Below are 57,671 nucleotides of genomic sequence, written 5' to 3'. Positions count from 1 at the left end.
TGTGTAACCATCCATTTCGGGCATTTCAATGTCTGACACCAGCACACCAACGCGGTTCGTTACATCGCCGTATTCTTCTGCAATTTCCTTCAATCTATTTAGCGCTTCAAGACCATTTTTAGCCAGCTCGATTTCAAGACCAAGCGAGGTAAGCGCTTTTTTCACCTGATTTCTCGCTACTGCTGAATCGTCGGCAATGAATATTATTTTATTTTCCTGACCTTCAGTACTTAACCCTTCAGCGACGTCTTCACTTACCTCAGCATTCAGCGGAGAAATTTCATTTAAAATTTTCTCTACATCGAGTATTTCGATGAGTTCATTTTCAACTTCAGTGACTGCGGTGAGGTAACTTGCACGCCCTGTCCCCTGCGGCGGAGGCATAATAGCATCCCAATTGGTGTTGATGATTCGCTCAACAGCACCAACTAAAAAGCCTTGAACAGAGCGATTGTATTCGGCAATAACGATAAATGCATTAGAGAGGTCTTCAATCTTACGGCCTTTGGTCGCCATGCTTAAATCGATGACAGAAATTGTTTGTCCGCGAATATGTGCCACACCACGAACCAACGGATTTAATTTTGGCATCGCTGTAAGTGGTGGACACTGAAGCACTTCCCGCACCTTGAATACGTTAATGCCAAAGCGTTGGCGGCCGTTCAGTCTAAACAGCAACAGCTCTAAGCGATTCTGCCCTACAAGCTGCGTTCGCTGGTTTACTGAATCTAAAATCCCCGACATAGGTCACCTCTAAGTAATACTGGGCATGATCATTGCCTCTTACGATAAAGATAGACAATATCACTAAAATTTTGCAGGTCAAACGACAGAAAAATGACACTAACCATCATTTATGGTCGCCAGATGGGTTTCCAGCGCTGCTGAGTAAACGCCCCTGCGTTGAGACTTAAGCTCATTGGCCTCAATAAATCACGTTACGGAAACTAAGTTTCAGTAATCGTAAACTGGCTGTAATAAGCATAGCCAATAACTTGTAAACTGAACACGAAAAGTCATGATGAAAAAGATAAACGTCAAAATGCGCAAAACATTCACTCGCTTACTAACGCTTTCTGCCTTTAGTGTTTTTTCTATTTCCGTATTGGCAGCACAGTCTAACCACGAGCTCGTTGAAGCTGGAGCAAAACAATACCTTTTATCACAACTCGCTGATAATACGCAGGATACTAGCATTGATGTGGATATTGTGAAGATAGACGATAGGATAAATGTTCCAGACTGTCCTACAGGTTTTCAGTACAACGCGTCTGAAGAGTCGTTGAGCCAGTCATATATTTCTGTGCGCGTAAGCTGCAAAAACAATGAATGGTATCTCTTCACCAGCGGCCAAGTTACTCGAACTAAAGAAATAGTTGTTACGCAAGGTGCAGTTAGCCCAGGCACGGTACTTACATCATCGAATTTATCGCTGGCAAAAGTTGATGTAAGACGCCTACGCCACACCGCCTTTACAGATTTAGAAGCGCTGATTGGAGCGAGAATGAAACGCCGCGCTACCGATGGCCAAGCTATTCAATCAAATATGCTATGCTTTGTATGCAAGGGCGATAGAATTACCATCACAGCGGAGCTATCTGGCATGGAAGTGAAGACTGCAGGAATTGCTCAGCAAGATGGCGTTGTAGGTGACAATATTAAGGTTATTAATGCCAGTAGCCAAAAGGCGGTAATCGCAAGAGTCGCAAGCTCTGAAGAAGTCGTGATACACTTATAGCAGAGGCAGTGAATATCTACTTTTTTGTTCACATTTTGGCTAAAGAATTTAGCCAAAAGGCCGATATACTTTATAGAGGCAAAAAGTAGTGAGGATTATTTATGGCAATTAACAATATAAACAATGGGTTACCTAAAACGCCCGTTGATAATGGTAAGGTTGCGCAGCAAAACCAGACGCAACAATCACCACAACAAACATCGGCGCAAGCAGCGCAAACTGCACCAGCTGCGCGTCAAGACTCTGTGTCTTTGACTCAATCAGCTCAGCAGTTAAACCAGGTTCAAAAGAAAGGCTCTGAAGCGCCTGTGAATCAAGAGAAAGTTGATCGTCTTAAAAAGGCAATTCAAAGTGGTGAGTACAAAGTAAACCCAGAAGTACTCGCTAATAAGATTGCAAAGCTAGAGTCTGAAATCTTTAGTGCAAAGTAACTATTGAAACTAAATTAATTAACCGAGAAGTGTCGTGACTGAACAGGTAACCCCGTTAACTCAAGCAATTTCAAAGCAAGTGGAGCAGCTTACTTCACTTGCTGGTTTGCTTGAAAAGGAATTACACCTAATTAGTTCACGAGATGCCGAATCTTTAATGCGTTTGCTTGACGAGAAAACCGAACTACTTACGTCTATTCAAGCACTCGATGGAAGCATTGAACGCACTATCAAAAGCTCTGAGCCATTGTCTGAAGAAAATGAGGCAATGCTGGAAACGGCAAAACAACTTCTAGAAGATTGTAAATACCGCACTCAAGTCAATCAAAAAGCCGTAGAGCAAGGACAGCTCCGCCTCACACACTTACGAAATTTGATGATGGAAGTTCGCGCAAAAGAATCGCTCACCTACGACAAAAAAGGAAAGCCGAAAGGCGGAAGTTTGGGTTCTGGGGTGAGCGCATAGTTTGTAGGCCAAGCACTATGCTTGGCCTAGTCTTAAGTATCTGAAAGATAAAAATCAAAGTGCTGTACTATATACAGAACACATACTTCGCTAATAGTATTTAACGTCTTTCACTCTTCGAGGTTTCGCAGTCGTCAAATAAATGTCGTAAACCTGCTGCATATCTAAAGAAAGCTCGGTTACATACGTGTCCTCTCCTACAGGATACGCTTTTATTACCTCCGCTCCTCTTATCACCCCTTCAACGGATGCTTTAAGGGTTTCACTGTCAACGATTAGGTGAGACAGAGACTGGTTGCCTTCAATTTTTTGACCATATACCTGTTCGGTTAACTCACGATAAGCATCTAATTTTGACGCTTTCATAGCCATAATGAGCTTCACACTATCACTGTCCCCCCGTTGAGACGAAATAGGTGCATAGCCTACTGCATTCAGAACTGGGTACGTTTCAGGCTCTACGGTTTCCCACTCTACGTGTTTATCAATTACGCCGCAGCCCGCAGTAGTTATCGCTAAACCAAGAATAGAAGACAGCAAAAGTACTTTAGATTCTTTCAACATATTCAAGTACATATTATTTATCCTAATTAGCATCAATAGAGAGAAACAGGTGCATTGTTCATTTAATTACGCCTATTTGTTTGCGCCTACCTATTTGCGCTTATCTACTTGCGATATCTGCAAGATATGCGCCCATTTGTATTAAATAGCGATATCTGGCAGAAATTGGCACCCTTTTCGCATTACTATTTGCAGAATCTCAGATGTAACTTAGCGCATAGACATAGCGCAGACATGAAACCTATAGAGGTGTGCGGTGCGACATATTAGCAAAACTACACTGGCGACCCTTTTTAATGCTCTGGTGGCGGTAGTTTGCCTATTTGCATTTTTCGTCGGGCAAGCGAATGCCGTGTGGTATGAAGCAACGGGTCAGGCAGCGGTATTAAACGGTGACAAAGAGCAAGCTAAACGTGAAGCTACACAAGAGGCCTTAAAGCAAGCAATGCTATTTGCAGGTGCTTCCGTACATAGTGTGGCCAAGCTTACTAATGGGTTACTAAAAAATGAGGAATTGACTATTAGTTCCACTGGCGAAGTTGAGCAGTTGGAATTGGTAAGTGAAACCTACAATGGCGATTTCGTGACGGTGAACATACGTGCTGATATTTTTCCAAAGGGAAAAGTCTGTAAGGCTCAGTACGATAAAAAGCATTTCGCCACAACCCTTTTTAGAGTAAAAGACAGAACGCAGTTGACCCAGGGAAACATTCCCAACTTTGACAGTTCATTTACTCAACGACTCGCCCATGCCATGCGCGACAAAACAGAGAACCTAAGCATCTCTTACATTGCTCCCACTACCACAAAATTTGATAGCCGTTTCACTGAACAAAACGTACGTACACTTTCGGCGCAAAGTAATACGCAGTATGTGTTGGTTGGCATAATAGACGATTTAAGCGTGACCTATGAGGATGGTTCATTTTTTGCGCCTTGGAAAGACGCAACCTCGTACCGCGCATTCGCAATGTCTCTTCAAGTTTATGACGGGATTAATGGTGGATTGCTTCTGACTAATTCATACCAAGGTCTAGGACAATGGACATTCGATAAGTTTGAAGATGTTGATGAAAACTCAGCATCATTTTGGAAGTCGCAATATGGTCGAGCCGTAGACGAAATTATTGAAGAAGCTATAGATGATATTAAAGAGGCGACTTCTTGTCAGCCTGTCACGGGCAGAGTGATCAATGTTGCAAGAGAAAACATCTCTGTTTCTCTTGGCAGGGACAACGGTATTTCTGAGAATGATGAACTATTCCTTTATCAATCGAAAGAAGTTATCGATAACCGAGGGCGAAAGTATTTACAGTACACGCTGTTTCCAGGTCGCTTTGTAGTTAGCCGTGCCTTTGGCAATTCATCGCTTGTCAAAAATGAAAGCACCGGAATTATTGCAAATATACAAGAGCATGATTTTGTAGTTAAGAAATAAGCGCACTTCACTAGCTATTTGGACACTGTGCTATCTGTTTAAACGTATGTACTTTCAATTACATTTCATTGATTAAACTTGGGGTTTCGTATTTCACCGAACTACGTATAATAAATAATACTACGCACTAGGTCCCTATAGTTTAATGGATAAAACAAGGCCCTCCTAAGGCTTAGATGTTGGTTCGATTCCAGCTGGGGACGCGTATTCAGTACTACAAATAATCTTAAACTTTTGTGAAAAGCTTAATCTCTCCTTTGTTTTTTATAATCTTTAGCTAATTCTCTTAAATTAAAACCCACACAAGCTGATTAAAAATTAAACACAAAAGCCAACCCTTCATCTAAACAACACGCTCCAAATCACTCTAGCTCTTAAAAACCTAAGCGCTTTGGGATTAATTTTCATACCTTTATACAGCACCTTCAGCTTTACCAACTTCGAATTGATTAAAAATAGGCATTTTTTTCCCAACAAATACCCTACAAAAGTATAAAAATGACCGCAATTCTAGCCCAAGATTAAAATTTAAACTAAAGTATAAATATCAAGAGTCCATTTCATAGAGGTCACCCTACAAAAGCAAAGTTTATGTTTTTTTTCAAAGTGTTAGAAAAGCCAATCCTCCATCAGTCATATAACCACCGGCTATTGAAAGCCTAGACTTATACATTCCCATACCTTAATTCTTTTTAAATCATATGGTTGAATAAACGCAAGAGTATGCTGGCGGTAAAGTGGCGTACATCTTCTAGATAATATTAAAAACACAACTGCGTCATCTACCTACGTTGACGATTTAGGGAACTTTAGGGATTTACACATGAAAAAACGCTTAGCTTCACTTGCACTACTTTCAATGCTATCGGCTTCCACTATCGCAGCAAATAGCACGTTTCAAGCAACTGTAAACGCTATTTCTGATGCGGCAATTGCTCAAACTACAGCACTTAACTTCGGTGCAATGCAACCAACTTTGGGGGCGACTTGTTCGATGGATAACGCTGGTGCGGTTTCAGGAAGTTGTGATGCAACAAATGCAAATATTGCCATTGGCCTTATTACGGTTAGTGGGCTGACCGCTAACGTACCGCTAAACGTTACTGTTCAAGGGCAACCAGGCACAAACGTGGCCTTCACGTCAGAGTTTGATGTTAACGGCGCTGTAGGTGTTCACGACAACAACCCAGATAACTCTACCGTAGCAGTAACCACTAACTCTACTGGTGATAACCTTACGCTAGACGTATATGGTTCAATGGAAGTAACAACAGCGCTTGTTCCTGGCGATACATATACAGCGAACTATATTGTGGACGTATCATTCCAATAACGACCACCATTTCAGGGCGTTTTTAAAAACGCCCTTCATCTTCTTGCCTTAGTAGTCTGGATGTTTAAGAGCATGTATCGCTTTCCTCTCTTTTTTCTCGCGTTTTCAGTAATTTCAATATTATTTTCATCTCAGGTTTCAGCTAATATCGCGCTCTCAAAATTTAGAGTTTATTTTGATGGTAAAAACAGAACAGCATCCCTTCAATTACGAAATACGGGTTCGCAAGATTTCAAATATAGCGCTGAGCTAATTTTAAACGCAATGACCGAAGAAGGGTCGATATACGCGGTAAGCGACGACCCATTATCAGCCAAGTCATTTGTTCGATTTTCCCCAAAACGAGGGACAATTTCTCCGGGAGAGCGGCAAGCAATTCGCTTTGCTTTGAGAAAACCCTCAGGGCTGTTAGATGGTGAGTATCGAGCAGTGTTGCGCATTGTGACCGAACTCGCTCCAACAACGGGTGGAAACGTAAACCTGGCCAGTAAACTCGCGTACAACGTTCCAATTATTGTGCGCCATGGCGACGTTGAAGCAGAGTCTACCCTCTCTTCACCAAGCACATTAATTTTCAACGGCCAGCCTCACTTACAGTTATGGCAAACTAGAACAGGTAATCGCTCATTGTTTGGCAATTTCATTGTAGAAACAAAAGAGGGTGAAGAAATTGGCGTACTCAACAATGTTGCGGTCTACCAGCCTCTGGAGCGCAGAAAAATACTTATACCTTTAACTAACGCTGTTGATGGCGATGTTATAATCCGCTATTCGGAAAACAAAAAGTTTGGTGGTGATATTACGCTTTCATTGCCGTTTACGCTTTAGTCACTCACTGTCTGTTACTTAGATGTTCCGGTTTATCGCGTGTTTGCTGATTGCGTTCTCATCAAATGCGCATTCAGCAGACTGCGAAATCCCTAAATCATTTAAACGAGTATCATTAAACGAAGACAATTTTTACATTACCGTTCTTCGCTTAAATGGCAGACCTATTTGGGATGGAATGGACCTTTATGAAGTAGACGGCCGTTTCTTAATTCCCATCTCCCTTCTCGTCGACGCCATGGGGCTCACGTGGGATATTAATATTCCCTCCAATAGTATCGCTTCAAATGCAACAGAAGCACAATGTAGTTTCAACTTCACGCTTTCATCTACTCATTCAACTTCGGGTGATACGCCATTATGGTCAAAAGATGAATTTGATCTTTACATTGACCTTGCAGTGTTACCTTTATTAATTCCTATTACCTACGAGTTCGATCGGTCTCTACAGGTACTAACTATGGCGAGTAAAGACCTAGCATTTATAGATACGACTCAAGAAGAAAGTATCGCCCCAACGCTTTACGTAAAAGAAGACACCACCGCAGGACGCGTCATTGGCGATGCGTATACGCTCTACACCTCTCCACTATCAGGATATAGAGTCTCGCTTCAAAACAATAACGCTCAATCACAACGCGTTGCTTTGAGCGTAAACTCAACCTTCGATCTACTGCAACACGCCACTAATTTCAGGGTGAATAAAACTGATAATCAAAGCCAACACTTCTTACGCTTTTCCCGTACATTCAATGACATGGCAAACGTTTATAACGACAACGGCCTTACCTATGAATTTGGTGACATACAACTTCAAGGCGATAACGTGGTGCTCACGCCTAGTCAGTCTTTGGGTGCTGTTATTCATAACAATGACAGCTTGGGTAGAGGTAATTTTTCAAAAACTACTATTGAAGAATTTATTCTACCTGGCTGGCGTGTACAGTTATTTAGAAACGGACAGTTTATCGATGAACGCTTTAGCGACGACGAAAACAAAGTATTGTTCGAAGACGTTGACACCTTTTTCGGCACGAACCATTTTGAACTGAAACTTTTCGGACCTGAAGGACAATACGAAACGCGCAATCAGATAGTTGATGTCGGTAGAGACCAGATACAGAAAAACAAAATTGATTTTAGTTTTGGCGTTAGTGACAACCAATACCGCCTTCTTGATGGCAAAATTTCAGACAATGGCTTAGGTAAGGCTGCCCTTGCAAGAGCGGGGGTCGGATTGACCGATACCACAAGCCTATCGGGTACCTATCAAAGACTTTGGTTAAGCGATATACCTCAAAACTATTATACTGGAGCAATTAACACACAGTTACCCGGTTCATCGCTACACATTTCACTCACCAAACAAGAAAACAATGGTCACGCATCTTTTATAGGTTGGAATGGCAGAACTAATCAAGGTATAGCTTTCAATTTCTCCAGCCGCTATCTAGATGACTTTACTAGCCAAAGGTATACAGAAAACTCGCTTGTTAAGAGTGAGACATCGATGCGCGTTAACGGGCAGCTAGATCTCTTTGGCCGACTGGGATGGAATGCAAACCTTTCTTATCTCACTTTTAAGAAAACCTCAGACAGCGCAAGATTGGGGTTAAATATGAATAATAATTTTCTAGGTGGCACATTTTCAGGGGGAATCGTTGTCGGTAATAATGTAATAGAACCGCTAACGGGCAGGCTTTATTACTCAAAGCAAATAGAAGGTTGGCAGATTTCAAGCGCATGGGACTTTACCCCCTCTGACAGCTTCGATACTGAAAACTTTTACGTAGCGCTTCGCTGGCCTTATCTTCAATCACAACACAGAGAAACACGCGTTCAATATCGTGCAAATGGCGATAAAAAACTTGAAATTCACCATCAACACAATTGGAGCTTTGACTTTATTAATGTTGGTTTTGGTGGCGCTTTCGGTGAAGGTGGCGATTGGTCAATAAACCTAACCTTAACAGGTAACCTCAACTATAACCCATATAGCAAAACATTAAATTTTAATCGTGCTTCTTCGCCCGTGGCAGGACGAGTTGATGCTTTTGCATTCTTAGACAGCAATAGGAATTCGCTTTACGACCCAGATGAAATGCCCCTTGAGAGTGTTAGATTCCAAGGTAACGCTAACTGGAGGAACGAGTATACTAACGGTGAAGGGAAGGCCCGCTTAATTACTTTGCGCAACTCTCAGACGGTATCAATAGATGCTACGTCTTTACCCGATTTATATATGATTCCGGCTGATAAGAATGTCGAGGTCATTACGCACAGTGGAGGAATAAACAGAGTTAATTTCCCCGTTCACACTGTTAGCGATGTAGAAGGAAACGTGTTTTTAATGAGCGATACACAGAGCCGCGGCGCTCCCCGTGTTTTACTCAACGTTGTTGATGAAAGCGGCGAGAGTATTGCCAGCACATTTACAGAAAGTGATGGTTACTTTTACGTGTCGCAGCTGCCCCCAGGAAAGTACAAACTGAAAATAGACGAGGAGTATTTACTAAGAAATGCGCTCACGATAGACAGTTCAACACTGTCTTTTGTTGCACCTTTAGAAGGTGATGCTATTTACATGGATGATATTAAATTGACCAAAGCCAATATCAAACAAAGTCAGAATGAGTTAGTGGATGATGCTTTGGTTGCACAAGCGCTTCATTACAATACGAATTTCATTTACGAAATTCAAATAGGTATATTTAGGCACGCTCGGTCAATTTTTGAAGTTACCAAACACCTGCCGGTTTCTACATCAATTCAATATTATCGCAACCATGATATTGCAATGACTTACGTCACCGTAGGAGGTTTTAATTCCTTAAAAGAGGCAACTCAACTATTAAACACTATTCAAACCCATCCAGTGTTTGCATACGCTTTTATAAGCCCAGTTACGCGTTATCAAGGGAATAAATGGAGTGAAGTGTTTATTGTCGATGAGTCTGAAAACACGATTACTGTCGATGAGGTTTTATCAAAAAACACAATTAAAACGCATATGTGCCAGTTATCTGCCTATCTTTCAAAGCGCTCAATAAATCCTGAAATTCAAGCCACGCACTCTGAGCTTCTTCTTGTTACACAGCAAGTAGGAGAGCAGAAACTGTATCGCCTTTTGGCACCTTTAAGGAATGGAAAAGACTGTGTCGATGACTATCTCGACCATCAGTATCGCGAAAAGCCGTTTATCGTTTCCAGTGAAACACGTTTAAATTGAGCGCTTACGTTATTGAAAGTTGACGTTTACGGTATACGCCGCTTGATAAACACCATCAGCTTGAAGGTTACTTAGCACTTCCAAATTACCAAAAATGCTGATGGTCAAAGCATCAGAGTTTTGAATAGTGGTAACAGAAATACGCTGATTCACATCGACATTACTTCTTAAAACACTATCGACCATTATTTCTGGTTGATAACGAAGCACGCCGTTGTCTGAACCAACCACTTCTATTTGATACTCTTGGTTGGCAACAAGCCCAGAAATGCCAATAACACCTACCGATATATTTTCGTGGCCACTCATACAAGCACCAGAAACAACACCCGTATTGTCGAGCGCACAGCTTGATCCCGTTTGATTAAAAATGCTTCCAAAATGCAAAGCGCTAGATTCAGAGATAATTGGTTCATCGAACGCAGTAACTGAAGCTTGAAAAACAGACGCAGCAGTCACCGGGACACTTATCATTGAAAAGCTTAGCATCACATAACGTAGTGGCATAAATGCAAAAGTCGTTGAACCATACGGCCAAGTATAAGCTATTATCCTAATAGTGCAGAATAATTGTTTAATATCGCCTGTTAGCATTTTTAAAAAATGTGCAATCTTTGGTTCTTTTAATGCATAAATGCACTGTTCTTGTAAAATCACCCTTCCCTAACTAGCCCGCTTTAAGATGTTAAGGCTAATACGGAGAAAAGAATGGGACAAAGCAATGATAGTGATGAACTGAACTCATTCTTCGATGAGATGAAAGACGTTCAGCGTATAAGTAGTAACGATGTGGCGAATCTTCATGATCCAGAAAAGGCGCTCGCTGAAAAACAAAAGCGCGCCTCGCAGCATTATTCAACCCGAGAGAAGCTAACCAACCCTTTGAGTATGGAAGGCGTAAAACCAGTGCCCTCTGACGATTTTATTTATTTTCAGCAGCCAGGCATTCAAGACGGCGTATTCAAAAAACTTCGCCTTGGAAAGTATCCTCTGGAAACTAATATAACCTTGTCAGGAAAAACGTTAGAGCAAAGCCGAGATCTTATCTACAGTACGATTAAATCCAGCCACGAGCGAGGTGTAAGGGCGCTTATCATCAAACACGGTACGGGAGAGAACAGCAAACCGTTTCCCGCTTTGAAGAAAAGTTACGTTAATCATTGGCTACGAGAGCTAGATGAAGTCATCGCTTTTCATACTGCGCAACCTATGCATGGTGGACTCGGAGCAACCTACGTGTTACTGAAAAAGCATCCTCAGCAAAAATTGATTAACCGAGAGAAAAATAAGAAGGGATAAACGTGCTAGTTGGAAAAGCTTAGAAAAGAGTCAACTTGTATCAAGACCAACCAGGAAGCAGTCTTTGATGTCGCTTTTTCAAGCGCTCCAATGATTAACGCCCGTATCAAGAAACTTGATACGGGCGTTAGAATTTTTCTTTCAGACTACTTAACTGAAGACAGCACACTTAGCGTTGTTGGAGCTTCGGCAGACTTCGCAGATGTGCTAAAAACAGCAGTTACGAACATCAGCACTACAGCTACAGCCACTCCGGTTAAGCCAAACCCTTTAGAAGAACGATTCATTGGTCGTCTCTTATTATTTAAACCAACTAAGCGACATGCTTTTTGTTGGTACAACCCTAACTCAACTCCTGTAACCTAAGCGCATTCCTTGCTACGTCTACAATAGATCAGTGACAAACCTATGACAAGAGCAAAAATCAATTTTTTGACGCTTTGCCAAAGGTTTGACAGCAAACTAAAGTATGTACATTTATTAATCGGTATCTTTTATGGGCGTTAACAGGGGTTTCCCCCTGTTTTAAAGCTTAACAATTTACTTAACCAACGAACTTACGGGCATTTCTAAAGATACGCATCCACGCACCGTCTTCTTGCCAATCGTCTGGGCGCCACGAGTTTGCTACAGCTCTAAATACACGTTCAGGGTGCGGCATCATAATAGTGCTTCGCCCGTCCTGTGAAGTTAAGCCTGTGATCCCCTGCGGTGAACCATTCGGGTTTGCTGGGTATTGCATGGTTGGCTTGCCATAGTTGTCTACGTAACGCATCGCCACCTGTGCGCCAACTTGTGACAGCGCGTTGTCATTAGCAAATTCAGCCTGACCTTCACCGTGCGACACAGCAATTGGCATACGCGAGCCTGCCATACCATCAAGCAGTACAGATTTAGACTCCATCACTTCAACCATAGCAACACGGGCTTCAAATCTCGCCGACTGGTTAGTGACAAAGTGCGGCCAGTGCTCTGTGCCAGGAATCAGTGATTTAAGGTTAGATAGCATCTGACAACCGTTACATACACCTAAACTGAACGTATCGTTGCGGTTAAAGAAGCCTTCGAACTGATCGCGAGCCATGCTGTTAAACAATATAGACTTCGCCCAACCTTCACCTGCACCTAATACGTCGCCGTATGAGAAACCACCACAAGCAGCAAGACCCGCAAACTGTTCTAGGGTAATGCGGCCAGCCAACACGTCACTCATGTGCACATCGATAGCGTCGAAGCCAGCACGAGTAAACGCCGCTGCCATTTCAAGATGCGAGTTAACGCCCTGCTCTCTTAATATCGCCACTTTTGGCTTAACGCCTTTGGCAATATAAGGCGCCGCAACGTCTTCATTTACATCGTAAGACAACGCCGCATGCAAACCAGGGTCAGCAGCATCTTGCTTTGCTGCGTGTTCTTGTTCAGCGCACTCTGGATTATCGCGAAGCTTTTGCATTTCAAACGTGGTTTGTGCCCAAGTAGTGCGCATTGATACGCGGCTGTCAGCAAGTACAGCAACGCCGTTGCGACTAAACTCAATCATATCTGTGCTATTTAGCGTACCGATATCATGAGTCAATTCAGTTAACCCGTACTCAGCCAGTACTGCGTTAGCCGCGTCCATATCGCTTTCAAGCACTTGGATTACGCCGCCCAATTCTTCATTGAACAATACGGCAATATCGTTTCCAACAAGGCTATCAAGGTTAACGCTCACCCCTGTTTTACCTGCAAAAGCCATTTCAGCAACGGTAGTAAATAGGCCACCGTCTGAACGGTCGTGGTATGCACAAACCAAACCTTTCTCGATAAGCGCCTGCATAGCGTCAAAGAAGGCTTTAAGACGGGAAGCAGAAACGACATCTGCTGGGCTATCACCAAGCTGGGTGTAAACTTGTGCCAAACAGCTAGCGCCCAAGCGATTTTTACCTTCGCCCAAATCTAGTAGCAACAAGCGGCTTGCGCCTTTGTCAGTGCGTAGCTGAGGCGTTAGGGTTTTGCGAATATCTTTTACGGCACCAAACGCTGAGATAACCAGTGAAAGTGGAGAAGTCACCGCTTTATCTTCACCGTTTTCATTCCATGCCGTTTTCATCGACATTGAGTCTTTACCCACAGGAATGGTTAGACCAAGCTCTGGACAAAGCTCTTCACCCACCGCTTTTACGGCTTCATAAAGACCTGCATCTTCCCCTGGGTGTCCGGCTGCGGCCATCCAGTTTGCAGACAGTTTAATGCGTTTAATATCACCAATATTCGCTGCGGCAATATTGGTTAACGCTTCACCCACCGCGAGACGTGCAGACGCGCCGTGCGATAGCAATGCAACTGGCGTACGTTCACCCATCGACATTGCTTCACCGTGGTAGGTGTCAAACGCTGTTGCGGTAACCGCCACGTCGGCCACTGGCACCTGCCATGGACCTACCATTTGGTCGCGGCTTACAAGGCCGGTAACCGAGCGATCGCCAATGGTAATAAGGAAGGTTTTCTCTGCCACGGTAGGCAAAGATAAAATGCGATTTGCTGCATCACTTAAGGTAATGCCAGCCTCATCTAGTGCTGGCGAGCTAACCTTAGTTGAGCTTACGTCGCGGTGCATTTTAGGCGGCTTACCTAAAAGTACATCAAGGGGCATATCGATAGGTTTGTTATCAAACTGGCTGTCGATAAGGTTTAAGTGCTGCTCGGCAGTGGCTTCACCCACAACCGCAAAAGGTGCGCGTTCGCGGGCACAAATCGCTTCGAATACCGGCATATTTTCTGGCGCGACAGATAAAACATAGCGCTCTTGAGATTCGTTACACCACAGTTCTAGCGGTGTCATGCCAGGTTCATCAGACAGTACTTTTCTAAGTTCAAAGTTACCGCCGCGGCCACCGTCATTAACCAGCTCAGGCAGCGCATTTGAAAGACCACCTGCGCCCACATCGTGGATAAACTGGATTGGGTTGTTATCGCCTAGCTGCCAACATGCATCAATCACTTCCTGACAGCGACGCTCCATTTCAGGGTTGTCACGTTGCACTGAGGCAAAATCTAAATCTTCATTCGACTGGCCAGACGCCATAGATGACGCTGCACCGCCGCCAAGGCCGATGTTCATCGCAGGGCCGCCAAGTACAATAAGCTTAGCGCCTACCGTGATTTCGCCTTTTTCGATATGCTCGCGACGAATATTACCTAAACCACCGGCTAACATAATAGGTTTGTGATAACCGCGCACTTCAACGCCGTTGAAGCTATTAACTTCTTGTTCGAACGTTCGGAAATAACCCAGTAGCGCAGGACGACCAAACTCGTTGTTAAACGCAGCCCCACCTAGTGGGCCTTCAAGCATAATATCGAGGGCACTCACGATGCGCTGAGGTTTGCCATATTCAGCTTCCCAAGGCTGCTCAGCACCAGGTATACGTAAGTTAGATACGGTAAAACCTACTAATCCTGCTTTAGGTTTTGAACCACGACCAGTAGCACCTTCATCACGGATTTCACCACCAGAGCCTGTTGCCGCACCTGGGAAAGGTGATATTGCGGTTGGGTGGTTGTGGGTTTCTACCTTCATCAGAATATCAATATTTTCATGATGGTATTCGTATTGGTGTGACTGAGGGTTCGGGAAAAAGCGCCCTGCTTGCCAGCCTTCCATGACCGCTGCGTTATCTTTATACGCTGAATACACATGATCAGGTAACAACTCGTAGGTGTTTTTGATCATTTTAAACAGCGATTTTTCTTGTGCTTCGCCGTCAATAGTCCAGCTAGCATTGAAAATTTTGTGACGACAGTGCTCTGAGTTTGCTTGTGCAAACATATAAAGTTCAACGTCGGTCGGGTTTCTGCCTAGCTTGGTAAAACTGTCAAACAGGTAGTCAATCTCATCATCAGCCAATGCAAGACCTAATGACACGTTTGCATTTATAAGCGCCTCTTTGCCTTCGCCTAATACGTCTACACTGGTAAAGGTGTTTGCTTCAGTGTGTGAAAACAGCACCGCCGCGTCGTCAGTGTTGGTAAAGACTGATTCAGTCATTCTGTCGTGTAAGAAGCTAGCAACCAATGCAAAATCATCTTCGCTTAATGCATTTTCTGTTTCGATATAAAACACACAACCACGTTCTATGCGGTTGATATTTTTTAGACTACAGTTGTGAGCGATGTCGGTGGCTTTAGAAGACCAGGGAGAGATAGTGCCGGGGCGAGGAGTGATGAGGAAGAAGGTTCCAGAAGGGGTTTGTGCTTGCCTCGCGGGGCCGTAAGTGAGCAGCTTCTCGAGTATCTCTATTTGCTGCTTAGACAAGTCACCTTGGGAATCGACTAGGTGAACATATTCGCTATATAGGTTTTTAACCCTAACGCCGGATTGACCCAGCTTTGCAATCAGTTTAGTTTGGTTAAACTCTGATAGTGCAGGAGCGCCTCGAAGGACCAACATATTGATTTACCTGGTTTGTTAGAAACAACGACCACCAATGCGACACGTTGCCTCTTGGATTGATGAGTATTTCGGCGCGGATTATAGAGTAAATATGATCAGTAAGTAACCTCATTACGCGCTAACATGAACTTTTTTTTAAACTTAGACGGTTTAATGACAACAAGTAAAGGTCTATGCAGTCACAAGACTATAAAAAGCGATTAAAACTACAATTAATAATCATATTATCTATTGCTGTGATGAGTTGCGGTGTACCGTCTGTACCCACAGCTTTGTCTTCATTACTAGAACGCGAGTCTATTCGCGTTGGCACAGTTTATGGTGCGGGAACTTTTTATAATGGTGCCGAGGGACCGCAGGGTTTTGAATATGAATTACTGGCAGGATTTGCCGATTATCTTGGCGTCACTCTCGACCTTTATCCTTTCTATAGCTACGAAGTCATGCTTGAGCAATTAGAAGAAGGCAACTTGGACATTGTCGCCACCGGCGATGCGGTAACTCTCTCGCTAAAAAAACGCTTTGCCTACGGACCTGCGTATCAACATGTTCAACAAGAGCTTGTGTTTCAAGCAGGAACCTCTAGACCAAGGAATTTGCTGGCGCTCGATGCCCCAATTGTTACTGTTACGGGAAGCAGTCAGGCTCACTTACTGTCGCAATTATTAGAAAGTCAGCTTGATGAAGTCACCGAAGAGAAAGCTGAAGTTTCAAAAACTCAGCTAATCACCACAGAAGACTCAGATTCAGAAGAGTTGCTTCAACAAGTAGCTAATGGAGACATTGCCTATACGCTCGCAGACAGCAACCGATTAGCATTGCAGCGAAGACGCTATCCTAATTTAGCTGTAGCTAAAACACTGAATGAATCCATGCCGATGGCCTGGGCGCTACCGCTAAATCAAGATGACTCTGTAAAAGCAGCATTAATTGAGTATTTTGGAACAGTGCACCAGTCTGGTTGGTTTACCGTGCTTGAAGATAAGTATTTTGGTCATATTCGCCAATTTGATTATGTAGACAGCCGCGCCTTTAACTCTGCTGCCGAGACCGCGCTTGCGCAATATAAACCCCTGTTTCAAAAATATGCAGGGGATCTAGACTGGCGACTACTTGCAGCCATGAGCTATCAGGAAAGCCACTGGGAAAGTGATGCCGTTTCTAGAACTGGGGTTCGCGGCCTAATGATGCTTACTTTGGATACGGCAAGTGACTGGAACGTTGATGACAGAACCGATCCAGAACAGAGCATTCGCGGTGGCTCTCGCTACTTTGCAAGTTTGCTCAACCGCATTCCTGCCCGAATTAGCGAGCCAGATAGAACCTGGATGGCGATGGCGTCGTACAATATAGGTATGGGGCATTTGGAAGATGCTCGTGTATTGACTGAGCGTCAAGGGGGAAACCCCGATTTGTGGGTAGATGTGAAACGTCGCTTACCTCAATTGAGGCAAAAGAAATATTACAGAACCACACGGTATGGCTATGCCCGTGGCGACGAAGCGCTTCAATACGTAGAGAACATTCGACGTTATTATGACAGCCTGGTTTGGTTAGATGAGCAAGGAAAAATTTAACACGTCTGGTTGCCTACACCACTTGAAAACTGTCATTTTGATGTCATCTTTACCGCGTACCCTTGGAAAGTGTCCGTCAACCATTGGCTAGCTTTCTCTAATAACAATATTTCTCGCAAGACACAGAAAGTGTTAAAACATCAGAGAAAAGAAAGGACATTAAATGAAAAAAAATCGTTTTATGAAAAAAGGAATAAAATTGAAAAATAATAACAGACGCAGACTCATGCTGAAGCGTTGTCACCAAAAAGTACTTCAGCGCCGTAAACTATTTGTCACTAGCGATTTATTCACTCAATTAACGCGCACACCAAGCTAAATTCGCACACAAAGGCAAACCCGGCTTCTAGCATTATGGAAAGTTGTGCGAGTTACGCCAATAGCTCAATGATTCAACCATGTTGAATTAGTTTGCAGCGTCACCTTCTTGTTGCTTTTTTGCCTTTTTGGCTGCTTTAATTTCCTTCCTGCGCTTGCGGAAAAAGTCTGACAGTTTATTAGCACAATCCTCTGCTAATACACCAGACACGACATCAGTTTGATGATTAAGCGCAGGATGTTGCAACAAATTCATCACTGAACCAGCTGCTCCGGTTTTCGCATCTTTCGCACCAAAAACAACTTTTTTAACACGCGCATGAACCAGCATTCCAGCACACATTGAACACGGCTCTAGCGTGACATACAAAGTAGCATCGATTAGGCGATAATTTTTAACGTGTTCAGCTGCTTCTTTAACAGCACGCATTTCGGCATGTGCTGACGGGTCATTGTCGGTTATGGGGGTATTATAACCCTCGCCGATAACTTCGCCATCTAAGACCACACAGGCTCCCACGGGCACCTCCCCCATACGCTCAGCTTTGTCTGCGAGCGCGAGCGCATGCTTCATCCAATGAACGTCCTCTTGCGTTATTTCCGCCTGGAATACCTGATCTTGCTCTATATTTAACCCAATGTTTGCTGTTGGCGGGTTGCTATTTTCGTCACTCATTCGTCAAATTTGCTACTTTTTTTGGTGAAACCTGTTAACAATTGTTTTGTGTTTGCCAAATCAATTCATTAAATCATTAGAAATTAATGACTTTTGTCACTTGGCAACCTAATTGCAAAGTTTCATTATAACACTGCTGTTACGAAGGTCTTAGCGGGTTACATTTTTTATCGATAATCTCGATGGATAACCGTTATATTACTTTTGAGGCAGCAGTATTTTGCCAATAGGTATTTTAACTAAATACTGGGTGAATTAGGTAACTGGCCAGATTTTCACCTACACTCTTTTAAAGCCATTTGTGAGGGATATCACCGTGAATATGACCGCGATTGCAATAGTAGCCATTTGTGCTTGGGCATTAGTTTCAATTGTCGATAGTGCAAAAGACAGAAGTAAAAAGAAGCTTAACAGCAAAGAAAATGAAGCCTATAAAGCCGAAATTGCAGAGCTTAAGGAACGTGTTTCAGTGCTTGAGAAGATAGTGACAGATGAGCGCTACGACTTAAAAAAGCAGTTTGCAGATTTGGAAAACGACCGCGTCGCTTAGTTTAGGTTTACCTCGCTCCTTTGCCAGCGCGTTAGCTTAGTCTGCGCGCTAGAGGCCGCTCGCTAGCTCCCTTCAAGCAACTTGCGCTCTGCACGTTCAACCCTTCGTGGCTTACCTGCAATGACCAAAACGTCATGGGCCTGCAAAATAGCATCGTGATCGGGATCTTTGACTTCATTCCCGTCACGTCGCAACCCCTTAACGGCCACTCTCATTCTTGAAAAATCAATATCTTTAATTGCTTTGCCAATACACGAAGCGTGTTCAGATAGTACTACGGCATGAATAAATTCTAGTTTATCTTCAGTACCATAGGTAATTTCAGTGGTTTCTCCGGGATAGAAGCCGTGCATATGATCGTAGCGGCCTTTTCTTTCGGCTCTTACTCGCTTTAATATACGTGACATGGGCACACCTGCATAATGTAGTACTTGCGAAACCAACATTAGGCTGCCCTCTTGTAGCTCTGGCACCACTTGATTAGCGCCAGCGTTGTACAAGCTTTCTAGTTGATAATCTCGCTTAGTGCGCACCATGACGTCGGTAGCGTGTGTAATACTTCGTGTTTGCGTAATAACTTGCTTAGCTTTATCAACTTGATCAAATGTAACAAGCACCAGTTTGGCGCTTTCCACATTGGCATTGATCAAGATGTCTTTTTGACTCGCGTCACCAAAAATTACGGGCTCTCCCGCATTACGACTTTCGTGTACCCGCACCGGATCCATATCAACAGCAACAAAGTGAATACCTTCCATTTTAAGCATACGCGCTACCGATTGCCCGACACGCCCAAACCCACAAATAACAACGTGGTTTGTCAAAGGGCCCGTGTCGCCTAGACTTGCCTTGTCGTCGAACAAGATATCATTATTCACAATACGCTTAGCGATAGTCACACTATTACTCATGAGCCAAGGAGTGAGGGCCATGCTAATCACGCCCATGCAGACAATCAAAGAAGACTGCTCAGAAGTTAGTACTCCATGGGTTGTAGCGAGCGCTGCAATAACAAAGCTAAACTCTCCAATTTGGCACAGCTTAACACCTGCTGACCACCCATCGATGGCATCAGTTTTAACAAGAAGCGATGCAACTCTCACTAAAATAACTTTAATTATCATCAGCGCAAATACGCCGAAGATTATTTCAAAAAGACGGTTCCAGAGTACGGTAAGTTCTAACTGCATGCCGACTGTTACAAAGAAAAGCCCCATTAATATATCGCGAAAAGGGCGTATATCAGCCTCAAGCTGATATTTGTATTGGCTTTCCCCAAGCATCATACCCGCTAAGAACGCACCTAACGCCATCGAAAGCCCAAAATAGAAGGTTAAACCGCCTGCCAAAAGAGCAATAAGAATTGTCGTCAGAACAAACAGCTCGTCAGTTCTTGTCCTCGCAATTTCTCTAAATACCCAAGGAAGTAACCACTTACCTACCGACATTAGAAGTGCGATAACAAACACCCCTTTGAGCAGCGCTTCACCCAAGGCTAGTACAATACTCACCTCGCCTGTTTGCGCTAGAAGGGGAATAGCAATAAGAAAAGGCACTACGGCTAAGTCTTGAAATAGCAAAATACTAACAGCCAATTGGGTTCGCCTGTTATTAAGAATACCCATTTCCGTGGCTTGCTTTATTACGATAGCGGTCGAGCTTAACGCAAGCGTGCCGCCAATAATTATTGATGCACTAATAGAAATTCCGAAAAACAACGGAACACTGGTGAACACGGCCGTTGTGAAAAGCATTTGACCTAGCCCAACACCAAAAACTAGAGAGCGCATGGCTAATAGCTTCGGTAGTGAAAACTCAAGCCCTAATGAAAAAAGCAAAAAGACAATGCCCACTTCCGCAAGTAAATGCATTTCTTCTGGGTGGGCAAAAACGGAAAGCAATTGTGGCCCCGCAAGTACGCCAGCAAAGAGGTAAGCTAATATTGGGGGGAGATGGATGCGTTTAAATAATGCGACTGCGCATACAGATATAAACATCAATACAACGATATTTAAGAAACTCGTCCCCACATTACCTCCTAGAGCAAATAAAACGTCCGTTTATTACGTATCGCACACCTTGCACGGTGCGGCTTACATGTAAATTTTAAATAAGGCGTACTGCATCACATTTAAAAATGAATGGGCTATATTTCAAGGGCTTTAAATTGGTGATCTCCTTTAATACCTATACATTAATGCCAAAAGAGTCAGCGCACAAACAACTTAAACTAAAGACCAACTCTTAAACTTCACTTGTTGGCATCTTGTTTGCAGATTCCCTAGTACAAATGCAGATCCGGCAAGTTTTGCCTCTGTGACCGCCATAAAATCAACGAAAAGTGAGAGCATGGCCGCAGAAACGTCAGGGCTTTGACACTTGTTTCTTTGCATATCAACGCATTTTGTATAGGGGAACTACTGTGGATTTTTCAACGTCAGTCTACGATAGCACAGAACATAACAATTTTTATCCTGCTGAAAGCACGGGTAAATCACTATCTTTTAGTGAATTATCAGGTTTCGTAACACAGCTACTGTCAACACTTGAGCTTCAAGAGCTAGGTGGCGTGTATTTTCAGCAGCTGAATATGTTGTTACCTATTGTTGGTTTTAGCCTATCAGATTTCGATTCACGTTGGGTTTACGGTAACGCAAACATCTCCTCAACACTGATTGATTTACCTCTTCAAGGGGTAAATGACATTAGTGGTAATCAGGCCCACGTTTACTATTACATTAGTTCACCACTGTCTTTGTCGCAACGGGAAAGCCTTTTCCAACTGCATGATTTATTTGGAAAACAAGTAAAGCACGCAATGTCGCTAATGCGGGTTAAGCAGATGGCAACAAAAGATATATTAACGGGTTTGGGCAATCGTGCAGGCTTTGAACAGTCGATGACAAGACAGCTAGGCTGGGCGCAGAGGCACAACGATCACTTTGCGCTTTTGGTCATCGACTTAGACAACTTTAAATACGTGAATGACAACTTTGGTCATGGTGAAGGCGATAAAGTATTGGTTCATGTCGCATCGCATTTATCTAATGTGCTGCGAAATGAAGATGAAGCTTTTCGCTATGGCGGGGATGAGTTTTGCTGCATGTTAGACTGCCAAACGCAACAGCAGCTAGCCCGAGCAGCACAGCGTATTCAAATGAGCATAAACAGTTCTAGCTATTTATCTAGGTTAGGTGTGTCAACAAGTCTGGGCGGAGCAATATACCGCGATGGTGACACTATGAGTAGTTTATTTGACCGTGCTGACAACGCCTTATACCTAGTTAAAAACTCGGGCAAAAATAGCTATCACGCAGCTTGAGCGTACTCTTACATCTTCATCGAAATGCGGCAAAGCAATGCCGCATCTGCGTATTATTGCCGACAAAGTCACTTCAGATAGCAGTGCCGCCTAAATAAAACGACGCTAAAAAATATAAAAAGCTCAATCAAGACGAAAAGTTATCTCTATACCAGACGCTTTCGGTTGCAGATTAACACACTGCCCACTAACAATCAGCGCGACTGGAACTTCATTTAAAAAGACGACTGGCACGGCGTTTCGCTCCCACCTCGGAATTCGCCAAACTTTAAACCACTCTTTTACTTTTTTAGATACACTGGCGTTTTCAGGCTTCACTTTTAAGTTGCGAGCATTTGTTTGCAATGTAACCGCATCATCGCTTCGTTCATCAGACAAAGTCACACGAATAAGGCCGTTTAACCATGGCAGAGCAATGTCTTTATTTGTGTCTAATTGCAGACTTGACGGTATGTCGTGAACAGCATTAACCACCCAATAAAGATCTTGGTCAAAGCGAATTACCCTGCCCCACTTGAAGTTAACTTCTGGCGTTGCGTCATGCTTTGCCTTTAACATGGCGAGCACTTGATCAGCCTGTGCCTTTGATGGGGCCAACTGACCTCGCGCTTTAAACCACGCGCGAATCACCATAGCCTGCCAAGGCAATGAGAGCGATGCAAGCTTCTCACCGTTTAACCGTATTTCTGTGCGTTTGCAGTCTTCATAATAGCGTTGCGCTGAATCGCTGACTAACATGCTTTGCTCGGCACAAAGCTCTGCACTGCGCCTAACGGTTTTTGTCAACTGAGGCCAGCGCTCAAGCAAGTGTGGAATAATTTCGTTTCTTAAAAAATTCCGGTCAAAGCTGTTTTGCTGGTTTGATTCATCTTCTACCCATTGCAGCATTTCCTCTTCTGCAAAGGCGACGATATCTGCTTTGTCTAACGCCAGCATAGGGCGCATGATGAGCGTTTCACCGCGATACTGCATATCGCCCATGCCCGCTAAACCTTGCGGACCCGCACCGCGCTTAAGCTGCAACAACACGGTTTCCAGCTGATCTTCTGCATGCTGCCCTAACAACAGCACACCGCCAATTTGCTTACATACTTCTAACAGAGCGTTGTAACGCACTTTCCGCGCTTCCGCTTCCACGCTTTTTCTCGCCCCCGTATCAACGTCAACGCGATACAAGTGAAATTCAACATCGTCTAGCCGGCATTGCAGTTCGCAATGTCTGGCCCAATCGTCAGCGTTATCACTTAGCCCATGGTGCACATGCACAGCGTGAATTGGATTGCCAAACTGCTCACGAAACGCGATGACAGCTTGAAGTAGAACAGATGAATCGACACCACCACTGTAGGCAACCACTAAGGGTGTTTTAAGCGATAAGCTAGCGTTGTCGAGTGACATGGCGATGCGATTTACAATGTGTTCGCTGACTGGAGATAAATGGGGAGTCACTGACTGATAAAACCTTTCTGTGTATGTTTTTAACTTGAGCTTTTTGTTATTTAGGCTGTGAAGTCGGGTATCTCAAAGCGCAAAGGGGTTGATTACCAATGGTAAACAACCCCTTACACAAACTTGAACTACACTGAAAATTCGTTACGTTTAAACAGCGAGCCTAATATTTAACAGTAACCAAACGACATAAGACGCTGATAACGTTCTTCCATCAATTTGGTTTCATCAAGATCTTTAAGCTGGTTCAGCTGCTGCTTGATAACAGCTTTTAAATTAGCGGCCATGCCATTGTGGTCACGGTGCGCACCACCTAACGGCTCTTCTACAATGCTATTGATAAGGCCTAGCTCTTTAATTTGTGGTGCACTTACGCCCATTGCCTCTGCAGCCAATGGCGCTTTTTCAGCGCTTTTCCACAATATAGACGCACAGCCTTCTGGTGAGATAACCGAGTACGTAGAATACTGAAGCATGTTAACGCGATCGCCAACACCAATCGCCAGGGCACCGCCTGAACCACCTTCACCAATAACGGTACAAACAATAGGAACCGTAAGCTCTGCCATTTCAAATAAGTTTTTTGCAATGGCTTCACTTTGTCCACGTTCTTCCGCACCCACACCTGGGTACGCCCCTGGCGTATCGATAAACGTGATAATAGGCATGTTGAAACGTTCTGCCATCTTCATAAGACGCAACGCCTTGCGGTAGCCTTCAGGTTTAGGCATACCAAAATTACGCTTAATTTTTTCGTTGGTATCACGCCCTTTTTGATGACCAATAACCATAACAGGTTGATCATCTAACATAGCTGGTCCGCCTACAATCGCTTTATCGTCAGCAAATGCACGGTCGCCAGCTAGCTCGTCAAAGTCGGTAAAAATACGCGGAATGTAATCAAGGGTATAAGGACGCATTGGATGACGAGCTAGTTGAGAAACTTGCCATGCACCAAGGTCAGAGAAGATCTTTTTGGTTAGCTCAGCGCTTTTACCGCGAAGCTTATTAATTTCTTCCTCAATACCAACGTCAAACTCGCCACCTTGATTCACCAACCTAAGCTCTTCAATTTTTGCTTCTAGTTCGGCTATTGGCTGTTCAAAGTCCAAAAACTGTATACTCATTTCATGTCCTATTCGTACTACGCTCGTTTATGCAAACGCGAGATACTCAATCTATCGAACTCTTACCCTTAATGGTAGAGAATTGAAACGGCTTTGTCTCCCAAACATTGTTTGAGATCGTGTAAAAGTTGGTCTTCAGGGGTAACGTACCATCTTGCTCCACACGCTAACGTTACTTCAGCGTCTGGATGGGTTACCGCTAACTGAACAGGACAACTTCCACCATTAAATGCCTGCAGGATAGATTGCATCTGACTCATTTTTTTCGGTTCAAGCAACTGGGTATCAATATTAAGTGCCAGCGCTCTCGCGTTTTTCTCTCGTGCCTGAACAATGTCCATTACATCACGGGCGGTGATTGTATTGCCCCCAGAGAAATCATCAAAGCTGACCTGTCCCTTTATAAGCAATATTCTGTCAGTTTCTAACACACTTTCGAACTGTTCATACATATCGGGGAAGAAACGTACGTCTATTCTGGCACTCTTATCATCCAGTGTCACTATTGCCCAGCGACGTCCGCGCTTGTTCGTCATAACACGAACGCCAAGTACTAATCCTACTGCACTGGCCATTTGATCTTTGTTGGTTGGTTTTAAGTCAACTAAACGACCATCGGTGTAGTAACGCAGTTCTTCAGCATACTGATTGATGGGGTGTCCGGTTAGGTACAACCCTAAGGTGTCTTTTTCGCCTTCTAACCACACCTTTTCTGGCCACTCAGGTACGTCGGCAAACGCTTGCTTCACGTCTTCTGGCTCGGTAGTAAGCAGCCCAAACATGTCTGACTGGCCAAACGACTCGGCTTTTGCATGCTGCCCGGCTGCGGCAAGTGCTTCTGGTAAGCTTGCCATCAAACTAGCGCGATGCGGCCCTAAGTTGTCTAACGCTCCTGCAAGTACCAGCTTTTCTAGTACCCGCTTATTAACACGCTTTATATCAATTTTTGCACAAAAATCGAAAAGGTCTTTAAAAGCGCCTTGGGTCTCACGCGCTTCGATAATAGCCTCAATTGGACCCTCGCCCACGCCTTTGATAGCACCAATGCCGTAAACAATGCGGCCTTCGCTATCTACCGTAAACTTGTATTTTCCGGCATTCAAATCTGGCGGTAGTATTTCAATGCCCATGCGCTCGCATTCATCAACCAGCGTCACGATTTTATCGGTGTTGTCCATATCTGCCGACATTACCGCAGCCATAAACTCTGCCGGATAATGCACTTTTAGCCACAGCGTTTGATATGACACCAATGCGTATGCAGCAGAGTGCGATTTGTTAAACCCGTAGCCGGCGAACTTTTCTACCAAGTCGAAGATTTTCATCGCCAAGTCTGGGTCGATATTATTGCCCTTCGCACCGTCGGCAAACGTACCGCGCTGCTTAGCCATCTCTTCTGGCTTTTTCTTACCCATGGCTCGGCGAAGCAAGTCAGCGCCACCTAGCGAGTAACCCGCCATTTCCTGAGCAATCTGCATTACCTGCTCTTGGTACAAAATAATGCCGTAGGTAGGCTCTAGAATTTCCTGTAAGCATTCGTGCTGATATTCAGCATCAGGGTAGGATATATCTTCACGTCCGTGCTTACGGTCAATAAAGTTATCTACCATGCCTGATTGCAGTGGACCGGGTCGGAACAGTGCTACCAGTGCGATGATATCTTCAAAACAGTCAGGTTTAAGACGCTTAATCAGCTCTTTCATACCGCGAGATTCAAGCTGGAATACTGCAGTGGTTTCGGCGTTTTGAAGGGTTCTAAAACTCTTAGCATCTTCAAGTGGAATGGCGCTGATATCCACGTCCACGTTTTTGCCTTCTTTAATCATATCTATCGCCCACTGAATGATGGTCAGTGTGCGAAGGCCCAAGAAGTCGAATTTTACTAAGCCCGCCGTTTCAACGTCGTTTTTATCGAATTGGGTTACGGGGTTTTTACCTTCGTCATCACAGTACAAAGGCGAGAAGTCGGTAATCGTAGTGGGCGCGATAACCACACCACCGGCGTGTTTACCGGCATTTCGCGTTACACCCTCAAGAATACGGGCCATATCGATAAGGTCTTTCACTTCCTCATCGCTTTCGTACACTTCCGGCAGCTGTGGTTCAGCAGCGAAAGCCTTTTCAAGTGTCATGCCCGGGTCGGGTGGAATCAATTTTGAAATACGATCCACAAAACCGTAAGGATGACCAAGCACTCGGCCTACGTCACGCACTACTGCTTTAGCCGCCATCGTACCGAAAGTAATAATCTGCGATACCGCCTGACGGCCATAAAGCTCTGCAACGTGGTCGATAACCTCGTCTCGTCTATCCATACAGAAGTCGACGTCGAAGTCGGGCATAGATACACGTTCTGGGTTCAAGAAACGTTCGAATAGCAAGTCGAATTCAAGTGGGTCTAGGTCGGTAATTTTTAGGGCATACGCCACCAACGAGCCCGCACCGGAACCACGTCCTGGCCCTACCGGAATACCGTTATCCTTACTCCACTGAATGAACTCCATTACGATAAGGAAGTAGCCTGGGAAACCCATTTGGTTGATAACTTCAAGCTCAATGCGAAGTCGGTCATCGTACTCTGGACGTTTCGCTTTACGCATTTCTTCATCTGGGAATAGAAATTCTAGTCGTTCTTCTAACCCTTCTTCAGACACCTTAACCAAGAAGTCTTCGGTGGTCATGCCGCCGGTTGGGAACTGCGGTAAGAAATATTCATTTAAGCGAACAGTAACATTACAACGCTTGGCAATTTCTACCGTGTTCTCAATTGCCTCAGGGATATCGCTAAATAACTCAACCATTTCCTCGGCAGTGCGAAGGTATTGCTGGTCGCTGTAGCGCTTAGGGCGGCGATTATCATCTAACGTGTAGCCATCGTGAATACATACTCGAATTTCGTGAGCATCAAAACCTTCACGGTCAATAAAGCACACTTCGTTGGTGGCAACCACGGGCAAACCGCGCTGCTCAGCAAGCTCTACTGCAAGGTGTAAGTAATCTTCTTCACCTTGTCTGCCGGTTCTAATCAGCTCTAAATAGAAACGGTCAGGAAAATGCGTTTGATAAAACTCAAGGGCACTATCGAGAATCTTGGCGTTGTTTTTCATTAAACCCACGCCAACGTCACCGTGCTGAGCACCCGAGAGTACTATTACGCCTTCGGCATGTTCTGCCAGCCATTCTTGGTCAATCACCGCACGGTGTGACAAATGCCCGCGAAGATACGCTTTAGATATAAGCACGGTAATGTTCTTATATCCTTCGTTGTTCATCGCAATTAATGTAAGCCTGAAGAGCTCGTCGCCAAAGGCCTCATTGGTAACCCAAAAATCAGTACCGATAATGGGCTTTATACCCAAGTTATGCGCTTCAGAGTAGAACTTTACCAAGCCGCACATATTCATTTGATCGGTAATTGCCACCGCTGGCATATCCAACGCAGCCACTTTGCCTAAAATAGGTTTTACCTTATTCAGGCCGTCCATCATCGAAAAATCGCTATGGACACGTAAATGAATAAATGGCGAAGACATGATGTTATTTCTCTTCAAGTAACGCTTTAACGGGTTTAAAACTCTTTCTGTAGCAGTCTAAGATGCCATACTCAGCAATGGCTTCAAAATGTGCTTTTGTGGGATAACCTTTATGACCTGCAAAATTATACTGAGGATAGGCCTCGTGAAGCGAAATCATATCGTTATCACGCTCTACTTTGGCAATGATAGATGCAGCTGAAATTTCGGCGTGTAGGCTGTCGCCTTTTACTACCGCTTCTGAGTCGAAATTCCAAGCCGGAACGCGGTTGCCGTCTACACGAACAAAGTCAGGCTTTACGGGTAAGCCCTCTACGGCACGAATCATCGCGAGCATGGTGGCATGCAGGATATTAAGCTTGTCTATTTCTTCGGGGCTCGCTCTGCCGATATTCCAATACAGCGCTTTTTCACGAATTTCTTGCGCTAATGCTACGCGCTTCTTCTCACTGAGTTTTTTTGAATCGGTCAGGCCTTCAATAGGATTGGCTGGGTCTAAAATGACGGCGGCTGTAACAACGTCACCAACTAACGGGCCACGCCCTACTTCATCAACTCCGGCAATTAACTTATGCAAACAATTCCTCCACGACGGCTTTTGCAGCTGTTTTATCAGCATTGCATTTTAGCGTATGGTGGAGGTTGGTGAAACGGGAAATAAGGGCTGAATTGTCACTTTCGAAAAAGCTGAGTAACTGATTGCTCATATTCTCTGCATTTACCTCTTCTTGAAGTAATTCAGGAATAATTGCTTCATCTGCTAATAAATTTGGCAGGGTAAAAAATGGCGCTTTGTACAAGCGCTGCATAATTTTATAAGTCAGCGGCGCTAGTTTGTATGCGGCGACCATAGGGCGCTTACATAACATGGCCTCTAACGTGGCAGTTCCCGAGGCTAGTAAAATTACATCGCTTGCTATCATCGCATCGCGAGATGTACCTTGGGTTACCTGAATAGGTAAGCGCTTTTCTGCATTATTGGCTTCCAGCAATAGCGCCTTTATCTGCGTGAGACGATGTTCGTTGGCAGCAGGGATAAGAAATTGAATATCGCTACGCTTAGCATGAATTGCTTCAATGGTTTCCAAAAATACAGGTAGCAGAGTGTCTACTTCGCCGCGTCGTGAGCCAGGTAATACTGCCAAAACAGGCGCTTCTTCGTTAACATCTAAGGCACTTCTTGCAGCTGCTTGATTGGGCTCAATGGCAATGGCATCGGCCATGGTGTGGCCTACGAAGGTATAAGGAACGTTGTGTTTGTCGTAAACCTGTTGCTCAAAGGGGAATAAGCCTAATACGCGATTGGCAGCTTTTGCAATTTTATGGATACGCTTTTCACGCCACGCCCAAACCGTTGGGCTTACATAGTGCATGGTCTTGATACCACGTGCTTTAAGCGCCTTTTCAACTCGAAGGTTGAAGTCTGGTGCGTCTATTCCAACGAATATATCTGGTGGATTTTGCTCAAAGTGTGCAAGAAGCTGTTTCTTCACTTTTAAAATGGCAGGTAAATGATAGAGGACTTCTACTAGCCCCATTACCGACAAAGTTTCCATATCAAACAAGCTATGGAAACCCGCGTTTATCATATTTGGACCGCCAATACCTTCGATAATGGCATCAGGGTATTGGCGTTTAAGCTCTGCAACCATTCCGGCGGCAAGCACGTCACCAGAGGGCTCTCCGGCAACCATGCCGATACGAATTGGTTTAGACATAATTAGCGAATAATGCCTCGCTCAGAGTCTTTTAAGAAATTAACCATTAATGCAACGCCGTCAAACTCTTGAGCTGGTTCAGCGAGTTTTTCGACAGCTTCGTCCACTGTGTTGCCTTCCCGGTAAATCACTTTATAAGCACGTTTTATCGCCATCACTTCTTCTTTACTAAAGCCGCGACGTTTTAGGCCTTCAGAGTTGATACCTTGAGGAATATTCTTTTGGCCGCTAACCATAACAAAAGGAGGTACATCGCGAAGAATAATGCCGCCAGCACCTAAAAAGGCGTGAGCGCCAATTTTGCAGAACTGATGAATACCCGCAGCGCCACCAACAATTACGTGATCATCCATATGGACATGGCCTGCAATTGCTACACTGTTGGCAATAATAATATCGTTGCCAAGCACGCAGTCATGAGCCACGTGAGAGTTAGCCATAAACAAGCAGCGAGAACCTATAATGGTAATGCTATTATCTTGAATAGTGCCTCTATGAACGGTAACGCCTTCACGAAACTCGTTATCATCTCCGATAACTAACTCAGTAGGCTCACCCGCATACTTCTTATCTTGGCAGTCTTCGCCTATTGATGAAAACTGATAAAACTTGTTGTTTTTACCGATACGCGTTGGGCCGCGCACGACCACATGTGATTTCAGAATACAGCCATCGCCAATGGTGACATTATCGTCAACCACACAAAATGGACCTATAGTGACATTATCACCAATCGTTGCACTTTCTGAAATTACCGCAGTAGGATGGATCACGTTACGCTATCTCTCTCATCGCACACATAAACTCTGCACTACAAGCGATGTCGCCATCGACACTTGCAGTACCTTTAAATTTCCAAATCCCTCTGCGCTCTTTAACTAGAGCAACGTCAAACTCAAGCTTGTCACCTGGAACCACAGGGCGCTTGAAGCGAGCGTTGTCAATTCCTGCATACAAGTATAACTTATCATTATTGCCCATGGTCTTAAAACCTAAAACACCAGCAGCTTGTGCCATCGCCTCAAGAATTAATACGCCAGGGAAAATTGGCTGTTCAGGGAAGTGCCCCATGAAACACGGCTCGTTGATAGTGATATTTTTATAAGCCTTAACAGACTCGCCCAGAACATAGTCTGTTACACGATCAACGAGAAGAAATGGATACCGATGTGGTAGTAATTCCAAAATTTCCTGAATTTCGATGGTATTAAGTGAATTGGCCAAAAACTTTCTCCTGTATACAAGCATGACCTACAACTATTTTATACCAATACTGATGATTGATTGGCATTTTGGTCAAACTCGCCGTAAAAACTAAAAACGGCGGCAACCATACGCTGTTAAGCGCGGAAAACAAATCAGACCAACACCTTTTGGGAGTTGGTCTGACAAATTTTACAACTGTAGTGTGCAGTTAACTAGTTAGTTTTGCTAACTTGCTCAAGCACTTGTTCAGATAAATCGTGCTCTTCCTTAGCAAATGCAACGCCACCAGCGTTAAGAACTAGGTCATAACCTTGTTTCGCTGCAACAGAGTCGATAGCTTGCTTGATTAGACCAAGTAACTTGTTACGCTCTTCATTGCTACGACGCTGGATGTTTTGCTGCAAAGGCTGACCTTTCTTAGCTAACTCTTCACGTACAGATAAGATTTTTTGTTCTAGTTCTTTCTTCTCGGCATCGCTCATAGTAGCTGCGTCGCGTTGAAGACGTTCTGCGTAGAACTGTCCATCGCGTTGCAGTTGATTCACTTCTTCAATCTGATCTTTAAATTCAGCTTGAATAGCGTTTTGAATTTCAGCCGCTTGAGGCATCGCTTGGAAAATACCTTGCACATCTACAACAGCAACTTTCTGCTGCGCCATTACAGACGTACTTACTAAAGCGCTACCCAGCATTGCTCCTGCAACGATATGTTTAACCAACTGTTTCAAAGGGAACTCCTTTTGTGAATCTTATTATAGAGCGCGACTCTCTCGCGCTCGCTTTAATATCTTAGAAAGTTTGACCGATATTGAAAGTGAAGAATCTTGCATCATCTCCTTCACGTTCTTGGATTATTTTTGAGAAGCTGAATACCATAGGCCCCATCGGTGATATCCACTGGACAGATAACCCTGCGGAACTACGATACAGACTCCAATCAGAATAGTCCAATAGCTCTTGACCAAAACGCTGATTAGGGTTTACTTGAAGCTGGCTATATCTGTCAAAATCAAACTCAGTATCCCACACGTTACCCACATCCACAAACAAACTTGTGCGAAGTGAATTACTCATTTCTGCATCAATGAATGGTGTAGGAACGATTAGCTCAACGCCACCCAATGCCATAGCGTTTCCACCAAGACTTCGCTGTGACCATGAAATAAATGCGTTTTCTGGACCGCCTGGGAATGTTTCGCCATCAGGACCAACAACTGAGCTTGGTACCGATACCGTTACACCACGAGGACCAACTGTGTTGTTCTCAAATCCACGAAGTGAGTCGGCACCACCAGCGGTAAAGTTCTCGGTAAACGGTAGTATTTGCTCGTTGCCATTTATATCACCGTACCCGTTACCGTAGCCTAGCCTAACACGTGCTAACAACGACCAGTTTTGATCTCGAGACAGAGGGAAATACCATTTACCATCTAATATGGTTTTAAAGTAATTTACATCTGAGTTTGGTGTAGTAATACTAAATGACGCTCGTTGTGATGATCCCGCAGTTGGGAATAAGCCTCGGTTAAGCGTGCTTCTACTCCAACTTACACTTGCCAAAAAGCTGCTGTATTTAATTGCAGCATCAGGGTCTGTTCCGTTGGTAAACTGATTGTAAAATTGCTCTGTTTGCTCGAAAAAACCTCGGTTAAATAACTCAACATCACTGTAAGTCATACCAAAGTTTATTCTGTTGAACTCGTTAATTGGATATCCAATATTGGCGCCTATAGAGTATCGCTTCGAGTTGTACTGAATAACGTTGAAGTCAGAGCCATCAAATTCGCTGTAGCCAATCGAGCCACCTAGACTGATTCCATCAATCGTAAAGAACGGGTCGTTATAAGTTGCTTGAATTGACGACTGGAAAGCCGTGGTATTTAGGTTAAGGCCAATTCGCTTACCTGTACCCAAGAAGTTATCTTGCTGAATACCCGCTTGAAGGCTTAGTCGCGTTCTATCGCCGTAACCAATACCTGCGTTAAACGAGCCAGATGGCTGCTCTTTCACGTTAAAATTAACGTCTACTTTATCTTCTGAGCCCGGAATGCGCACAGTTTCAAACTCTACTTCTTCCATATAGGTAAGACGAGAGAGCTGGTTTTTAGATGACTCTAGTAAGTTATTAGAAAGCCATGTGCCTTCCATCTGACTTAAATTCTGTCTTAGCACGCTATCCGCGGTAACAACGTTGCCATTGAACTTGATTCGGTTTACATAAATACGTTTGCCCGGGTCGACCGACAGGGTTAATTTAACCGTTTTGTCTTCGTCATTTATTTCAGGCACTGTCGTAACTGTTGGGTACGCATAGCCAAATCGACCCAAGTACTTACTGATAAACTCTTCTGTATATGTCACTTCCGCCTGGTTATAAAGTTCACCAGTAGTAAGCGGCAGCACACGTTCAATGTATTCTTCGTGACCCAATACATCACCGACCAATTCCACTTCAGAAATTGTGTATTGCTCGCCTTCCGAAACGTTCATTGCAATGTAAATACCTGACTTTTCAGGTGTCATTGAAACTTGCGTTGAATCAACGTTGAATCGAAGATAACCGCGGTTGAGATAATGGTTGCGAAGTGTTTCCATATCACCTTGCAGCGTTTGTTGCTGATAGCGGGTTTCTGATAGGAAATCCCACCACGGCGTGTCGTACTGCAGTTCGAAGGCTTCCATCAGCTCTTGGTCTGAGAAAATTTCGTTACCAACAATGTTGATTTGTTCGATCTCAGCTGCATCGCCTTCTTCAAAAAGCAATTTTAAATCTACGCGGTTGCGCGGTAACGGCGTGATAATGGCCGTCACATCAGCATTGTATTTACCTATGCTATAGAAGAAGTCTTTTAGACCATTCTCAATAGAAGTTAACACCGTCTTATCAAGTGGCTCACCTATGCGAACGCCGTTGCCATCTAAGCTTTCTTGAAGCTGTTCATCTTTAATGTCATCGTTGCCGTCAAAAATGATATTACTGATGGTAGGACGCTCTGCAACACGCACAACAAGAGTATTGCCATCGCGCAGAATTTCAACATTTTCAAAGTGAGTTGAAGAGTACAACGAGCGAATAAGCTGCGTCACCCTAAATGTATTAAGCTCGTCGCCAACTTGTACGGGCAAGTAGGTTAAAGCCGCACCAAGTGCAACACGCTGTAAACCTTCAACACGAATGTCTTCAACAACAAATTCACTGTCTTGCGCCGCAGCATTGGCAAAGCTAGCACTGGAAAGAATGGCTCCGGCTGCTACTAACTGTTTTAACTTCATCTATTTTTCTTTTCCTGGCCGCGTTTTGTATTAGCTGTTTTGTACTTCCTGATTTCCATCAGGTTATGCGAGCGATATCGTTAAAAATTGCGATACCCATGATCATAAACAGAAGCACGCCACCTATTCTGTATCCCCATTCCTGCACCGCTTCAGGCACAGGCTTGCCTGTGATCCACTCCACAATAAAAAACATGAGGTGACCACCGTCAAGCATGGGCAAGGGTAATAAATTAATAATGCCTAAATTTACGCTTATTAAGGCAAGAAAACTCAAAAAGTACGCAAGTCCATACCCAGCACTTGTTCCCGCACCTTGAGCAATTGAGATAGGGCCGCTCAAATTCTTCACCGACACGTCGCCCGTGATGAGTTTTCCTATCATTTCGACACTGAGTGTCATAAGACGCCATGTTTTATCAAGCGCCTTCCCAATAGCCTCTATAATGCCATATTGATGAGTAAACACATACCCTTCTGGCCAAGGCTCAAATGTTGGGCTTACACCTAGATACCCACTTTGCCCCTGTGGTGTATCGCGGCGCGCTATCGTGGCATTTAATGTCAGCGGTTGTCCATCCCTTTGTATATCAAGCGTAATTTGCTCACCTGGACTTTCAACAATCTCATCGACTAAACGCTCCCACGATGACAACTTAGTTCCGTTTAATGCTACTAATGTATCTTCGGGCTTTAAGCCCGCTTGCTGAGCTGCACTACCTTCACCAACAAAACCAACCGTTAATGTTGCATCTGGACGAAAAGGGGTAAGCCCTAAGCTGCTTAAAGGAGACTCACTATCTGGGTCAAAGTTCCAAGAACTCAGTGTAAATCTCAGTTCTTTTTCCACGTTCGCTGAATTTTTAACCGTTACAAGGGCATTTTCAGAGCCTATGTTTGAAACGATCTCTAAGTTTACCGCTTCCCAATCTGGTGTATTCCTATCGCCGACTTTTATAATTTCATCGCCAGGTTGAACACCTGCTATGGCTGCAATGCTTTCAGTCTCAACCTGTTTAACTACAGGCTTAACGGTTTGTAAGCCAACCAAGTACATTAGCCACAGCGCGAAAAACGCAAATATAAAATTAACACCAGGGCCTGCTGCGATAACTGCCATACGCTGTAAAACGGGTTTGTTGTTGAACGCTTTGTCAGCCAATTCAGGAGGTACATCGTCAATACGACCATCGAGCATGCGTACATACCCGCCAAGCGGAATCATGGCTATAACGTACTCTGTACCAGACTTGCTAAGCTTGCGCCAAATAGGTTTTCCAAACCCAATAGAAAAACGCTCTACCTGTACACCACATTTACGGGCAACATAAAAGTGCCCCCATTCGTGAACAGCAACTAAAATACCTAGGGCGACAATAAATGCCCCTAGGCTCCAAAGAAATGCTAGCACTGGAATTTACCTCGGATAATCTCGTTAGCTTTCGCTCTTGCTAAGCTATCTTGCTCTAGAATTTGCGCTATAGAAGCTACGGAAGCTGAAGGCATGGCATTGAGCGTGGCTTCGTTTACTTTGGCAATGTCACAAAACTGAATTTTGCCTTCTAAAAAGGCATCAACCGCCACCTCATTTGAAGCATTAATTCTGGTCGTTGCGCACTGCCCTTCTTTACACGCATCAATCGCTAGTTTCAAATTGGGGTAACGTTCAAAACATGGCGTTTGGAAACTGAAGTTAGCGATATCTGAAAAATCGAGGGGCGTTACACCTGCTTCAATGCGCTGTGGGTGAGCTAAACCGTAAGCAATAGGGGTGCGCATATCTGGATTTCCCATTTGCGCGATAACTGAACCGTCAATGTATTGGACCATAGAGTGAATAATACTCTGTGGGTGAACGACCACGTCAATGTCATTGGCACTAGCGCCAAATAGCCAACACGCCTCAATGAACTCAAGCCCTTTGTTCATCATGGTCGCTGAGTCGATGGTAATTTTTCTGCCCATCGACCAGTTAGGGTGTGTACTGGCTTCATCAATGGTTATTGAAGAAAAGCTCTCTAACGCTCTTTCTCTGAAGGGGCCGCCTGAACCAGTTAACAAAATTTTTCGAATGCCAGACGCCGCAAAATTACCGTATTCATAATCGTGTGGTAAACACTGAAAAATGGCGTTATGTTCGCTATCTATGGGAAGGATTTTTGCGCCACTTTGATTGGCAGCATCAATAAATAACGCCCCTGACATGACGAGCGCTTCTTTATTTGCAAGTAAAACGCGCTTGCCTGCCTTGACCGCCGCTAAAGTAGGTAGCAGCCCAGCAGCGCCGACAATTGCTGCCATGACGGCATCAACTTCAGGCGCACTTGACACATCTTCAAGTGCTTTAGCTCCGCAGAGTATTTCGGCATCTACATCGTAACGAGATGCAAGCTCGCTGGCTGCTTTGTATTGCGTATCGTCAGCAATAACCACGTAGCGTGGCGCGCATTTTTGGGCCTGCTCCATTAGCAATTCAAGCTGGGAGTTACCAGTAATAGCAAATACGCGATATTTATCAGGATGGCGATTAATTACGTCTAGTGTATTACAACCAATGGAGCCTGTGGCCCCTAACACCGTTACTGTTTGCATTACGCCATCCAAGTTACATAGCAGAACGCAAACACTGGAAATGCTGCCGTAAGGCTGTCAATTCTATCAAGCACGCCACCGTGGCCTGGAAGAATTTTGCCGCTATCTTTTATGCCTGCGCAACGTTTAAGCATGCTTTCGTTTAAATCACCAAGCGCTGAAACAGCTACCGTGATACCACCAATAGCGAGGTGAAGCCAAATGCGAGATGGTTCGACCTGATAATGCAAAGCTGCAAACGCAATAATAGCGAAAGATGCTGCGATGCCGCCCAGCAGACCTTCTAAACTTTTACCTGGCGATACATTAGGGCGTAACTTATGACGACCAAATTTCACGCCCACGAAGAAAGCACCTATGTCTGCTGCCCAAACTATACCTAGAACATAGAACATCAAGGAAGCACCGTAGAAAGGGTCTACATCGTGTAGGCTAGTACGAAGCGCTACCACTGCAACCCATGTCGGAATAAGTGTCAGTGCGCCAAATACCGTTCTAACGCTGCGGCTATCCCTCCAAAATTTTGAATACTTTGGATAGGCAAGTACCATAAATAAAGACGCTATCCACCAAAGAACTGCGATGGTGAGTATGCCGCGGTATAAACCATGAAGCTGACCTTGATACCAGATCATACTTGCATCGACCATAAACGATAGTGCAATACAAATCGAGAAGGCCCCCGCCATATAAAGCAGTTTCTTGGGTCGCTCGCATACACCTGACATATTTGCCCATTCATAAGCGCCAATACCGACAACACCAGCAATAGCTATTTCAAACCAAAAAATAGGGAGAAATAAAATAGCGTAAAGCGCCAGTGGCGCGAGGATTAATGCAGTTATTATTCGTTGTTTTAGCATAATTTGCCCTTGGCTTTAGTTAACAGGGCTAGCCTGATAAGTGCCTGCGTGATGTTAACCATCGGCTTTGACTACCTGCTCGCCTGTTAGCCCAAAGCGACGCTGGCGAACATTGAAATCGTCAACAGCTAGTTGAAACACATCTTCATTAAAGTCGGGCCATAGTACGTCGGTGAAATACAATTCTGCATAGGCACACTGCCACAACAAGAAATTGCTAATGCGATGTTCACCGCCAGTGCGGATAAGAAGGTCTAGCTCAGGAAGGTTAGCCGTTGATATGTGCGAATTAATCGCGTCTTCGGTGATGTTTTCAATATCTAAGTCGCCGCTTTTCACCTGAGCTGCAAGTTGCTTAGCCGCGTTCACGATATCCCATCTACCGCCATAATTCGCTGCGATATTTAAAACTAAATCTTTATTGTCTTTAGTCATGTCTTCAGCTTTTCGAATTTTATCGACCAGCTTGGCATCAAAAGCCTCAACATCACCGATGACCTGCAAACGTACGCCGTTTTTGTGTAATCGTTTTGCTTCACTATTGAGAACTAGATTGAATAGCTCCATCAAAACGCTGACTTCTTCTTCAGGACGCTTCCAGTTTTCACTGGAAAACGCAAACAACGTCAGTGATTCGATACCGTTTTGACGTGCAAAGCGCACAACAGAACGAACAGATTCAACCCCGGCCTTGTGACCAAAGGTACGAATTTTCCCTTTCTTTTGCGCCCATCGACCATTGCCATCCATTATAATAGCAACGTGCTTCGGGCCAGCAGTTACTGCTGGCACCTCAGCTGTCGTCGATTTGGCTGCGCTTAAACGCTTTCCAATCATAATACTTACTTATACTTCCATTAGTTCTTTTTCTTTGTCAGCAAGCATGCTGTCAACTTTCTTAATGAAATCGTTAGTAATAGATTGAATGTTTTCTTCTGCTGCGCGGCTTTCATCTTCACTGATCTCTTTTTCTTTAAGAAGATCTTTGATGTCGCCGTTCGCGTCACGACGAATGTTACGGATAGCCACACGACCACCTTCCGCTTCGTTGCGAACAACGCGAATAAGGTCTTTACGACGCTCTTCGGTAAGTGGTGGCAGAGGAATGCGAATAGAACCACCTGCACTCATTGGGTTTAAACCCAAGTCAGACTGCATGATTGCTTTTTCTACCGCCTGAATGGCGCTTTTGTCAAATACAGTAAGCGCCAGAGTACGGCTGTCTTCAGCAACAACATTTGCCACTTGCTTTAGCGGCGTATCTACGCCGTAATAAGGTACCATGATGCCATCTAAAAGGCTTGGATGCGCACGACCTGTGCGAATTTTGCTGAATTGGCCTTTAAGAGAAACTAGGCTTTTTTCCATGCGCTCTTGCGCATCTAATTCAATTTCATCAATCACGATTTGTATCCTATTGTTCTTAATTAATCGTTGCCAGCGTGGCGAATTACAGTACCTTCTTTCTCGCCCATCACAACACGTTTTAGGCAACCTGGCTTATTCATGTTGAATACGCGGATAGGCAAGCTGTGATCGCGCGCCAAAGTGAATGCTGACAAGTCCATCACTTTAAGTTCTTTTTCTAGTACTTCTTGGTAAGTCAGTTCGTCGTAAAGCGTTGCTTCTGGGTTCTTCACCGGATCATCGCTGTATACACCGTCTACTTTTGTTGCTTTTAACACCGCATCGGCTTCAATCTCGATGCCGCGTAAGCATGCAGCAGAGTCTGTAGTGAAGAAAGGATTGCCAGTACCTGCAGAGAAAATAACAACACGGCCTGATTTAAGAAGACTAATTGCCTCTGCCCAATTGTACGCGTCACACACGCCATTGAGAGGGATTGCTGACATCATGCGAGCATTGACAAATGCACGATGAAGCGCGTCGCGCATGGCTAAACCATTCATTACGGTAGCTAACATTCCCATGTGATCGCCAACAACGCGGTTCATTCCCGCTTTTGCTAGGCCCTCGCCACGGAACAAGTTACCACCACCAATCACAAGACCAACTTGAACACCAAGTTCAACCAGCTCTTTAATTTCTTGTGCCATTCTATCAAGTACTTTAGGGTCAATGCCAAAGCCTTCTGCCCCCATTAGGGCTTCACCACTAAGCTTTAACAGAATGCGTCGGTATGCTGATTTTGGTGTGATACTCATAGTTTGAATTGTCCTCGTAAACCCGTTTTGTCCTATGTCTTTCAATAAACAACTTCAAAAAACATAGGACAAAGCGCTTTCTTTTATCAGGCAGGCGCGTACTTATCTCGCCTAGCTTCACACTTAAGTAATGCAATGGCAACACTAAAGACGTTCAGCTATAAAAAAGCACCTCCTAAGAGGTGCTTTGTAGTTTATCTAACTATTGCTTAATGCAAAAGATAAACACTCAATTATTTCTTAGCAGCTTCCATTTGAGCAGCTACTTCAGCAGCGAAGTCTTCAGTCTTCTTCTCGATACCTTCACCAACTTCGAAACGTACGAAGTTGATTACGTCTGCGCTGTTGTTCTTAAGAAGCTCAGCAACAGAGATTGAAGGATCTTTAACGAAAGGCTGACCAGTCAAGCTCACTTCGCCAGTGAACTTCTTCATGCGGCCTGCAACCATTTTCTCAGCGATATCAGCTGGCTTACCAGACTGAATAGCGATTTCGATTTGGATTTCTTTCTCTTTCTCAACAACTTCTGCTGGAACGTTTTCAGGCTTAACGAACTGCGGGCTTGCAGCTGCAACGTGCATAGCAACGTCTTTAGCTAGCTCTTCGTCACCGCCAGTAAGAATAGAGACAACACCAATACGGCCGCCGTGTACGTAAGCACCTAGTGTATCGCCTTCAACGTTGATAACGCGACGAGGAGAGATGTTTTCACCAATTTTAGCTACAAGTGCATCACGCGCTTCACTAACTTTAACGCCGTTCATGTCTGCGTCGTTAAGCGCTTCGATGTCGTTAATGTTGTTCGCTGCTGCTACTTCTAGAAGCTCGTTACCGAACTTAAGGAAACCTTCGTCACGTGCAACGAAGTCAGTTTCACAGTTTAGTTCAAGCATAGTCGCACGACCTGCTTCAACTTTAGTAAGGATTACACCTTCAGCTGCGATACGACCCGCTTTTTTAGCCGCTTTCGCTTGACCTGATTTACGCATGTTTTCAATGGCTAACTCAATGTCACCATCCGTTTCAACCAGGGCTTTTTTACAATCCAGCATACCTGCGCCAGTACGTTCGCGCAGTTCTTTAACTAGTGCTGCAGTCACTGCCATTTTTCAATTCCTCAGCATTAAATATAAAATTCGTTAGGTAAAAGGGGCGATGTCGCCCCTCTCAATACGGTTCGTATTATAGTACTGCCATATTATCTTGATATGACAGTCAGCAATCAGAATTACTCTGCTGCTTCTACGAAGTCGTCTTGCTCAGCTTGTACTTCAAGGTTGCTTTCGCGACCTGAGTTAATAGCGTTTGCAGCAGCATCCAAGTAAAGTTGGATAGCACGGATAGCATCGTCGTTACCAGGGATGATGTAATCAACACCGTCTGGGTTAGAGTTAGTATCTACTACACCAACAACAGGAATACCTAGGTTACGCGCTTCAGTGATAGCAATGTGCTCGTGATCTGCGTCGATAACAAAGATTGCGTCTGGAAGACCGCCCATATCTTTGATACCACCAAGGCTGTTTTCAAGCTTATCCATTTCACGCTGTAGCATTAGCGCTTCTTTCTTAGTTAGCTTTTCAAACGTACCGTCTTGGCTTTGTTGCTCAAGGTCTTTAAGACGCTTGATTGACTGACGTACTGTTTTCCAGTTAGTCAACATACCACCTAACCAACGCTTGTTTACGTAGTACTGGTCGCACTTAAGAGCAGCGTCTTTAACTGCTTCGCCAGCTGCGCGCTTAGTACCAACGAAAAGGATTTTACCTTTCTTAGACGCAACACCTGAAAGGTAGTTAAGCGCGTTGTTGAAAAGTGGAACCGTTTTTTCAAGGTTGATGATGTGAACTTTGTTACGTGCACCGAAGATGAAAGGCTTCATCTTTGGGTTCCAGTAACGAGTTTGGTGACCGAAATGCACACCGGCTTTCAGCATGTCACGCATAGAAACATTAGCCATTTTATTTTCCTCTTGGGGTTAGGCCTCCATATACCCCTTGTATCGATTCAGGCCAACCAAAGTCGAACTGAACACCCCGATACGAAGTGACGGTATATGTGTGTTTTAATAAAATAAATTTACCCTCAATAACGGCGCCGCTTTGTCAATGTATACATTGAGCTAAATTGAGCTTTCCGTCAGGGCGCGCGCTTTATATCACAATCCCAACACGGCCTCAAGTTTTGAAGAAAAAAAGCCTAGGTATCGCGCAGTTTTACTCACAAACGTCTATTGCTACTCGCCATACTAGGCACCTTCCCTCTTCGGGAAATAAAAAGCAACAAATTCAAAACGTTACTTAGAATGACCTGAATAGTGTTATACTTCGTAAATAAAAATAATTCTTCATAAAACTAGTTTCAAACGATTTGAGAGGCGCTGTGACAGCTATTATCAAAACCCCAGAAGAAATCGAAAAAATGCGCGTGGCCGGCAAATTGGCTGCCGAAGTGCTTACTATGATAGGGCCTTATGTAAAAAAAGGTGTTACCACGGATGAGCTTAATACTATTTGCCACGACTATATTGTTAACGAACAAAAGGCAACTCCCGCGCCACTTAATTATGGCCACCCACCATTTCCGAAGTCGATTTGTACATCGGTAAATCACTGTATTTGCCACGGTATCCCTTCTGACAAGAAACTTAAAGACGGTGACATCATCAACATTGACGTTACGGTTATCAAAGACGGTTACCATGGCGATACGTCGAAGATGTTTGTGGTAGGCAAGCCTTCGATTCTTGCAGAGCGTCTTATTCGCGTAACGCAAGAATGCCTATATAAAGCCATTGAGCAAGTAAAGCCAGGCATGCGCTTAGGTGACATTGGCCACATTTGTCAAACTCACGCTGAAGCGCATAACTATTCAATTGTGCGTGAATACTGCGGTCATGGTATTGGTACCAGCTTCCATGAAGAACCACAAATTGTTCACTATGGTAAACCGGGTACCGGCGATGTGCTGGAACCGGGCATGTGCTTTACCATCGAGCCTATGGTTAACGCAGGCAAGCGCTACTCAAAAGTATTACCCGATCAGTGGACTGTTGTGACGAAAGACAGAAGCTTAAGTGCTCAATGGGAGCACACGTTATTAGTGACAGAAGATGGTGTAGAGATACTTACCCTTCGTGACGACGAAACGCTTGAGCGCGTAATTTCGCACGGTTAAGCTTTTTGAAAAAACAACAGAGTTAAAGCAAAGCGGCTGCACAATTTGCAGTCGCTTTCTCTAAAAATAGCATCATCGACATTATCGCGAATATGTCAAAACTCTTTTAATCCCCCGTACGCTACACCTCTATAACAAATAACCATAAATATTCACAATTTAACCTAACTTATGCATTAATTTGCTACTGCGAACCGCTGTCAATTCATGCTATTGTTCATAGCGTCTAAAAAGAAGTCTATTATAAAGGTGTATTTTGACGCTCCAATCATTGATTAAGAAAATCGACACCATAAGCTCTGTTGATGAAATCCCTGCAATTAAGTCTTGTGTTGAGGCGAATTATGCATGGATTATGGAGTCCTTTGATTCCACGCCCGTAAATCAGTTAGTGACTGGTCGCGCCCAATTTGTCGATGCACTTCTTTGTCACCTTTGGCAGCTTTATGGTTTAGACACTGTTGAGGAACTTTCTCTTTGCGCTGTAGGCGGATACGGCCGCGGCCATCTACAACCTCATTCTGACATCGACTTGCTTATTGTCAGTAGAAAAAAGCTACAGCCCGATGTTCAAGAAAAAATTGGGCAATTTATTACCCTATTATGGGATATCAAGCTGGATGTAGGTCAGTCTGTTCGAACTATTAAAGAAACCGTAAAGCTTGCTAAAGATGACATCACCATAGCAACAAATCTCGTTGAAAGCCGATTGCTCTGCGGAAGTGAAAGCACCTTTGAAAAGCTATGGGACGAGGTTAACGGTCGTAATTCATGGTCGAGCAAAGCGTTTTTCTCTGCAAAATACACTGAGCAAAAAAAACGCCACGCTAAGTTTAACGGCACGGCATATAATTTAGAGCCAAACATTAAAGAAAACCCGGGTTGCTTGCGCGATATCCAATCAATAGGCTGGGTAGCTAAAAAGCATTTTAAAGAATACGATGGCTGGAACTTAGTTGGCCACGGGTACTTTACCGAACAAGAACATAGCGAGCTAATTGCCTGTCGTATGCACCTTTGGAAAATGCGCTGTGCATTGCACTTAGTTGCAGGGAGAAGTGAAAACCGACTTTTGTTCGATTACCAACCCGACGTAGCCAAGATGATGGGATACGGAGAAGAAGGTAAATCGTCTGTCGAAAAAATGATGCGGGACTTTTTCCGCACGGTTGCTCGCGTATCTGAACTGAATCAGATGCTACTTCAACGCTTCAAATATGACATGCTTAACCAAAGCGTTCAAAAAAGCGTTATCATCAATGAAGACTTTGAGCTGCTCGATAATATGATTTCACCCAGGCATGAAACCGTCTTCTGTTCGCCTGAAACCATTCTAGACTTTTTGCATTTGGTGGCCAATACGCCCGAGATACAAGGGCTTAGCACGATATGTATTCGTCAATTACGCAATGCTCACCGCGCTTTTGAAGCCCAATATTACGTAGAACGCCCGCTGTGTCGCGAAAAATTCATGCGCTTAATGAAGCAGCCTGAATTTTTCAACTTCGCGTGGGATATTATGCACCAATACGGCATTTTGCAGGCTTACTTACCAGAGTGGGACGCTATTGTAGGTATGATGCAGTTTGACTTGTTCCATGCGTATACCGTAGATGAACACACTCACCGCTTAGTGAAGCATGTGAATTACTTCTTCTCAAAAGAGAATAAAGACTTCCCCCGCTGTGGCAGAATTTGTAGAAATCTTGATAAGCCAGAAGTGCTATATATTGCCGCTATTTTCCATGACATTGCTAAAGGGCGTAATGGCGATCACTCTACGTTAGGCGCACAGGATGTAGCAAAGTTTTGTTTGCAGCACAATGTGCCCGGTGAGGATGCGGAAATGATTGCGTGGTTGGTAGAAAATCACCTACTGATGTCAGTTGTTGCTCAGCGCCGTGATATTTATGACCCTGATGTAATCAGTGAATTCGCCGGTGCAGTAAGAAGCCACAACCACCTCAACCTGCTTTATACTTTAACCCTTGCGGATATTCGTGCTACCAACGACAACCTATGGAACGATTGGAAAGCATCACTACTGCGCGAACTGTATTTAATGACCCAAAAAGCATTAGATAATGGAATTCAGTGTCAGGTTACACTGAATGAGCGAGTAACTACTCACAAACATCAAGCAAGACAAATCCTGCAGGAGCGTGCTATTGATCCTATCGCAATCGATGCACTTTGGGCGCGGCTTGACGACGACTATTTTGTTCGCTTTAAGCCAACGCAGATTGCATGGCATACTGACGAAATAATTAAAGCGCAAGACGAATGGCTCACGCCTGAGCATGATGGGTTGTTAGTTAGAGCGAACGATAACAGCGCGAAGGGCGGCACCGAAGTGTTCGTGTACGGAAAAGACAGAAAAGCCTTATTTGCTCAAGTTGCTTCTGTACTAGATAGCCGCAACTGCTCAATTCACGATGCCCATGTTACCGTAACTAGAGACAGCTATGTATTTGACAGTATGCTAATTCTAGAAAACGATGGCAGTCGCATTAGCTCTGCATCTCGTATAACATCCATTGAAAATGCGATTTCTGCGCAGCTAGAGAAGCCGGGACGTTCGCACGAGAATAAGCGCAAGTTACCGCGACAAATGAAACAATTAGACGTGCCTACAAAGGTCCGTTTTTTCAATATCAACGATGAAGCGACACTTATTGAGTTAGAAGCTCTAGACGCACCAGGCATTTTGGCTAAAATTGGACACGCATTCGTTGATACTAATATGACGTTAAAGCTTGCTAAAATAGCCACCATTGGTGAGCGAGCTGAAGACATTTTTATCGTCAGCAATGAGGCTGGCAAAGCATTAACCCAAGAACAACAGGTAAACCTTAAAAAGCGGATCCTGTTTAAACTCGACCAACTTGAAGATATCACAATACCATGAATGAATTGAAAGCCATTATTGAAGACGCCTTCGAAAATCGCGATAGCATTAGCCCGTCGTCTGCTCCTGATGACTTAAGAGATGCAGTAGCGCAAGCTATTGACCTTCTAAACAGTGGTAAAGCGCGCGTTGCAGAAAAGATTGCTGGCGAATGGGTAGTACATCAATGGCTTAAAAAAGCTGTTCTACTTTTCTTCCGTCTTCACAATAATAACGTTATTGAAGGCGCTGAAAGCAAGTTTTACGACAAAGTACCACTTAAATACACCAATTATACAGCTGAACAGTTTGCCGCTGATGGCGCACGCATAGTGCCACCTGCTGCAGTTCGTACGGGTACATTCGTAGGCAAGAACGCGGTTGTTATGCCTTCTTACGTAAACATTGGTGCATTTGTAGATGAAGGTACCATGGTTGATACGTGGGCGACGGTTGGCTCGTGTGCACAAATTGGTAAAAACGTTCACCTTTCAGGGGGCGTGGGCATTGGTGGTGTATTAGAACCACTTCAAGCGAACCCTACCATCATTGAAGATAACTGCTTCATTGGCGCGCGTTCTGAAATAGTAGAAGGCGTAATTGTTGAAGAAGGCTCTGTTATTTCAATGGGTGTGTACATTGGCCAAAGCACACGTATTTACGACCGTGAGACCGGTGAAATTCACTATGGCCGAGTACCAGCAGGTTCAGTTGTAGTAGCGGGTAACTTGCCTAGCGCCGATGGCAAATATAGCCTTTACGCAGCGATTATTGTAAAAAAGGTAGACGCTAAAACCCGTGCTAAAGTAGGTATCAATGCCCTACTTCGCGGTGTTGAATAAGCAGTTGTATAACTGAAAGTTCTTGCTATTAAAAATACAAAAAGAGGCGCATAAGCGCCTCTTTTTTTCTGTAATTAAACCAACATTTTCAACGCTTAAGCCAACAACTTATCTTTTATCGTGTTAACCCAGTCTATTACGTCTTTTTCTGGCTCAAGGGTTTCAATCGCGTCAACCTCTAGCATATCTGCAACTGAAGTACCTTGCAGTTCAGTAAGTAGTGCGTGAAATTGTTTACCCGCGCCGCAGAAGCTTTCTCCATAGCTGCTATCACCTAATGCCGCCACTGCGAAAGGCTTGTCAGTAAGCATTGGCGATTCATCTTTCAAATCTGAGAAGACAAATTCAAGGTTTGGCGGAACGTCTCCTTGACCAGTGGTAGACGTGATAATCAACAGTGCATCGGCATCAGTGAAATCAGCAACCGAAGGGTCGCTTTCAAGCGAGCAGTCTACCCCCTGTTCGGCCAAGTTCTCTTCAACCTGCTCAGCTACGTGTTGCGCGTTACCATAAACTGTACCCGCAATAATTTTCAATGTTGCCATTTTTACCTCTTAAACTAATGTTCGCCGCCTTTACCGACAGACAGGTTCATACAATCTTACTAAGTTAAACACTAAACGGTTTTAACCTATTCGCTAATTGTTGCATCTCATTGTGCATCTCACCATTAATCGTTATCCATTTTCCACTAACGGGGTGGGAGAAGCCCATGTGGGTACAACTTAAGGCCAAATTAGAAAAATTAAAGTAGCCCTTGGCGAATTTGTTTTGCTTGCCATCTCCATGAGTAGTATCACCAATGATTGGATGACGAATGTGCGCCATGTGCCTGCGAAGCTGATGCTTACGCCCTGTACTTGGCGATAGCCTCACAAGCGAGTAACGCGCGCTTTGGTACTTACCCACGGGCTCGGGTACCTCAAATTTGGCCACTGATTGATATAAGGTAGTGGCTGGCTGCGGCGCCTGTTGAGGACGCTTATGCTTATCTGCGATTTTGTCATAGCGGTATTTTAGCGCGTAATCGATAAACCCTGTGTGATGCACGAACCCACGAACAATAGCGTGATAATCTTTTACTACCACTTTATTCATCATTTGCTGACCGAGTTTAGCAGCCACTTCGGAGCTGAAACTAAAAACAAGTACACCTGACGTTGGCCTGTCTAGTCGGTGAGCAGGGTATACATGCTGTCCAATTTGATCTCGTAGTGTTTGCACAGCAAAAACCGTTTCATGTCTATCAATCGGGCTTCTATGCACAAGTAGTCCTGGTGGCTTATCGACCGCTATAATGTGCTCGTCTTGATACAGAACGTTTAAATGCAAAGGGTCAGTACGTTGCGGTTCGCTCACGGATTTCAAATCAGTATCGTTTTCCTTTGTCAGACGTGTTGGTTGGCCAGCCGTGTTCATCCAATGTCTCCATTAGAAATATCGTCTATTTTTTGACATTGAGAAATGGTGCGCTGTTGTGTCTTTGGCAAATATATTTGTGCTGCTGGCGTAATTTGCATTAGCGGGATATGCTGCTCTAGTTTTAATAACACTCGCATTTTGGGAATAAAAATAAAAGCCAACCAACTCTCAAACGCTAGGCAGTCAACTGCAAAAGGTACAGCACTCTCCATTGCGCTATTACGCTCTTGTTCACTAATCTGCTCTTTAGGCCAAATTCCATCCTGCTGCATAACTGTTTCTAACTGCATCAGTGCTTCGCAAAGAGCCGCCTGACGTGCGTGATTAGGTTTATTCACTACTTCCCCCGCATGATGAAACGCTTGTGACTAAAAGGGCGCAGTATATCAGGGGCTAGGGACTAACATAAGTCATTGTGATTTATCGTTGAAATTCTTCTGCTGTGATACCATTATTCATTTCAGTTAGCGCTATCGTTTATTGTCTGGTGAATGTTTCTATTGGCCTTTTAAAGTACATAGATTGTATATGCCCAAGTAAAGCAGGTGCAGCACAACGTAAGCTAACAGTTATTAATTACAGCAGTATTTTGGAACGAGTTATGAGCGCTAACAGTATTAATTCTATCAGTGAGTTTTTGTTGCATGCAGGCACTGAGTATCAAGTTTTTGACCTTGGTCGTCGCCTTGAAGCCACAGATAATCAGACCTTTCTAGAAATAGAAAACGGCAGTGCTTATGCGCCTTACCCTCGTCAACAGCATGCTTGGTTCGGCATTGTTTTTTGGAATAAAAACGCCTCTACGCAGCACTATATTTGGTTCGTTAAACTACCGCTTGATGAGCAAGGCTTAGTCGTTACCGCCGCCAGAAATCACTTTTTAGAAATCATCACAGATGCATTAGGTCAGTCGGTCGCTGAAGATACGCAAAAAGCAGAAACTCTGCCTGATAACCCTTATTCGTTTGTCCCCAACCAATCGCAACTTGCTCAGTTCAATGCATTGGTCAAAAACAAATTAAACCAGCCGTTAAGTGAAGAGGCGCAGAAAGTTGAAGCCTATATTCAGGCGCCGCAGCTCGTTGACTGGCAACAGATACCAATGCAAAGTGTTGCAGACTTTGTTCATAGTTTTAATACTCATCCAAAACGAGATGTATTAGAAAAAGCAATTACATCTAATATATCGCTCTACTCAGACGTATTTTTAAATACGCTAATGGAAATGAGCGAGAGCGTTTCATTGCCTAAAGGTTTAGTGGCAATGTACTTAAGCGAAATAGACAAAAACGACGACATTAATTTGGCAGCGCTACGGGGCACCTCAGACGCTACCTTTAATCCAGCAATAAATAGCAAACTGCTTGATTTATTGAAAGACGAAAAATCACTACGTTTAGATATTCTAAGCGTAATTGCGGCACGCCATTATGAACAAATGGAACCATTAGTTCTTAGCGCGTTTTTGGAACAATCAGCAGTAGTTGACGAAAAAGAAGCGCATAACGGAACCTTGTTCGCTGGGTTCTTTTCAGATTTAGTTCAAATCCCAAAACTTCGTAGGCTAGTGTTAACGCTACTACGTTCAGATGCGCACTCTCATGTTCTTGGAAGCGCATTTAAACAGTTATTTGTTCAAGCGAGAAAATAGATGACATTGCTCGAATTAGTAGTGTGGCTAGTCATTGGTTTTACTGGTTATCAGTTTTGGCGTATTCGCGCTATTTCTGAGCGAACTAATATTTACTTAAAACAATATTGTGATAATCACAACTTACAGCTGCTAAGCGTGGCTAGAGCGCAAACGCGATTTTCATTCAAGTATGGAAAGCCAGACTGGCACAGCGTGTTTAAGTTCGAATTCTCTAGTAACGGTGAAGACAGGTATACCGGCGAGGTCGAGTTAATAGGTGTTCGCATCATGCGAACTGAATTACCACCTTACAGAGTGTGAAAATACAAAAAAAGGGGAAGCCTCCGGCTCCCCCTTTTTTCTGGAATTTTGAGTATCCTTCTCCGCGATCCCTTGCGACTAAAATCATCCCGATTAAAATCCGTATACGCCCCTTTCCATCTACTCTCGCGACATCCTGTGCGAGCTACACCTCCATGCGTAGATCCCTTTCCGTTTTTCCTAATTTACTGTACATCCTTCTTACAGTGTTCCTCATCCTGAGGCTGTCCTTGCCAGGCTCCGCTGACTATCCCTTCCTTCGCTCCGTTTTTTACTGCACTTCCTGCTGCAGCTTTGCTAATCCGTTAGCATGTCCACTTGTTCGTCCTTGGTTTGCTCGTCCATGCAAACTTCAAATCCTTTGTCGGTTGTCCTTACCGTCTATTCCCTGAAAGCATAGGTCCGTTTTCCTTGCTACGCCCCTTGTGATGTCCTATCACGCCAGTCGTCCCTACAATCCTTTCAAATCCTTTTCGACATCCTTTCCTCGCAGTATCCAGTCTGCGTTCCATTCCCTTTACTCACAGCCTTGTGAGAATCTCGTCCTTAAGTTGTCCCAATCTGGTCCTTTCAATATTTACGTAACTCGTTCCCTGACTCGTCGTGTTTCCTTGTGACATGCTCATAGTATCCCTTCCAATTATTACCGCCATATTGAATTACATAGATTTAAGAAAACTTCTTGTTCAACTTTAGAACAATTTAAAAAATTTCTAATATAATCAACAACTTTATACTTTAGTATAATTTATTCTTTCAGAATTTAAGTAGGATCACTCACAGCATTTGTAGGACATATCTTACAAATGCTGTAGTAAAATTGGTGTGACGAGTGAAAATGCAGTGTTAAGGGTTTAGGCGTTAGGTTGATGTTGTTTGATATTCGTTCACTTTTGCCTAAACATCACTTCACCATTTACATGTGACAGGCTAAGTTGACCAACAATTTGATAGTTATCGTCACTGAAGAAAGTTCGATGTTTTGGTACGGTGACAAACACTGAAACCCCTTCAGTTTTTTCATCTTCGCTTACCACGCTATCTATGGCCCCCAGCAATATATGACCGAGTCCATGATGTTGATAATCGGGATGAACAGCAATGAAACTGAGCATATGAAAATTATCTGCAGGAACTAGCGACCTGACTTTTTCTTCCTTCTCTAGCATCTGTTTAGTGCCAAAAAGGCCAGCAGTTAACAGCATCCGAAGCCTCCAATGCCAATATCGACCAGAACCAAACGCCGCATCAGGAGCGGTTAAGCAAGCAACGGCAATCAGTCTATCGTCATCGAATAAGCCAATCATGGGCTGCTGTGCGACCCAAAACGCATTGAGTTCTTCACGAATTGCTGAACGGAGGCGACTTTCATAGCCCTCTTTTTCTGCTTGGAAAATATCGATAAATAAAGGGTCGTCAACGTAAGCGTTGTATAGGATAGATGCAGCAACTTTAAGGTCATCTACAGAAAGATAAATTGCTTTAACTGTATCTTGCAGCGGGGTTAATACGTTACTTGTCGTATCGGTATTCATAGGGGCTCCTCGTATGCACAATATTCAAGTTGCAATTGACCGCTAAAGTGAAATCTACACAACCCATGTTGTTAAACCACTCTTTGACTTTAACTGCTTAAACTTTAGCCTACGCGAAAACCCCTAAATTGTTAACTTTTTATTAACATCGTTTCTAGATTGCCTTGGCTTTGACGTCTCTCTAATACTGTCTACGCATAAAGCACATGCGAATAAAGAGAATGGTCAACTGACTAGTGCATCAAGCTATAGGCACTATCTCCCCACCCAACCAGGCCGCCATTTCTAAATACAAGGGGCGTACATTCATCTTTAGTTGTTACACCGTCACCCATTGTTTTTTGTGTTCTGTAGTAAAGAACGCGATATGTGCCATCTTGTTTCTCGAACAACTCATTAAAATCGGCAACACCCATTTTTCTTAGAACGCTTTCATAGCTAGTGCCTGTTTCCAAATTCGCAATATGTTTGCGGTTATTGAACTCTCTATCTTCCCAATCGACACCATAATGGCTGTCTGAACCGCCACCCACAGATACAACACAGCCCGAAAGAAGAACCGAAGATGCTAAAGCTACAGAAAGAAGAACCGTTTTCATGTGAATTCCTTATTTTTATGTGTGTTTATGATCAATAAGTCTGGTAGTTATTGCTGTTTCGACAAAGTATGGCCGCTTCAGTGTGAATGAACACTGAATCGCTCCCCATACATCGAGCTTTAAACCCTGCAATATAAGTGTCAGAACTTAATTAATTACAAAGTAAACAAGATTGGGGCCAAAAAATTAAGATGCTGATTTTTATGACATTTACTCAAAGCCGACATTTCAACACACTTTACAGATAGCGAAATTAGTAACTTATTGGTGAAATTGACTATATGAACAAGTTACACTGAAGACAATCACTACATTGGATCACATCGCCATTATGGGTAATTCGAACTTACAACAGTTACATATCTTGTGTCTTCAAATGCATAAAGAAGGAAAAACCCCTTCAGTTGGGATTTTACGCGCAAAGGCGCCATTCAAAGTGTCAGTCACCGAAGCAATTGAAGCTATAAAGCGCTTCAACGCTGATAAGCCAAACCTGAATGCGACTGTCGGTGATAAAGAAGAACAAAACGACACTACTTCACAACCAAATCCACACAATAAGCTGCAAGCCCGAGTCGACATACTAGAGAAGGAAGTTGCAGAGCTTAAACGAGCTCTGCAACTGATAATTGGTGGGCATCAATAGGTACATTGGCCTTTTCTATGTATTTATAGAACGGCCTATGCAACGTTAAGGCAACATCCACATTTGAAAATCTTGCGGGTTAAATCAAAACTGTTCAATACGCCCTAGTTACCTACAGGAGTCAATTGCTCAACAAATGCCGCGAGAGATGGAGCAAGAATCTGTGACGGTTCCCTACCCACTTGCTCAAGTGCAACTTCACCACTTTCGTTAATTACCGATAGAATGAAGTCATCCTCGTCCGTTAGCCCAAAAAATAGTGTTGGTGTTTGCTTAAGCCTTTGTTTCATCAATAAATGACCAATTAGGTTTTGCTGTAATCGTTCGAAGTCCTCGCTATTGAACACTTGAAGTAGTTCACATTGGCCTTGAGGTGCCATAGCTTTTAAGTTGTCGCTATAGTAGCGCGTGAAATATTGGCAGTAATCTGAGTTGAGAGTTAAGGACAACGCTTCTTCAACATTCGTAAAAGAAAGAGGCGGACTCTGGCGCTTGGGAGACCACCTAACAAATTCACCGTCTTGTGCTGTGTCTTCATAGCATAATGATGGCCATGCGCTATCAAACGCTATTTTAAGGCCGTCACCTTTCGCTTGTTCGACATAAGATGATACAAATTTATCTAATTGTGCTGAAATTGTTAGAGCCATTATGACGTTACCTTCGTATTTTTGGGGTACACTATATGACTAAACAGTTAAGTCAATACTAGGGCTTGTGGAAGATTGCGACTAGAGCTGATTTCCCGATTGCCATGCACAACCCTTGGGGCTATTTAGTAAAACGATAAAAGGTTTTTATGTCGACTGACAACTCACCTGAAAAAATTATTATCACCGCACCTGATGACCTCTCTTTGGGTAAACAGGTTGACTATGAATTCGAGTACAACCCAAGCTTGTTGCAAGGTGTTCCGCGCAGCCTTAGCCGTGACACACTGCAGCTAACGGGTTCAGCCCTTCCTTTTGACGGCATAGACACGTGGACAGGATATGAACTCTCTTGGCTAAATCCGAAAGGAAAGCCGAATGTCGCTATTTTAGAGTGCCATGTTCCCATCACATCTGAAAACCTGATTGAGTCCAAATCATTTAAGTTGTATTTAAATAGCTTCAATCAAACGAAATTCTCCTCTGCAGATGAAGTACAAAAAGTGCTTCAAGCGGATTTATCTGCGTGTGCAGGTGAGCCTGTTGAAGTAAAGCTGATCTTACCGCAGCAATTTTCTTCGCTACAATTTAAAGAGTTTGAGGGTACGCTACTAGATAACCTCGACATAGATATTGAGCAATATTCTCCTAACACCCAATATTTATCCGTTGCTCCAAAAGACAGTAAAGAAGTGACAGAGACGCTTGTTTCTCATCTACTTAAATCTAATTGTTTGATCACAAGTCAGCCAGATTGGGCTAGTATTCAGATTAGGTATGAAGGAAAAGCTATTGAGCATGAAGGACTATTGAAATATCTAATTAGCTTTAGGCAACACAATGAATTTCACGAACAGTGTGTCGAGCGAATATACAACGACATAATGCATCATTGTCAGCCCAAAAATCTGACTGTATGCGCTCGCTACACGCGCCGAGGTGGATTAGACATCAACCCTTTCCGTTCAAATTTTGAAGCCCCGTATGCCAATCATCGTCAAGCACGTCAGTAATGAAACGGTGAAGTAAAAAAGAAAAGAAGCTAGCTAAGCCGCGGCTGTAAAAGCGAATTAGACCAAAGACGAGATTATGGAAGCAAAACAATTACAATCCCTTAAGAACAATAACGCGCTTCTTTGTCAGTTTATTGTCAAGCTCTCAGCTTTTTATGAGGGCTTCTCAGATAAAATAGATACCGAACTTAAAGTGCTACGGGGCCACCTGTCTGGCACACCAAACTTTAGCCTTGCCGCTGTTAGCATTGAAAAGCTCAACAACTCATTGCAACACCAAGAAAAAACCCTTCGAAAGTACAGTGCTGATACTTTGTCGTCGTTGGAAGACGCCATGAAACATCTGCAAAAGTATGTATTTGAGGATGATGAATTAAAAGGGTTAGCAACACAGGAATTGATTAAGCTAAATCAACCGCCAGGCGATATCTTTAGTATTTATAAACTTTATGCAAAAGCGCTAGCCATCCATCGTATTGCTTTTAACAAAAAAATGGTTGGTGGTGCGCCTACCGAGTCAATTGAGGGTGCACCAACTAAGAACGACGACGCTACAGATCGCTCGTTGAAAGATGAAAATCCACATTATCGTTCGATATTAGTCGAACTAAATCAATTAATTACTTCTTATGCTCAAAAGAAGCCCAACGATCAGCAGTTAAATGACATTAAGCAGCGCCTTGATGAGGGCATGAGCGAAGACCAATTGCTTAAAAGCTGTGTCGTGATTTTACGTATGATTGTTCAAGACGCCATGTCAGAAGCTAGCTTGACAGGTAAGGTGATACAAAGCCTTCATCGCTCTTTGAGCAAAGTTAATAGTGATGTTAGCCACACCATAGAAGGCAGTCAGGCTCAATTTGAACAACGACAAGCTGGTAATGAGCAACTTAAGCGCCACATTAGCCATATTGAAGAAGCGGTTTCAGAGAGCGACTCTTTGGAATCACTAAAAGAGCAGACTCAATTTTGCGTTGAAAAGCTAGTGACGACGTTAAGCGAACAACAAAGCAATGACCAACAGGGCCAAGATGCACTGATGTCCATGTTGTCTTCCATGCAGTCGCGAATTGAGAGGCTACAGCAGCAGACCAGTGTTTATAAGAAAAAGTTAGCAGAGCAGGCTATGCAAAGCCGAACAGATCCGCTTACACGCCTTCCCAATAGGCAGGCATATAACGAGAAGCTAGAAGCAGCATATGCTAACTTTAAGTCTAAGGGAGATTCCCTCGCCGTGGCGGTTGTCGATATTGATCACTTTAAATCCATAAACGATAGATTTGGTCATGCTGCTGGTGACAAGACCCTTCAAGTAGTTAGCAAGTTTTTGAAACAAAGCCTTTCAGAAGACGATTTTATTGCAAGATGGGGAGGAGAGGAGTTTGTCATGTTGCTGTCTGAATCAGAGATGGCAGAAGTTGATAAAAAGCTTAATAAGGTTCGAACTAAGCTTGCCGAGATGCCGTTTAAATTTAAAAAAGAAAAAGTAAAAGTTACTGCTTCTTTTGGCGCAACGTGCTTTAGCAAAGACGATAACACTGAAACAGTGTTCGAACGCGCCGATGAATACCTTTACAAAGCTAAGCGAAACGGCCGCAATCTTGTTGTCACTGATTTAAGCACTGACTAATAGGATGTAGATGTATGAAGAAAGTGCAGTTAAACCCTGTTGGCTGGATGAGCCAATTATCTCAGGTGGAAGTTTCTCGCCTTCAAGATGCCACTAATAGTGAACTCTTCGCGATGTTCAGAAACTGCTGTCTTGCAGTACTAAACAGCGGCGTAGATGAAGACAATTTTGAAGCACTTTTTGCCCCATACGAAAGCTTCGAAATTAAGCTTATCCGACGTGAACGAGGCGTTAAAATTGAACTAGTTAACCCACCGGAAGTGGCTTTTGTCGACGAAAAGCTAGTGCGCGGTGTTCACGAGCACCTATTCGCTGTGCTTCGCGACCTGCTTTACATGGGTAACAAGTACGCATTTCTTCATCAAACTGCGCCAGCGGAAGGCAACGAAATAACGGACATGGTTTTCGATATGTTACGCCATGCCAAAGCACTAGAAGGAAACAACAACGTAAATACCGTTGTATGCTGGGGTGGGCACTCCATAAACCAAGTCGAGTACAAATACACCAAGGAAGTGGGCTACCAACTTGGTCTTCGCGACATGAACATCTGCACAGGTTGTGGCCCTGGCGCAATGAAAGGTCCAATGAAAGGAGCAACCATTGGTCACGCTAAGCAGCGTCATAAATCAGGCCGTTACATCGGAATTTCAGAACCGAGTATTATTGCTGCCGAGCCGCCGAACGCCATTGTTAATGAACTTATCATCATGCCAGATATCGAAAAGCGTTTAGAAGCTTTCGTAAGATTAGGGCATGGAATTATTGTATTTCCGGGCGGCGTTGGCACTGCAGAAGAACTACTGTATTTGCTTGGTATTTTGATGAATGAGCGCAATGCTCAGCAGCCATTCCCAGTTATTTTAACCGGCCCAGCGGGCAGTGAAGAGTACTTTGAAGCTATCGATGCATTTGTTGGCGCAACATTGGGCATCGAGGCACAGTCTAAATATCAGATAATAGTAGACGACCCAGAGGAAGTTGCTCGCAGTATGAGCAAGCAACTCGAAAAAGTGAAAAAGTTTAGAGGCGCCATGGGCGACGCATTTAGCTTCAATTGGTCACTAAAAATTGAACAAGACTTTCAACAGCCTTTCATTCCCTCCCATGACAGCATGGCTGCACTTCAACTTCATCTAGAACAAAGTAAAAGCAATCTTGCCGCAAATTTACGCAAGGCATTTTC

General features: G+C 43.9%; 50 protein-coding genes and 1 tRNA gene (2 of these 51 only partly in view). 22 read left to right on the top strand and 29 right to left on the bottom strand.

Annotation, left to right across the window (positions count from 1 at the left end):
* Positions 1–744, bottom strand: partial view of a chemotaxis protein CheV gene (locus tag ACHUFN_RS08460; protein WP_394221904.1) — the 5' portion only. 186 nt of this gene lie to the left of the window's left edge; only the first 744 of its 930 coding nucleotides appear in the window; its start codon is at positions 742–744; its stop codon lies beyond the left edge, outside the window.
* A gap of 277 nt (positions 745–1,021) precedes the next feature.
* Here ACHUFN_RS08460 and flgA point away from each other — a divergent pair, with 277 nt between their 5' ends.
* The 3 genes from flgA to flgN all read left to right on the top strand — a co-directional run bounded on the left by flgA (position 1,022) and on the right by flgN (position 2,635).
* Positions 1,022–1,738, top strand: a complete 717-nt coding sequence (gene flgA, locus ACHUFN_RS08455) for a flagellar basal body P-ring formation chaperone FlgA (RefSeq protein ID WP_394222101.1) — start codon at positions 1,022–1,024, stop codon at positions 1,736–1,738.
* Between the two features lie 101 nt (positions 1,739–1,839).
* Positions 1,840–2,169 (top strand): flagellar biosynthesis anti-sigma factor FlgM, encoded by a 330-nt coding sequence (gene flgM, locus ACHUFN_RS08450; RefSeq protein WP_394221903.1) that lies wholly within the window; start codon positions 1,840–1,842, stop codon positions 2,167–2,169.
* 34 nt (positions 2,170–2,203) lie between these two features.
* Positions 2,204–2,635 carry a flagellar export chaperone FlgN gene (flgN, locus tag ACHUFN_RS08445; protein ID WP_394221902.1) on the top strand — a complete coding sequence of 144 codons (432 nt, stop codon included), beginning with the start codon at positions 2,204–2,206 and terminating at the stop codon, positions 2,633–2,635.
* 90 nt (positions 2,636–2,725) lie between these two features.
* On the opposite strand, the gene ACHUFN_RS08440 is transcribed toward flgN, so the two are convergent.
* Positions 2,726–3,211 (bottom strand): LPP20 family lipoprotein, encoded by a 486-nt coding sequence (locus tag ACHUFN_RS08440; protein WP_394221901.1) that lies wholly within the window; start codon positions 3,209–3,211, stop codon positions 2,726–2,728.
* A gap of 244 nt (positions 3,212–3,455) precedes the next feature.
* Between ACHUFN_RS08440 and ACHUFN_RS08435 the strand changes: the two genes are divergently transcribed.
* The 5 genes from ACHUFN_RS08435 (at position 3,456) to ACHUFN_RS08415 (ending at position 10,027) form a co-directional block, all read left to right on the top strand.
* A complete protein-coding gene (locus ACHUFN_RS08435) occupies positions 3,456–4,637 on the top strand; it encodes a flagellar assembly protein T N-terminal domain-containing protein (RefSeq protein WP_394221900.1) in 1,182 nt (393 codons plus the stop codon).
* A gap of 131 nt (positions 4,638–4,768) precedes the next feature.
* A tRNA-Arg gene (locus ACHUFN_RS08430) sits at positions 4,769–4,840 on the top strand.
* Between the two features lie 620 nt (positions 4,841–5,460).
* The gene (locus ACHUFN_RS08425) at positions 5,461–5,970 is read left to right on the top strand and encodes a hypothetical protein (RefSeq protein ID WP_394221898.1); all 510 of its coding nucleotides are present in this window, start codon (positions 5,461–5,463) and stop codon (positions 5,968–5,970) included.
* Positions 5,971–6,030: 60 nt separating this feature from the next.
* On the top strand, positions 6,031–6,798 hold the full coding sequence (locus tag ACHUFN_RS08420) for a fimbrial biogenesis chaperone (RefSeq protein ID WP_394221897.1): 768 nt from the start codon (positions 6,031–6,033) through the stop codon (positions 6,796–6,798).
* A gap of 22 nt (positions 6,799–6,820) precedes the next feature.
* Positions 6,821–10,027 carry a carboxypeptidase-like regulatory domain-containing protein gene (locus ACHUFN_RS08415; RefSeq protein ID WP_394221896.1) on the top strand — a complete coding sequence of 1,069 codons (3,207 nt, stop codon included), beginning with the start codon at positions 6,821–6,823 and terminating at the stop codon, positions 10,025–10,027.
* Positions 10,028–10,036: 9 nt separating this feature from the next.
* On the opposite strand, the gene ACHUFN_RS08410 is transcribed toward ACHUFN_RS08415, so the two are convergent.
* A complete protein-coding gene (locus tag ACHUFN_RS08410) occupies positions 10,037–10,501 on the bottom strand; it encodes a DUF4402 domain-containing protein (RefSeq protein ID WP_394221895.1) in 465 nt (154 codons plus the stop codon).
* 234 nt (positions 10,502–10,735) lie between these two features.
* Here ACHUFN_RS08410 and smrA point away from each other — a divergent pair, with 234 nt between their 5' ends.
* Positions 10,736–11,326, top strand: a complete 591-nt coding sequence (gene smrA, locus ACHUFN_RS08405) for a DNA endonuclease SmrA (RefSeq protein WP_394221894.1) — start codon at positions 10,736–10,738, stop codon at positions 11,324–11,326.
* A gap of 9 nt (positions 11,327–11,335) precedes the next feature.
* Positions 11,336–11,692: a hypothetical protein gene (locus tag ACHUFN_RS08400; protein WP_394222107.1), complete on the top strand. Its 357-nt coding sequence runs from the start codon at positions 11,336–11,338 to the stop codon at positions 11,690–11,692.
* Positions 11,693–11,870: 178 nt separating this feature from the next.
* On the opposite strand, the gene purL is transcribed toward ACHUFN_RS08400, so the two are convergent.
* Complete coding sequence (gene purL, locus ACHUFN_RS08395; protein ID WP_394221893.1) at positions 11,871–15,758, bottom strand: phosphoribosylformylglycinamidine synthase; 3,888 nt, start codon at positions 15,756–15,758, stop codon at positions 11,871–11,873.
* A gap of 176 nt (positions 15,759–15,934) precedes the next feature.
* On the opposite strand from purL, the gene mltF reads away from it, so the two are divergent.
* Positions 15,935–17,338 carry a membrane-bound lytic murein transglycosylase MltF gene (gene mltF / locus ACHUFN_RS08390; protein ID WP_394221892.1) on the top strand — a complete coding sequence of 468 codons (1,404 nt, stop codon included), beginning with the start codon at positions 15,935–15,937 and terminating at the stop codon, positions 17,336–17,338.
* Between the two features lie 406 nt (positions 17,339–17,744).
* Here the strand turns inward: mltF and tadA are convergent, their stop codons facing one another.
* Complete coding sequence (gene tadA / locus ACHUFN_RS08385; protein ID WP_394221891.1) at positions 17,745–18,332, bottom strand: tRNA adenosine(34) deaminase TadA; 588 nt, start codon at positions 18,330–18,332, stop codon at positions 17,745–17,747.
* Between the two features lie 322 nt (positions 18,333–18,654).
* On the opposite strand from tadA, the gene ACHUFN_RS08380 reads away from it, so the two are divergent.
* Positions 18,655–18,882 (top strand): hypothetical protein, encoded by a 228-nt coding sequence (locus tag ACHUFN_RS08380; protein WP_394222100.1) that lies wholly within the window; start codon positions 18,655–18,657, stop codon positions 18,880–18,882.
* Between the two features lie 62 nt (positions 18,883–18,944).
* On the opposite strand, the gene ACHUFN_RS08375 is transcribed toward ACHUFN_RS08380, so the two are convergent.
* Positions 18,945–20,912 carry a monovalent cation:proton antiporter family protein gene (locus ACHUFN_RS08375; protein ID WP_394221890.1) on the bottom strand — a complete coding sequence of 656 codons (1,968 nt, stop codon included), beginning with the start codon at positions 20,910–20,912 and terminating at the stop codon, positions 18,945–18,947.
* 392 nt (positions 20,913–21,304) lie between these two features.
* Between ACHUFN_RS08375 and ACHUFN_RS08370 the strand changes: the two genes are divergently transcribed.
* Positions 21,305–22,204 (top strand): GGDEF domain-containing protein, encoded by a 900-nt coding sequence (locus ACHUFN_RS08370; RefSeq protein WP_394221888.1) that lies wholly within the window; start codon positions 21,305–21,307, stop codon positions 22,202–22,204.
* A gap of 123 nt (positions 22,205–22,327) precedes the next feature.
* Here the strand turns inward: ACHUFN_RS08370 and tilS are convergent, their stop codons facing one another.
* The 17 genes from tilS to rpsB form a co-directional block, all read right to left on the bottom strand.
* Positions 22,328–23,653, bottom strand: a complete 1,326-nt coding sequence (gene tilS, locus ACHUFN_RS08365) for a tRNA lysidine(34) synthetase TilS (protein WP_394221887.1) — start codon at positions 23,651–23,653, stop codon at positions 22,328–22,330.
* 170 nt (positions 23,654–23,823) lie between these two features.
* Complete coding sequence (gene accA / locus ACHUFN_RS08360) at positions 23,824–24,780, bottom strand: acetyl-CoA carboxylase carboxyl transferase subunit alpha (RefSeq protein WP_394221886.1); 957 nt, start codon at positions 24,778–24,780, stop codon at positions 23,824–23,826.
* Positions 24,781–24,848: 68 nt separating this feature from the next.
* On the bottom strand, positions 24,849–28,313 hold the full coding sequence (gene dnaE / locus ACHUFN_RS08355) for a DNA polymerase III subunit alpha (RefSeq protein ID WP_394221885.1): 3,465 nt from the start codon (positions 28,311–28,313) through the stop codon (positions 24,849–24,851).
* A gap of 4 nt (positions 28,314–28,317) precedes the next feature.
* Positions 28,318–28,890 carry a ribonuclease HII gene (gene rnhB / locus ACHUFN_RS08350; RefSeq protein WP_394221884.1) on the bottom strand — a complete coding sequence of 191 codons (573 nt, stop codon included), beginning with the start codon at positions 28,888–28,890 and terminating at the stop codon, positions 28,318–28,320.
* Positions 28,883–30,031: a lipid-A-disaccharide synthase gene (gene lpxB / locus ACHUFN_RS08345; RefSeq protein WP_394221883.1), complete on the bottom strand. Its 1,149-nt coding sequence runs from the start codon at positions 30,029–30,031 to the stop codon at positions 28,883–28,885. Before lpxB ends, rnhB begins: the two co-directional genes overlap by 8 nt.
* Before the next feature lie 2 nt (positions 30,032–30,033).
* The gene (gene lpxA / locus ACHUFN_RS08340; protein WP_394221882.1) at positions 30,034–30,804 is read right to left on the bottom strand and encodes an acyl-ACP--UDP-N-acetylglucosamine O-acyltransferase; all 771 of its coding nucleotides are present in this window, start codon (positions 30,802–30,804) and stop codon (positions 30,034–30,036) included.
* A gap of 1 nt (position 30,805) precedes the next feature.
* Positions 30,806–31,255, bottom strand: a complete 450-nt coding sequence (gene fabZ / locus ACHUFN_RS08335) for a 3-hydroxyacyl-ACP dehydratase FabZ (protein WP_394221881.1) — start codon at positions 31,253–31,255, stop codon at positions 30,806–30,808.
* Positions 31,256–31,449: 194 nt separating this feature from the next.
* Complete coding sequence (locus tag ACHUFN_RS08330) at positions 31,450–31,965, bottom strand: OmpH/Skp family outer membrane protein (RefSeq protein ID WP_394221880.1); 516 nt, start codon at positions 31,963–31,965, stop codon at positions 31,450–31,452.
* Positions 31,966–32,026: 61 nt separating this feature from the next.
* Positions 32,027–34,510: an outer membrane protein assembly factor BamA gene (gene bamA / locus ACHUFN_RS08325; RefSeq protein ID WP_394221879.1), complete on the bottom strand. Its 2,484-nt coding sequence runs from the start codon at positions 34,508–34,510 to the stop codon at positions 32,027–32,029.
* A gap of 58 nt (positions 34,511–34,568) precedes the next feature.
* Entirely contained in the window at positions 34,569–35,921 is a 1,353-nt protein-coding gene (gene rseP / locus ACHUFN_RS08320; protein WP_394221878.1) for a sigma E protease regulator RseP, read from the bottom strand.
* On the bottom strand, positions 35,915–37,102 hold the full coding sequence (gene ispC, locus ACHUFN_RS08315) for a 1-deoxy-D-xylulose-5-phosphate reductoisomerase (protein WP_394221877.1): 1,188 nt from the start codon (positions 37,100–37,102) through the stop codon (positions 35,915–35,917). The genes rseP and ispC overlap by 7 nt, the downstream gene beginning before the upstream one ends.
* The gene (locus ACHUFN_RS08310; protein WP_394221876.1) at positions 37,102–37,965 is read right to left on the bottom strand and encodes a phosphatidate cytidylyltransferase; all 864 of its coding nucleotides are present in this window, start codon (positions 37,963–37,965) and stop codon (positions 37,102–37,104) included. The genes ispC and ACHUFN_RS08310 overlap by 1 nt, the downstream gene beginning before the upstream one ends.
* Before the next feature lie 54 nt (positions 37,966–38,019).
* On the bottom strand, positions 38,020–38,802 hold the full coding sequence (uppS, locus tag ACHUFN_RS08305; protein WP_394221875.1) for a polyprenyl diphosphate synthase: 783 nt from the start codon (positions 38,800–38,802) through the stop codon (positions 38,020–38,022).
* A gap of 9 nt (positions 38,803–38,811) precedes the next feature.
* Entirely contained in the window at positions 38,812–39,369 is a 558-nt protein-coding gene (gene frr, locus ACHUFN_RS08300) for a ribosome recycling factor (RefSeq protein ID WP_014948555.1), read from the bottom strand.
* Between the two features lie 23 nt (positions 39,370–39,392).
* Positions 39,393–40,130 (bottom strand): UMP kinase, encoded by a 738-nt coding sequence (gene pyrH / locus ACHUFN_RS08295; protein ID WP_394221874.1) that lies wholly within the window; start codon positions 40,128–40,130, stop codon positions 39,393–39,395.
* A 233-nt stretch (positions 40,131–40,363) separates the two neighbouring features.
* Positions 40,364–41,236, bottom strand: a complete 873-nt coding sequence (tsf, locus tag ACHUFN_RS08290) for a translation elongation factor Ts (RefSeq protein ID WP_394221872.1) — start codon at positions 41,234–41,236, stop codon at positions 40,364–40,366.
* A 122-nt stretch (positions 41,237–41,358) separates the two neighbouring features.
* Positions 41,359–42,090, bottom strand: coding sequence for a 30S ribosomal protein S2 (gene rpsB / locus ACHUFN_RS08285; protein ID WP_039223249.1), 732 nt, complete (start codon positions 42,088–42,090; stop codon positions 41,359–41,361).
* Positions 42,091–42,512: 422 nt separating this feature from the next.
* On the opposite strand from rpsB, the gene map reads away from it, so the two are divergent.
* From map to dapD, 3 genes are all read left to right on the top strand, one after another.
* Positions 42,513–43,307: a type I methionyl aminopeptidase gene (gene map / locus ACHUFN_RS08280; RefSeq protein ID WP_394221871.1), complete on the top strand. Its 795-nt coding sequence runs from the start codon at positions 42,513–42,515 to the stop codon at positions 43,305–43,307.
* Positions 43,308–43,563: 256 nt separating this feature from the next.
* A complete protein-coding gene (gene glnD, locus ACHUFN_RS08275) occupies positions 43,564–46,215 on the top strand; it encodes a [protein-PII] uridylyltransferase (protein ID WP_394221870.1) in 2,652 nt (883 codons plus the stop codon).
* Complete coding sequence (gene dapD / locus ACHUFN_RS08270; protein ID WP_394221869.1) at positions 46,212–47,036, top strand: 2,3,4,5-tetrahydropyridine-2,6-dicarboxylate N-succinyltransferase; 825 nt, start codon at positions 46,212–46,214, stop codon at positions 47,034–47,036. Before glnD ends, dapD begins: the two co-directional genes overlap by 4 nt.
* A gap of 95 nt (positions 47,037–47,131) precedes the next feature.
* On the opposite strand, the gene ACHUFN_RS08265 is transcribed toward dapD, so the two are convergent.
* The 3 genes from ACHUFN_RS08265 to ACHUFN_RS08255 all read right to left on the bottom strand — a co-directional run bounded on the left by ACHUFN_RS08265 (position 47,132) and on the right by ACHUFN_RS08255 (position 48,796).
* Positions 47,132–47,581: a flavodoxin gene (locus tag ACHUFN_RS08265; protein WP_394221868.1), complete on the bottom strand. Its 450-nt coding sequence runs from the start codon at positions 47,579–47,581 to the stop codon at positions 47,132–47,134.
* Positions 47,582–47,645: 64 nt separating this feature from the next.
* Positions 47,646–48,455, bottom strand: coding sequence for a tRNA pseudouridine(65) synthase TruC (gene truC, locus ACHUFN_RS08260; RefSeq protein ID WP_394221867.1), 810 nt, complete (start codon positions 48,453–48,455; stop codon positions 47,646–47,648).
* A complete protein-coding gene (locus ACHUFN_RS08255) occupies positions 48,452–48,796 on the bottom strand; it encodes a YqcC family protein (protein WP_394221866.1) in 345 nt (114 codons plus the stop codon). The genes truC and ACHUFN_RS08255 overlap by 4 nt, the downstream gene beginning before the upstream one ends.
* Before the next feature lie 263 nt (positions 48,797–49,059).
* Between ACHUFN_RS08255 and ACHUFN_RS08250 the strand changes: the two genes are divergently transcribed.
* Both ACHUFN_RS08250 and ACHUFN_RS08245 read left to right on the top strand, forming a co-directional pair.
* Positions 49,060–50,109, top strand: coding sequence for a DUF3549 family protein (locus tag ACHUFN_RS08250; protein ID WP_394221865.1), 1,050 nt, complete (start codon positions 49,060–49,062; stop codon positions 50,107–50,109).
* The gene (locus ACHUFN_RS08245; protein ID WP_394221864.1) at positions 50,110–50,412 is read left to right on the top strand and encodes a DUF3301 domain-containing protein; all 303 of its coding nucleotides are present in this window, start codon (positions 50,110–50,112) and stop codon (positions 50,410–50,412) included. It abuts the gene before it with no gap.
* An 887-nt stretch (positions 50,413–51,299) separates the two neighbouring features.
* Here ACHUFN_RS08245 and ACHUFN_RS08240 read toward each other — a convergent pair.
* Both ACHUFN_RS08240 and ACHUFN_RS08235 read right to left on the bottom strand, forming a co-directional pair.
* Complete coding sequence (locus ACHUFN_RS08240; protein ID WP_394221863.1) at positions 51,300–51,947, bottom strand: GNAT family N-acetyltransferase; 648 nt, start codon at positions 51,945–51,947, stop codon at positions 51,300–51,302.
* 233 nt (positions 51,948–52,180) lie between these two features.
* A complete protein-coding gene (locus ACHUFN_RS08235) occupies positions 52,181–52,546 on the bottom strand; it encodes a DUF3192 domain-containing protein (protein WP_394221862.1) in 366 nt (121 codons plus the stop codon).
* 436 nt (positions 52,547–52,982) lie between these two features.
* On the opposite strand from ACHUFN_RS08235, the gene ACHUFN_RS08230 reads away from it, so the two are divergent.
* The gene (locus tag ACHUFN_RS08230) at positions 52,983–53,192 is read left to right on the top strand and encodes a hypothetical protein (protein WP_394221860.1); all 210 of its coding nucleotides are present in this window, start codon (positions 52,983–52,985) and stop codon (positions 53,190–53,192) included.
* A 104-nt stretch (positions 53,193–53,296) separates the two neighbouring features.
* Here ACHUFN_RS08230 and syd read toward each other — a convergent pair whose 3' ends face one another.
* Positions 53,297–53,842 (bottom strand): SecY-interacting protein, encoded by a 546-nt coding sequence (gene syd, locus ACHUFN_RS08225; protein ID WP_394221859.1) that lies wholly within the window; start codon positions 53,840–53,842, stop codon positions 53,297–53,299.
* A 149-nt stretch (positions 53,843–53,991) separates the two neighbouring features.
* Here syd and queF point away from each other — a divergent pair, with 149 nt between their 5' ends.
* The 3 genes from queF to ppnN form a co-directional block, all read left to right on the top strand.
* Positions 53,992–54,855 carry an NADPH-dependent 7-cyano-7-deazaguanine reductase QueF gene (gene queF / locus ACHUFN_RS08220; RefSeq protein ID WP_394221858.1) on the top strand — a complete coding sequence of 288 codons (864 nt, stop codon included), beginning with the start codon at positions 53,992–53,994 and terminating at the stop codon, positions 54,853–54,855.
* Positions 54,856–54,931: 76 nt separating this feature from the next.
* Complete coding sequence (locus tag ACHUFN_RS08215; RefSeq protein ID WP_394221857.1) at positions 54,932–56,485, top strand: GGDEF domain-containing protein; 1,554 nt, start codon at positions 54,932–54,934, stop codon at positions 56,483–56,485.
* 14 nt (positions 56,486–56,499) lie between these two features.
* On the top strand, positions 56,500–57,671 hold the 5' portion of the coding sequence (ppnN, locus tag ACHUFN_RS08210; RefSeq protein ID WP_394221856.1) for a nucleotide 5'-monophosphate nucleosidase PpnN. Its footprint extends 211 nt past the window's final position; the window shows 1,172 of its 1,383 coding nt (coding positions 1–1,172); its start codon is at positions 56,500–56,502; its stop codon lies off the right edge, out of view.

Origin of the sequence: Alteromonas gracilis (genome assembly GCF_043642145.1) — a bacterium.
In the GTDB taxonomy this organism is placed as follows: Bacteria; Pseudomonadota; Gammaproteobacteria; order Enterobacterales; family Alteromonadaceae; genus Alteromonas; species Alteromonas gracilis_B.
Note: the sequence above shows the minus strand (reverse complement) of the source record. Positions and strands in the feature narration are given on the sequence as shown.

What these genes read in the sequence shown, in the direction of transcription:
- accA (WP_394221886.1), bottom strand. Translation starts at nt 24,780, where the DNA reads ATGAGTATACAGTTTTTGGACTTTGAACAGCCAATAGCCGAACTAGAA.
- bamA (WP_394221879.1), bottom strand. Translation starts at nt 34,510, where the DNA reads ATGAAGTTAAAACAGTTAGTAGCAGCCGGAGCCATTCTTTCCAGTGCT.
- ACHUFN_RS08415 (WP_394221896.1), top strand. Translation starts at nt 6,821, where the DNA reads ATGTTCCGGTTTATCGCGTGTTTGCTGATTGCGTTCTCATCAAATGCG.
- ACHUFN_RS08250 (WP_394221865.1), top strand. Translation starts at nt 49,060, where the DNA reads ATGAGCGCTAACAGTATTAATTCTATCAGTGAGTTTTTGTTGCATGCA.
- uppS (WP_394221875.1), bottom strand. Translation starts at nt 38,802, where the DNA reads ATGATTGGAAAGCGTTTAAGCGCAGCCAAATCGACGACAGCTGAGGTG.
- mltF (WP_394221892.1), top strand. Translation starts at nt 15,935, where the DNA reads ATGCAGTCACAAGACTATAAAAAGCGATTAAAACTACAATTAATAATC.
- truC (WP_394221867.1), bottom strand. Translation starts at nt 48,455, where the DNA reads ATGAACACGGCTGGCCAACCAACACGTCTGACAAAGGAAAACGATACT.
- ACHUFN_RS08265 (WP_394221868.1), bottom strand. Translation starts at nt 47,581, where the DNA reads ATGGCAACATTGAAAATTATTGCGGGTACAGTTTATGGTAACGCGCAA.
- ACHUFN_RS08420 (WP_394221897.1), top strand. Translation starts at nt 6,031, where the DNA reads ATGTTTAAGAGCATGTATCGCTTTCCTCTCTTTTTTCTCGCGTTTTCA.
- smrA (WP_394221894.1), top strand. Translation starts at nt 10,736, where the DNA reads ATGGGACAAAGCAATGATAGTGATGAACTGAACTCATTCTTCGATGAG.
- dapD (WP_394221869.1), top strand. Translation starts at nt 46,212, where the DNA reads ATGAATGAATTGAAAGCCATTATTGAAGACGCCTTCGAAAATCGCGAT.
- ACHUFN_RS08245 (WP_394221864.1), top strand. Translation starts at nt 50,110, where the DNA reads ATGACATTGCTCGAATTAGTAGTGTGGCTAGTCATTGGTTTTACTGGT.
- dnaE (WP_394221885.1), bottom strand. Translation starts at nt 28,313, where the DNA reads ATGTCTTCGCCATTTATTCATTTACGTGTCCATAGCGATTTTTCGATG.
- ispC (WP_394221877.1), bottom strand. Translation starts at nt 37,102, where the DNA reads ATGCAAACAGTAACGGTGTTAGGGGCCACAGGCTCCATTGGTTGTAAT.
- lpxB (WP_394221883.1), bottom strand. Translation starts at nt 30,031, where the DNA reads ATGTCTAAACCAATTCGTATCGGCATGGTTGCCGGAGAGCCCTCTGGT.
- ACHUFN_RS08235 (WP_394221862.1), bottom strand. Translation starts at nt 52,546, where the DNA reads ATGAAAACGGTTCTTCTTTCTGTAGCTTTAGCATCTTCGGTTCTTCTT.
- pyrH (WP_394221874.1), bottom strand. Translation starts at nt 40,130, where the DNA reads ATGAGTATCACACCAAAATCAGCATACCGACGCATTCTGTTAAAGCTT.
- ACHUFN_RS08410 (WP_394221895.1), bottom strand. Translation starts at nt 10,501, where the DNA reads ATGATAAGTGTCCCGGTGACTGCTGCGTCTGTTTTTCAAGCTTCAGTT.
- tadA (WP_394221891.1), bottom strand. Translation starts at nt 18,332, where the DNA reads ATGAGTGACGAAAATAGCAACCCGCCAACAGCAAACATTGGGTTAAAT.
- ACHUFN_RS08425 (WP_394221898.1), top strand. Translation starts at nt 5,461, where the DNA reads ATGAAAAAACGCTTAGCTTCACTTGCACTACTTTCAATGCTATCGGCT.
- ACHUFN_RS08380 (WP_394222100.1), top strand. Translation starts at nt 18,655, where the DNA reads ATGACCGCGATTGCAATAGTAGCCATTTGTGCTTGGGCATTAGTTTCA.
- ACHUFN_RS08215 (WP_394221857.1), top strand. Translation starts at nt 54,932, where the DNA reads ATGGAAGCAAAACAATTACAATCCCTTAAGAACAATAACGCGCTTCTT.
- ACHUFN_RS08440 (WP_394221901.1), bottom strand. Translation starts at nt 3,211, where the DNA reads ATGTACTTGAATATGTTGAAAGAATCTAAAGTACTTTTGCTGTCTTCT.
- ACHUFN_RS08240 (WP_394221863.1), bottom strand. Translation starts at nt 51,947, where the DNA reads ATGAATACCGATACGACAAGTAACGTATTAACCCCGCTGCAAGATACA.
- flgA (WP_394222101.1), top strand. Translation starts at nt 1,022, where the DNA reads ATGAAAAAGATAAACGTCAAAATGCGCAAAACATTCACTCGCTTACTA.
- syd (WP_394221859.1), bottom strand. Translation starts at nt 53,842, where the DNA reads ATGGCTCTAACAATTTCAGCACAATTAGATAAATTTGTATCATCTTAT.
- purL (WP_394221893.1), bottom strand. Translation starts at nt 15,758, where the DNA reads ATGTTGGTCCTTCGAGGCGCTCCTGCACTATCAGAGTTTAACCAAACT.
- queF (WP_394221858.1), top strand. Translation starts at nt 53,992, where the DNA reads ATGTCGACTGACAACTCACCTGAAAAAATTATTATCACCGCACCTGAT.
- tsf (WP_394221872.1), bottom strand. Translation starts at nt 41,236, where the DNA reads ATGGCAGTGACTGCAGCACTAGTTAAAGAACTGCGCGAACGTACTGGC.
- flgM (WP_394221903.1), top strand. Translation starts at nt 1,840, where the DNA reads ATGGCAATTAACAATATAAACAATGGGTTACCTAAAACGCCCGTTGAT.
- ACHUFN_RS08310 (WP_394221876.1), bottom strand. Translation starts at nt 37,965, where the DNA reads ATGCTAAAACAACGAATAATAACTGCATTAATCCTCGCGCCACTGGCG.
- rpsB (WP_039223249.1), bottom strand. Translation starts at nt 42,090, where the DNA reads ATGGCTAATGTTTCTATGCGTGACATGCTGAAAGCCGGTGTGCATTTC.